Source organism: Comamonas resistens, from assembly GCF_030064165.1.
GTDB classification, from domain to species: domain Bacteria; phylum Pseudomonadota; class Gammaproteobacteria; order Burkholderiales; family Burkholderiaceae_C; genus Comamonas; species Comamonas resistens.
Map to the genome: position 1 here is coordinate 3,126,515 of NZ_CP125947.1, position 57,258 is coordinate 3,183,772.

Genomic DNA, 57,258 nt, shown 5'->3' on the forward strand with positions numbered 1-57,258 from the left:
AGCCACATAAGTATCGGCCAGCTTGGCCAGGGTGCTTTGGGCGGCCTGCTGGTTGGCGTGCGCCCATGCGCTGCGCTTAGTGGCGATGCCGTCCAGCGTGTCGTCGGCTAGCTGTTCCACGGCGCTGGCGTCTTGCACCAAGCTGCTGGCGGCAAACAGGTCATTTGCCACAACCTCTTTCCAACTTTTAAGCTCGGCCTTGTTCTGCTTCTTCAGCGCGGCGGCTGTGGCTTTGTCGTCCCCACTAAGCACAGCGTAGGCTGCGTCGGGGATGCCGTTTTCCAGAATCTTGGGGTCCAGCACGCCCAAGAGGGCATCGCCCACTTGCAGGTGGTGGTCGATAAAGGTCAGGGGCCGGTCAGGGGTATAAGCCTCCAGCCATAGCGCGGTTTTGGCCAGGGCAATGGCCATGGGGTTTTTGTCTACACCATAGATGCAGCGGCTCACCACATCGCGCAGGGCGTGGCGGTAGTCGGCGGGTGTGGGGGCGCCACCCAGGGCGGCGGCACGCAAATTGGCGACCTCATCGGCCAGGCGGCGGGCAGCAGCCAGCAAAAAGTGTCCACTGCCACAGGCAGGGTCGCACACTGTCAGTTCCAGCAAGGCCTGCACAGGGTTGGCGGGGTGGGCCTGCACGGCGTGCGCAATCACGGGGTCGAGCGCGCTCTGGATGAGCTCTTGTACCAAGCTATCGGGCGTGTAGTAGCTGCCAGTGAGCTTGCGTGCATTGCCTTTGTTGCTAGCGTCGTCGTCATCGCCCACAAAGGCCAGGCGGGCCGCGTGGGGCTGGCTGAGGTGCTGGTAGTCGGGCACCAGCTCCAGCAGGCTTTCATACACACTGCCCAGTTCTTCAGCACCCATGTCTCGGTAGTTGACGCGGGTCAACCCTGTAGACTGGCGGAAGTAGCCCAGTTGGAAGACGGCGGCCAGCAGGTGGCGGTTGTCTATCTGAGACTGGTTCAGCAATGGGCATTGCTCTTGGGCAAACAAGCCGCCCAAGGCGGGCAAGCCCAGCGCGGCTTGGCCGGTGGCCAGCCCACGGAAAGTGATAGACAGGGCTTGCCACAGGTCGCTGTGGGTGTCATGGCTGCTGCGGCGCACGGAGCGTTCGCGCAGCCAGGTCAGGCTGTAGCCCTGCCAGTAGCGTTCTTCCTGCTCGAATGTGGCGTCGGGCGTAAAGATGAGCGAGCGGCCCGTGCTGGGGTCTGTGCGGTCTTCCACCGTAGCCAGGAAGATGAAGCGATAGACCAGGCTGAGCAGTTCTTCAAAAAATACCTGTTTGGTGGCGCTGCTTTGCTCTTGATTTTGTAACTGCTCGCGCAGTCTGGTATTAGCTGGGTGGCTTAAAAAGCCTGTACCTAGGCTGCGCAGGGCATGTTCAACCTGAAAGCGCAGGTTCATGCGTACGGTCTCGCCGCTTTTCTGGCCCGCGTTGCGCCAGCGCTCCCAAGGGCAGTCGGTGGCTTCTGTGTGTGTGCCGTCCTGCTGAATTTTGCCAAAGCGCGAGGCATGGGCCAACAACCAGAAAGCGGTGAAGTCGGCGTAAAGCTCTTCGGTGAAGATGGCTTCGAGGTCCACCTCAATATAGGCCGGACGGGTCAGGCTGGGGTTGTCTCGCAGGATGCGCAGCTTGAGCCCGTTGCTGGTGATGGCCCACAGGGATTGGTCAGATGCATTCAGCGCCTCTTGGGCCAACATGTAGGGGCTGCGGCGGCGAGTTCGGCCGGTGTCAGGATTGGTGTCCCCAAAGCGCTCGGCGGCCTGGTCCAGAGGGTGGTCAAAGCCAGCGAGCACCACGGGCAGGCGGCCGCCGAAGGCGGCGTGGCCGATGTTGAAGGATTGTTGGCTGTTGCCGCTGGCGGACAGGCTGCTTTGTGCCGTCAAGTCGGCGTAGCCCAGCACTTGGCGCAGCAAAGGCAGCAGCAGGGTTTGCTCCGTGACGCTGTGGGGGTTGGCGTCTTGCCGATGGCGTTGTTGTGCAAAGTCTTGCCAAAGGTTTTGCGCAATCTTGAAATACCGTGCGATTTCGTCGCGCAGCTTGAGTCCCTTGGGGATGTCATAGTGCACCTCAGTCTGCTCGGTAGCCTCGGGCGCAGCCAGGGTGGTCAGGCGGGTGAGCTCTTCGGCCGGGATGAGGCCACCCTCAATGCGTAGGGCGGTGTAGGCGAGTTGTTGGGTGGTTTTGCGAGCCATGGTCAAGCCTCCACCATAGCTGGGACCAGCACGTAAACGCCCATCACATCCACCGGCAAGCTGGCGGTGACCTGGTAGCTACCGCGGGCTTCGGCAGCTTCGCGCACGCGGCGGTGGTCGGCCAGCAGGCTGTGGGCCCGGTCTTGTGCAATGGCTTCCAGCGAGGGCTGCCAGGTTGGCAATTGGTCCAGGGCTTGCTGGATGTGACGGTCTCGAATCACAGGGGGCATGTTGCGGCTGGCCTGGGCGCCTAGGAATTCGCGGGCTTGTGGCAAGGGAAGTTCGGTCAAAGGCTCGGTACCAGCGACGCTGACGGCCACGGTTTCTTCACAGAGCATTAGTCGGGTATTGTTATCGCGGGTGATGCTGAGCTGGTGGCGCAGGCGCAGCAGCAGCACGGTGGTTTTGAGGGTGACGTTGCCGACAAAGGCAGCGCCAGCACGGGCCACGCCGTCAGCATCTGCATTCTGGCTGTCCAGGGCCTGCCCGAGCAGGGTGTCTGCCAAAGCGACGACCAGTGGGTGGGTACGCTGGATAAAGATGGAACCTTGGGCGGAAGGTTGCTGAAAGTCAATGCGCAAGGTGCCACTCAGGCCTTCGGCGGCTAAACGCTCCCTCAAGGCTTGGGGCAAGGCTTCCAGTGGTGCCTTGAAGTGGTTTTTATAGGGTTCGAGGCCCGCTCCCAACTTGACCATGGCCCGGCTTACAAAACGCTGCACATCGTCTTCGTTGCCGAGTGCGGCGGCGGATTTTCGCCACTCCGGCAGTACGTCATCGGGTTTAAGGCGGCGCTGGGCAAAGATGGAGCGGTTTTTGGCGGCCTTCTCGCGTGCGCTTTGCCAAGCGGTCTCAATCTGCTGGGCGGGCTCGCCAAAGTCGAAGCCAATTTGGGCTTGTTTGCCCAGTGCGTTGTGCTTGCGCAGCAGCACGGCGTTGAGCAGGGCCTGGGTGAGCTTGCCTTCATCGTCAGGCATGGGCACCAGCACGCCCAGTTCTTTGCGGATGCTTTCTGCCTTGCGCAGAATCACCTGCAGCACGGCACCGTCCACAGGGTTGTCCTCGCCGTAGAGCATGGTGCTGCGCACTTTTTTTGCTTGCTGTCCAAAGCGGTCCACGCGGCCTTCACGCTGTTCGTGGCGGGTGGGGTTCCAGCTCAGGTCGTAATGGACCACGGCGGTAAACAGGCTTTGAAGGTTGATACCTTCAGACAGGCAGTCCGTGGCAACCAAAATGCGTAGCTCTGTGTCACCCAGCTCGGCCACAGCGGCTTCACGCTCACCGGGAGTGAGTTCGCCGGTCACTGCTTTGACGGTGGCTTTCTTGAACTTGCCGCGCAGGTACTCAGCCAGGTAGTGGGCAGTAGCGATATAGCGGCAGAACACCACGGGCTTGAAGCCTTCTTCCACCAGGGCTTGCAGGTGGGTGGTCAGCTTGGCCAGCTTGGGGTCGTTGGCGGCACCAGCCAAATTTTCAGCGGCGGCGATGAGGTCCTGCAGGTGTGCGGTGTCTTCGGTCTGGGCTGCGGGCTCAATGTCATCGGTGGACAGTGCGTCGTCCAGGCCATCCATGACGCGCTCGCTGGCCTGGGCTTCGAGCTCTTCGAGCGAGAGTTCCGCGCCCTCTTCTCCTACACACTGCCCACCTTTGAGGCGGGTGCGCAGAGCGTTCACAGCAGCTGCCGGCGACGAGGAAATACAGCGCAACAAGGCCAGGGCGGCCCACCAGTTCATGCGCTGTTCGCGTTGCCCCTTGCCTTCGGAGCTCACGACCAGCTCGCGGGCGTAGTCCAGCACGTCGTTAAACAGCCGCCCCCAGGCACCGGTCAGCTTGTAGGTGATCTCCGCCGTCTCGCGGTCGGGAAACATGCTGGCGTCTTGCCACTCGGCAATGTCTGGGCGGCGGCGCTGGACAAAGTGGCGCGACAGGTCTTCACGCAGGTCGGTACGGGCGCCGACGGGCAGGTCTTTGAGCTGGGTGAAATCTTTGCGCAGCAGGCCCAACAGGTTGAAGAAGGCGCCTTCGTCACCGCTGTGGGGGGTGGCAGTCAGCAGAACCATGTGGCGCTGGTGGTTTTCTGCCAAGCCCTTCAGGAGTTGGAAGCGTTGCTGGCGGCCTTGACCGCCCTGGGTGCAGGTGTGGGCTTCGTCCACGATGACGAATTCGGGGCAAAACCGCTGGAAGGCTTCGCGCCGACGTTCAGACTTGATGTAGTCCAGGCTGACGACGGTGAAGGGAAGAGCGTCAAACACCGAGGTGCCGGGCGGCAGGTCACGCTCGAGCCGGTTAGCGCTGGCGCTGCGCACCACCACGGCCTGAATGTGGAAACGGTCCTCCAGCTCGCGCTGCCACTGCTCGCACAGGTGCGGCGGACACAGCACGGCCATGCGGTGGATTTCGCCGCGGTCGAGCATCTCGCGAGCAATCAATGCGCCTTCAATGGTTTTACCGATACCTACGTCGTCGGCAATCAGCAGGCGCACAGTGGGCTGCTTCATGGCCATCAGCAGTGGCACCAGCTGATAGGCACGCGGCTCCACGGCAATGTTGCCAAAGCTGCGGAACGGGCCGGCCCCGCTGCGCAGCTTGAGCTGCAGGGCATCCATCAGCAGTTGGCTGGCAGAGTGGTTGCGCGCCTGGGTCACCACAGGCCACGGGAAAGTAGCGGGGCCAACGGGTTGTTGCTCCAGTGGCAAGTAGATGAGCGATTCGTCTTTTTCACCACCGCCCAAGGGGCGCAGGCGCAAGGTATCGGCCGTGGATTCGGGCAGCACTATCCATTCGCGGCCACGGGCCGATACGAGACTGCCGGGGTAAAACTCGGCGACAGGAGTGTTCATATTCAGTGTTTCTGAGCAGGCCCAAACAGGTCTGCATTGGCCGCGAAAATAGCGGGCCACTGGTTTTGTTCTTTGGGAAAGCGGACGACTATAAAACCTAAGTCTTCCAGCTTGCGGTTGGTCTGAGCATCCTTGGCTCGTTGACTCTCAATGTCGTGGTGAGGGCCATCAATAAAAACCGCTAGGTTGTAGTCATCGTAGAAAAAATCTGCGCTCACGCCTACAGCCGTTAACGTGTGCTGGGCACGGTCTGGCTTGAGGTAGCCGTGCTCTTCCATGTGGGAGAGCCAGACTTTCTCCAGCGAGCTGGAGGACATGCGCTCCAGCTCCGCGCTGTGCTGCTCAGGCGCACGACCTTGAGAGCCTCGGGCTGAAGTGGATTCTGTCAACCGGCAGAGGATATCAAGCAACTGCCCTCCGGCCTTCTTATCTTGCCGGTCAATGAGAGGATGGTCTGGCTGGTTGTAGTAGGAAAGCAGGCAGCGGTAGCAACCGGCCTCGCAGAGGGGGTGGTCATGCTCGTCCACCTCCTGGGTAAGTTCGGACTTTTTCCAGGCCTCACCTTCATCATCCGGCATTTGAAAGTGCATGATGCGCAGTGCTTCTGCCGCTACCGTGCGCAGAGCCTGGGGCTCGGTGGCAATACGGGTGAGTACCCCGGCTCCACCTTCAGCCGCCTCGAAGAACAGGATGGATTGGCGGTTGTCACGCCCAGGCAGCGGTTCTGCCACGAGTTCGCTCTCTTCTAACTGGTACACCGCCTCGATGCCACGCTTCAAAGCGTACTGCAGCGTAGTCATGGTCGTTTCTTCCAGCACACCCAAGCGGTGATGCGGCATCACGACCAGGATGTTGCGGCGGTCTTCCACGAAGGGAACGATGCGCTGTGGGGGCGTCTTGTCTGGCGGCGCTTCGTCCCCTTCGCCGTCTCCCGCTTCGTTCTCTCCGCCGACCCAGTGACCCGTGACGGGGTTAATCATGAAGCCCAGCACCTTCTTGTCCTTGCGTCGCTTCCAGCCGTAGTTCATGCGCCAAATGGTGGCAGCCGGACCGTATTGGAGTTCCAGCAAGGGGCCCTGCTCGTCAGAGACGACGGACGTCACCATCTGCAGCTTGCCGTCTGCCTGAGCGAACTGCAGGGTGGTCTGCATTTCGTACCCTTGGCGCACGCGCTCCTCTTCGTTAGCAGTGATGCGCTCGGCCCGCTTGGTGGAGACGTTTTCGATGCGGTAGAGGTGTTTAACCTCCTCGGCACCATCCAGAGAGGCATCGCAGGACACACAGCGGTCTGCATCACGCTGGGTGCGGAAGTGGCCGTAGCCACACATGGGGCACAGGCGCGCCACTTCGGTGGGCAGTTTGGCTCCATCGGCTACTTGGTCTTGTCCACCAATGGTCAGCAGCGCTTTGGTCACCCGGTACTGACTGCCTTCGTGATAGATAAGGCTGTAGGGCCCAAATTCGCTCAAGGCCAGGAAACGAGGGCGCGACAGGAAGCTTTCCCTCCCGATATTGCCTCGGCGGGCCGGAATGTACGCCATCAAAGGAAGGCGCGGGAAGTTGTAGCCGGGCAGGAAGCCCTGGCTGGCCAAGTAGCGGTAGGTGTAGAAGTCACTGTTGAAAGCGCTGTCACCAGCTAACAGCAGGTCTCGCTGCTTGCGCGCCTCGTTGTGGCGCTGTTGGGCCTCTCGGCGTTCACGTTCGCTGGCTGACGGGTTGTTTTCTTTCTTGTAGTTGAGCTCGATGGCCTGCGCAGTGGCCTGGTAGAGGTCACGCCAGCGGTTCAGAGCGCTATCGAATTCCTTAAACGCCCTCTGAAACACAGATTCTGACCACGTCGGCGTGAACCAGGGAGCCCGCTCGGGCGTGAGCTCGTCTTTGAGCATGCCCAGCACTGCCAGGCCACGCTCATGAGCCTTGCGTTGGGCAGTGGGCTTGGAGAGCTCATCGGCCAAGTCAGTGGTGAGCGGCAAGTCCTGCGGCTTTTCCATATCGAGTAGGTCACGAATGCTGTTGCCCAGCTTCTTGCCCGTCTCGGCCAGCCAAATGGCCTGCAGGTGGCTTTGCACCAGTTCGCGGTTGGCCAGGTCTAGCGTTGGTGCATTGACCTGACCGTGCACCATGCGGACCGGGTCGCGGAAGTAGTACTGGTCGTGCGGGGACTGACTGGCGCAGTATGTAATGACCAGAGCTGGCTGCCCCGCGCGGCCTGCCCGACCACTGCGCTGAGCGTAATTGGCCGGCGTAGGCGGTACGTTGCGCATGTACACGGTGTTGAGCGAGGAGATATCCACCCCCAACTCCATCGTGGGAGAGCAGAACAGCACGGGGAGCCACTCGAGGTCGTGGCCGTGCTTCTCACGCCATTCTTCACGGTCTTTATCAGTGAACCGGAAGCGGGCTTCACGCTCCATACGGTCGTCTTGCTCAACCTGGGCCGTGTGCTCACGGGCCTCGAAATCGAACAAGCGATGCGCAGGCTCGCTCAACAGCTTCGCGATGTTACGGTACAGGTTGCGGAAAAACGCATTTTCGTGGGCCTGACGGCTTGCGCTGCCGTTTCCGGCCTGCCATAGCATTGCACTGCCATTGAGCTGCCAGCCAGTCAGCCCAAAGTCTGTTTCTTCCTTACGGACTAGGCCATAACTCTCAGCAGCTTTGAGCAAGGCCCCCACCACATCGCCATAGGTGGCATCCTTAATTTCCTTATAGAACGGATTGCTTCCACCCCAGGTACTGCCTCTTTTGAATTCTTTGCCCAAGCGGGAGCGGCTGGAGCCAATGACCAAATACTCTTCAAGCTTTTGCCGCTTGATGCGCGCGTTGTTGTCGTCCTTGGGGCGACTGGTAACAAACCACTTGGCAGGTACCGGGCGCTCGTCCTCCGTGAAGCCCCAGGGTTCACACAGATTGGCAAAGCTCACCGTGCGAAGCTGGTCCAGCTCTGTGCGGTCCAGGTAGCGGGAGGCGACGCACAAGCCTTCACGCATGAATCCGAAAAGCAAGCTCAGCACATGAGCTCGCTCTGCAGGCCTCGCAGCCCGAAGGACCTGAGGTGCTTCGCTCCACTCCTGCTCGTCGGCTGCAAGGTCATCGATGTCCTGGTACTGGATTTGCATCAAGCCCAGTTGTTCCAGGTTGGGATTATTGAAGCGCCACCCTTTGCGTAGGTCGTAAAACGCCCGATACCCCAGGATAGAACGCATGGCGTCTTGCACCTGACGGCGGCTGTTGCCCTTGACCTCAGGCTGTTGCATGTACTCTGCACGCACCGCGTAGTCGTCACGGTGAAACCCGAGGGCCTCAAACACCGCATTCGCGATGTCTTTTTCAGATAGTGTTTGTTGCGGCGCACCCTCCAGAGCCGAGAACAAAGCCGCACGGGTCAACAAGACTTGAAGGAAATCGTTGAAGTGCCCAGCCTGTAGGGCCGCGTCTTGGCGGTTGTCCGAGAAGCCCAGTACCTTTTTGGCCTCAGGGGAGAGCTCCTGGTCTTGCTCGTACAGGTAACGCAGTGAGGCCAAGGTCAACATAGTGGTCGCTGAGCTTCGGCCCTCACCAGACAGTGAAGTCAACCTCAACGAGTCTTTGCCATTGCTGGTGTGGGTCACACCGCAAGAAAGACAGAAGCGAAAGCTTCCAGGGATGAACCATGCAGACAAGCCACCATCGTGGGTCAAAACACCATCTGAACGTACCTTGACGGCTTGCGGAATGTATTTCTTCTGAGTGGGCTTGACGCGCCACTCTCCGTCAGCGCGCTCTTCCACCCAGGTTTCTGGGTAGCTTTCTGGGTCAGCCTCATCCCAAACACCAGAAACATCCGGCATCAGGTAGCCGGCCTTGACGCCGTCGTCCTCGTGTTCACGCTCCTCGATGCTGCGAACCGAGAAGGTTCGCCCTTCGACTGCATCCTGGTCCCACACCGGGATGTACTCTTGACCACAGTCGCGGCAAAAGTGGACGTTGTAGAGGTGGCGGCTGCGGTCGCCGGAAACGAATTGCTGACCATCCAAAGTCACGGTTCGTTGACCTGGCGCCTCGAGCGAGGAGAAGACCTTGCCACCACCTGAGATGAACTGGTGCAGTTTGAAGGCAAACAACGACTTGCCTGATGGGTCGGTGACGTTATAAGCTCGAAGAAGGAAGCGTTGCAAATAGTCGCTGCATTGCTCTTTTTCCAGACCCGACGCCTTAGCCAGCAACTCGGCGGCAAGGTTCAAAGTTTTGGGTTTTGCGCGGCGGGGCTTCCCACTCTCATAAGTCAAACCCAGTGTCAGCTCGACCCAAATAGACACTGGGTGCTGCGCCATGGCGGGGAAATCGAGAGTTTGCGGCACTCCCGCTTGAATGGCTGCGGCCAAGCGGGGGGTGATGGTCTCGAGCGTTTCGGTCTCAGGTGTGGTGCGTTTGAGGGTTTCGGTGATGATATTGGTCACCGGAATCTGGGTGCCGAACAAGCGGCTGGCTACCTCCGCGACTTTGGCGTTGCGCTCGACCTCAGTGCCGTCGGTCGCCATAGTGGCTGATGTTCCGATACAGACCAACTGATCAGCCAAGGCCTCACGGACGCGGCGCACCAACAGCGCCACATCAGCACCCTGGCGTCCTCGATAGGTGTGCAACTCATCAAGTACCAGGAACTTCAAACCCTTGGCATTAGCAATTACCTGTTGGTCAATCGCGTTCTGCCGCGTCAGTAACAACTCCAGCATCATGAAGTTGGTCAGCAGGATGTCTGGTGGGTTGGCTTTCATTGCCTCCCGCTCTTCCGTGCTTTCTTGTCCAGTAAAACGACCAAACGTCACTGAGCGCGCATCAGGTTCGGCTCCCAAGAATTTCTTCAGTTCTTCAAGCTGGCTGTTCGCCAACGCATTCATGGGATAGACAACAATGGCGCGGGTACGCTTAGCCTCATCGTTGGCCTTAGCCTTCAAGCAGTAGTCAATGATGGGAATAAAGTAAGAAAGCGATTTTCCTGAACCCGTGCCCGTAGTTAGCACATAGCTTTCACCAGACGAGGCGAGACTGATGGCTTCAACTTGGTGCTTGTAGAGTGGCAAGGTCAGTCCGGCAGATGATGCTGTCTTCCCAAAACGGAAAATCTGCGCGCATGATGAGCTCAGTTGCTGTCCATCACATAGCTCCTCAACAGTCCCGCCAGGCCGAAAGTTGGGATTGACCTGAATCAATGGCTCAGGCCAATATTTCTGGGAGGCGTACTCTGCGTCGACAAAGGCCCTAATATCATCGGCCTTGATCCGCGTGAAGCTGCGCGTGAACTGGGCATACTCGTTGACCAAATTTTGGCGGAAGTCAAAGACGTTCAAATTACATTCTCCCTCGTTGCTCTTGGAACGCATGCATTTCCAACCAAGTGCCTGCGATTTCGTGTGCAACTATTCCATAAAACTAAGCTCTGGAAATTGAACCGCATTGGCCAATCGTTCCTACCAGCCACACCAACAACAAGCTAAGAGCTGCTAACACCACTTTCCTCTAGGACTAGCATGAAGCCTCGAAGCCTCGATGCTTCGAGCGCTCATGACAAGACCACCCGCTAGCAAAGCGGTGGCGACAGTTCCAGCCCCTGCTGCCGGCCTTCGGGACTCCATCAAAGGTGCCGAATGCCCGCTCAGGCTGCAAATCGGCTTTGAAAGGCGGCTGGATGCCCAAGAAGCGTTGTGGACGTTGGCCGCTGCACGCTTTGTGGATCGGCTATGTTAGCGACTCCTAGAGCAGACTCGGAGTGGTCTTTCGAGAAATACGGCGAATGTACTTTGCCAGTATCAGGTCTGACTTATGTCCAGTCTGCTCACGTATCTGCCAAGCTGGCTGACCTTGTTCGGCAGCGCTGGTGCAGTAGCCAGCTCGCAGACTGTGGCCGCTGAAGCTCTGCACATCAGCCCCGTTTTGCGCCACGGCCGCTTTCACAATGAGCGCCACTGACTGCGGTGTCAGCCCTTGCTTGGCAACAACGCCATAGCGATTGACAGACCTGAACACATGGCCTGTTCTTATGCCCGCTATCTTCAGCCAGTGCATCAGGGCTTTGACAGGGCACTGACTGCCATTGGCTCGCGGAATTAAAACGGTTCGGCCATACCGCTCCTGATCCGTTTTGCTGATTGGTATTGCAATTTCCAGCCCCGCCGATGAAAACGACAAATGCTCCATACACACCTCAACAAGCTCCGATCGACGCATAGCCGACGTAAAGCCAACCAGCAGAATGGCACGGTCACGTGCCGCTCTGACGGGTATGTGGACTTTCTCGATGATTTCCAGCGCGGCCAACAAGTCATCTTTGGTCAATGGCTTCACTTGCCGCTGTTTGGTGCCGAGCGTTCGGCGTATGCCCTGCATGACTTGCCTGACGATTTCGCTGTGTGCCGGTGATATCTGCTTTTGATCGACATGCGCTTTGTGGATCGCGGTGATGCGGCGCTCCAGCGTGACAACGGCCAGACCATCGTTGGCGGACTCAGCCAGATACTTCGCCAGCCGCTTGGGCGTGCAAGGAATGATGCCTCCATGTGCCAGGAAATGCCGTAAATCAGAAGCGTAAGCGCGCTTTGTGGCGCCGGCTTGGCGGGCATTCATATATTCTTGAACTGAGCCGCCTTTCAATATCTGGTTTGTCCCATTCTGGTTTTTGTGATTTCTCTCTGTTTTTTGATTGCAATATTTATCAGAGACTAAAATAGTCGAATGTTTATTACTCATGAAATTTCCAATTTAATTATTGATAACTGTGACTTATCGCTACCTAGGATTTAACTAGGTCTCAACCTGCTTCAACGCACGTGCAGACGAAGTGAGTCGCTGCGACAGGCATATCGTTGCAGGCGTTGAGGAATGGCTAGGGGAGATGATCCGTTGTGATAAATAACTTGCAATTCAGATTTGATCACTGAATGCATTGAATTATTTAGCATCTATCGCTTTAGAATTCATAAAAATGCTAATAATTCAGCATTTTCTTGTATTATTGATATAATACCATCAAGCGCAGATAAATACGTATTATTTATCGTGCGGCGCAGCATCAGAAAATATCAGTGATCCAATATGAGTGCAGCGATTATTAATCCCAACCCTTGTTGTATCGCTAGCTTGAACTCGCCAAACAATTTAGTTTTTCGCCGGCATCACCGCATACAACTGCTGCAGCGCCTGTTGCCGCTGCTGATGGATGTGCTGAACGCGGAGCTGCTGGCGGACATGTCACGCGATGTGGAGCTACTGTACTGGCCGGTGCTGGGTCATTCGCAAAGTCCATGTTTCTTTGAAGTGCCTGCTTTTCTTGGCACATCGACCCCGGATCAGCCAATGGCGCCTGCTCTGGTCGTGGAGCGTTTGATGGCCGCACCGTGCCCACCGCTGCCGGTGGATATGGCACCAGCGGCTCGCAATCTGGAGCGACTACGCATGCACTTCTATTTGTCTTCGGCGCAGTGGCAGCGGCTGCTGTGTGCATATCTGAACTATGGCGGCGCAGCGTGGCCGGGTCTTGAGCTTTCGCCTCCATCCATGCGCAGTGTTCTGGCTGCATGGTGGCATGTTGATCTGCCTGCTGTCGATACTGCGCTGGATGGCCGTCTGAGCTTGCTTGGCTTGCTGGAGCTACCCGATCCATGCGATGCCGGTTCGGACTCCTGCAGCTTGGCGTCTCTACTGTCTATACCTGCTGCTGTGGTTCAAGCACTGAGCCTCAGCTATGCGACGGATGCTGAGTTATTTGATGCGTTGCAGCTCACTGTGTAGTGCCGCTCTTGCGCCCACGCCGGTGATGTGAAGTCAGCGCCGCTTTTACTTTCTTGATCTCTCGATGGACCGCTTTGCCGGTCCATTTTTTTATCCGTTTCCACGCATGCGGAGGACGTCGCTCGCCCTCGCGGCGTGGTGGTGTCGGCGATTCGCACGTGGAGCTCTTGTGTCTGACGTTTAACCAAGGAGTACTTCCATGTCAGCAAATTCTTCTCGTTCTGGAGCGGTACGCCGCATGACGTTGATGAGCAATGCCCCGCGCTTCGCGCTCGGCCAGATCGTGGCAACACCTGGCGCCCTGGAACTGCTGGAACAAGCCGGCTTCAGCGCGCTGGCATTGATCTCACGCCATGTGCATGGAGACTGGGGCGATTGCTGCGTCGAAGATAAAGCCACCAATGAGCTATCGGTTCAACAGGGCATGCGTGTGATGAGCGTCTACCGGCTGGTAGACGCCGAGAGACTGCTGCAGACGCCACAAGAGAAGCGCAGCAGCCTGCCCACCATCTGGATCATTACCGAAGCCGACCGCTCTGTGACTACGCTGCTCTTGCCGGAGGACTACTGATGGTGGCGCGAGCATCTGGAATCACCTACGGTTTCCAGCGTGTGCATGCGGCATTGCAGACTGGTCATGTGCTGACCGTGCAGCAGCAGCGCCAAGAGCCAGTGCGCTGCTTCATGCAGCAGTCCATGCTGGATGGCGCTTGCGGTACGCATGTGCTGGCAATGATCTTGGTGATTTTCGATCTAGCCAAAGCCTCGGCCATGCACGACATGAGTCAGCGCAAGTACGGTGTGGCAGCAGCGGCCTGGAAAATATTTGGCCCCAAGTACTTTTCCGGAATCCATGCCAAAGAATGGGCAGAGCTGGTCAACCAATTGGCCTTGCCACTGAAGCTGACGGCTAAGTACGGAGCCAAAGAGCATGTGGATCGGTACGCACTGGACTGGCTGATGCGCGGCGAGTTGGTGGCGCTGGCCTTTGCATCGGTCAAGCACCAGCGCACCAAGCACTGGGCACTGGCAGTCGGTATAGAAGGCGTGGCTTCTGGATCAAAGCGTCAACCGCAACGCATCTTGTTGCTGGACCCTGGCGGTAGCGAGCCGAGCTTCCAAGCGTTCAATGCACGGCTGCGATTACCGACTTCTGGTCTTGGCAGTCGCCGAGCCAAACAACTGCATCTGCCTGCTGATGACGCCAAGCCATGGACGGTGTTCTGGCATTACGAGTCCGAATCGTGGTCTGCGGAGCTGGTACGTCTGCTGGCAGCCGTGCGCGTGCGCAAGCTGCAGTGACTGGCCTATGCCTTGGCGCGTTTGACGCGGTGGTCGGCACCGACGACTTTGGACGGCGCTGGACTTTTCTCGGCATGCGCCTGGTTGCGGCGACGCAGTTCACCGCCTTGCGATGCTGGAGGCAGCGTGGCCGTCACGCCTTCAAAGAGCTCTGCCGGCGTGATGCCTAAGCAATGGCACAGCGTGGCAAGTGTGAGCAGCGATGGATTGATGTGGCCGTTCTCCAGTTTGGAGATACGCGAGCGCTCCACTTCCGCCTCATGTGCCAGTTGCTCTTGTGATTTTTGCGCCAGCTCGCGGTAGCTGCGCAGCTTGGTCCCCAATGCCTTCGTTACGGCATTGGGCAGCTTCACCACTGGCGTGGTGCTCAGCTGCGATGGGACAGACTCCTTGGCTTTCATGGCCGCAGAGGGTCTGCCAATGTGTTTTTTGAGCCAACGTCTTATACGACACATTGCGCTAAGATTTGAGTCGTATAAAACACATACAACGGGAGAGAGGAATGATGAAAAAGACCTTTATAAGTAGCGTCTGTGCGGCTGTCGCCATGCTTGCGGGATGTGGCAACAAGACCCCAGCCTGTGCGGATGCCGAGACCGTCAGCTTGGTCAAACAGATTTACCAGCAGCAGTTTGACAAGCAGCACCACGATATGAGCGAGGAACGCCAGCAGCGTGTGCAATTCACGGTCAAGGACACGACTGTGGCTCTGGAGAACATCACTACTGATGCCAACAACGCAAGCACCGGCAAAGCCGTGTGCTCGGCACAGCTGACAACGGTCTTCCCTGAAGATGCTGTGAAGGCTGAGCCGCAGATGGAGCAATACATGCGCGCCATCTATGAAAAACAAGGCGCAGTGCTGGATGGCACCAAGCTCCGGGGCCAAGTGACATACACAGTGCAGCGCACCGAAGACACCGGAGCATTGCAGGTAGCACTCAACGGCTTCATGCCGTTCATGGGCTACTTCCACGACATTGCAATGGATCGCTATGACCGCATGCTGCGTGCACAAGCGGCGGCAAAGAAAGTTACCGATGCACAGGCCCCTGTTGCGCCATCCGCCAGCCAGGCTGAAATGGAAGCAGAGTCTGAAGGCTCACCCTCAGCCCCGGCTCCTGCCGCTATACCGACGCGAGTGATACAAAGCCCAGCGCAACAGCCACAAGCAGCGGTAAACAAGCAAAGCCCAACCGCACCACATACATCTACCCAAACAGTGGCAGTGCCCAATCTATGCTCTGCCGACGAGACACCTATGTTTGCATGCTCCACTGGCAAGAAGCGTGCGTCGCTGTGTATGAGCGGCAGCGGCAATGAGCTGGCATACCGATTGGCTCCGCTCAATGAGGCACCGGAGATGGTCTACCCGGCCAATGCTGCTGCCGCCAGCACCTTGTTCAAGCAAGGTGTGTATACCGGCACCGATGGACAGTCGATGCCGTTCGTGTCATTCGACAAGGGCAACTACCGCTACACCTTGTATGGCAGCACATCCACCGCGCAGGGCATCTCGGTTGAGCAAAACGGAAAGCGGATTGCGGATTTGCGCTGCCAAACGGATCGTCTGTCTGAAGTGGGAATGCCCAAGCTGCAAAGTCTGAACTTGGGTCAAGACACGCGCCCACTGCAACTGCCATAAAGCGCCACCTGTGACGTCCAAGCTTCAGTTATGCCTATCTACTCCATACCAGCTTGCTCAGTTAGCGTGGCGATGGGCATAACTTCAAAAAATACAGAAAGAGAGGGAGACATGATCTCCAAAAACCATGCTCCAGCCCACGCACGACTGCGAAGCTGCCAAGAACCGGGGGAAGTTGCAATGAACAACTGGCTCCGACCAAAAGACTTGGCCAGGAAATGCTTTCAGGCCCTGCTGGCTTCAGTTCTTGGCATAGGAGGCGCCAGTAGTTATGCGGCCCCCTTGGATGATCTCAGCGGAGGTCAAACCGGCCGCATCGAGTTCAACTCCAAGACGCCAGACCATCGCTGGGCATTGGTTCGTGGGCGGTTGGGAAGCGATACCCCCATTTTTGGTGATCTGCTGATGCCTGCCAATGCGCAGGGCAAAGTTCCGGCGGTGGTGTTTTCGCATGGCAGCGAAGGTGTCAGCAGTCTGTACTTTGATGTGTGGGCCAAAGCGCTGAACGCGGCTGGCTACGCCGTCTTTGTGGTGGACAGCTTCAAGCCGCGCAACGAAGAGCGGGTCACGGGAGCTTCCAAGCAGCTGACTTGGAACACCACGGCCAATTTGGCGGATGCGCTGTATTCCCTCAAGCTGCTGGCGACACATCCGCAGATTGATAGCCAGCACATCTATCACATGGGCTGGTCACGTGGCGGGCAAGCCGTTCTGGATGCAGCATGGCCGACCTACCAGCAGCACGTTGTTCCTGTCACGGTGAAGTGGGCCGGCAGTATTGCGGTCTACCCTGGCTGCAATATGCGCTACCGCGTCGATCAGCACAACAAACTGCCGTCGCCGCTGCTGATGCTGCTGGGCGAGAAAGACGATATAAGCCGTGCATGGAGCTTGCCGATGAGCTGGTGGCCAACGGCAATCCGGTCACGTACAAGGTCTACGCGGGCGCTACGCATGTTTTCGACCGACTCAACCAGAAGTGGGCTCAGTACCGAGAAGGCAACTACAACAAGTGCTCAATGGACGTGCGCATGCCATACGGTGCCAATGATCGTTCTTGGGGTCCGGTACATGACAAGTACTCCGGCAAGACCTTCACCGACGCGAACGAGTGGAACGGCTTTCTCAAGACATGCCAGCAAGCATCGTTCATCAACATCGAGAGCAACGACAAGGCTAGGGAGCAAGCTATCAAGGACGTGCTGGTATTCCTGTCGGCGCGCTAGGTGATTCCCTGCCAGCACTGCCTGGATACGCCGTTGCTTTGCGCTGTCATGGGGTTTACTGCTCAAGAAAATTAAGCTGGAGTGTGGGGGCCAATGTGCATCTGCAGGCCCAGTGCATGCATCACCTTCATGACGGTGGACAGACTGGGATTGCCTTGCTCGCCGAGCGATTTGTACAGGCCCTCACGGGTGAGGCCGGTATCTTTGGCCAACTGCATCATTCCGCGAGCACGGGCAATGTCTCCGAGAGCTTTGGTAAACACTGCAGCATCATCTGGCGCTTGCTCCAGGCAGGCTTGCAGATAGGCCGCGCAATCCTCATCAGACTGCAGGTACTCGGCGGCATCGAAGGGCTTGATGCCCAACTTCTCATAGGCAGCACGGTTCATAGCTTTACCCTTTCAACTCTTTGACCATCGCCTGGGCCTTGGCAATGTCTTTTTGCTGGGTGGACTTGTCGCCACCACCAAGCGCAACAACGACCACATCGCCAGCGCGCCAGCAGTACACGCGGTAGCCGGGGCCAGAGTCGATGCGCAACTCGGTCACTTCGCCTCCAACTGGCTTGCAATCGCCCCAATTCCCGAGCGACAGCCGAGTGAGGCGAGCCAAAACCTGTCGCTGACCCACTTTGTCGCGCAGGGCCTGGAGCCAATCGTCAAAGGCCGCAGTACGTAGAACTTGGATCATTGTGTGAACTACAGTTTACATCATTCAATCGAGGTGCGCTTGACAGACGAAGTCTGGGAAACGCTGAAAACGCTCGGCCACCAACATAGTTCCCCAGCATCAGACTCAATTCTATTAAACATATTTTTATCCATTTATTTGGTCACAGCTGACATAACTGCATTTATTTTGTAGCGCTATTTATTAAATAGACTTCACACTCCGATAACTAGAATTTTCACTATTCAACCATGCACGCTCATACTGGGTGGAATCAACAAAACCATTCCAACGCTTAGGATCATAAACGAATCCACTTTCCAGAGCCCACTCCGGCGGTTCCATAATATTAGCGGGGTCTGTCAGCGACTTCCACGAAATTCCATCTACCATCAAAGCCGGAACTGACAAGTTAATACCATATTTCTCCAGAATATCCTTGCGACAGCGATAGTAGGTTGCAGGGCTTGGACAAAAGGCTTTAGGGTCTCGACCAGCCAGCCACAAAGCTATCAACGTACGGTTTTTCAAGTCCGCCTTTTGCAGTATCAACTCACGCACATCCAGCGAAGGCAGGTCTTGCAGCGGAATATCTTCGACCGTTTTGATATGGAGAGCACGAGCGGCATCCTGATTCCAGGCGAACCCCTTATCCAAAGATAAATTTTTATTCTTCAGATCACGTTTATGCCTTGTTTCAATACGCACGCCATGAGCCAGATATTGGCCTATCATCTTATCGAAATACAATCCTGTCCCGATTCTCTCAAAGCTCATAGGCATCTTTCCAAGCAGCTTATGCTTGTGGCGCAAGAGCTTATCTAGAAAATAATTTTGCTTGTCATAAATCAGGACTTCACGGTCACGTGACCCAGGCCACAACCGCACTCCAACACCGGGAGAAATCGTAGTTGCTTTAAGCGAAGCAACACCATAACGCCGAATATCATCACACAGTTTAGCGATCAAGCTTGCAGGCATTGCATAGTGTTCTGCAACATGCACCTCATCTACGGCATAGTTACCAGAAATTATCGCCTTAGAAACTGAGGCAGGACAGTCCATCTCCAGAGTTTCAAAAGCCAAACGAATAGTCTTTTTAACTAGACCTCGAAAATCATTGGAGCCCATCCCATTATGACCTTGCAGCCACTGTGCTGGCGATCCATGAAAACGTATGCGTTGACCATTGGTTTCTACACGCACATTGAAATGCGGAGCATATTTACCAGCACTTATCTTAACCTCGGTAAACGATTTAGTTTTAACCCCGCTAGGCTGACGAACCACTACTTTCTTTCCAATTTCAGGAAAATCATCACCATCAATGGTTATATTGAAATAGTCGATCATGGTTTTATATTCAACTGCTGCAAATGTGCAGCCGTATAGAGAAATGATTCAATGGTGATAGTGGTCTCCACAGCTCTACTTCGCTGACGGCACCGTGCACAGCCGCTGCAGCGTGAAGGCATGCAAGGGTGTGCAACAGTGCAAGCGCTAGTGGATGCACATATGCATCAACTGGTGGACTTGAGCCAGCGGCTTACAGTGGTGCGGTCAACGCACAGTTTTTTGGCCACCTCAGCTTGGCTCAATCCGGACTCCACCAGCTCTTTCGCTTCCTTCGCGCGAGAGTTCTTGTGCACTCCATCAGACTGGCTCCAGGTCAAACCGCCCTCTTCGTCTTTGCCCATCGTGACCGCAATAGGCTTGGCATCGGCAGGGGACAAATGGCGATTCTTCTCCCAAACCAGGTTGAAGCGTAAAGCTCCATCACTAAATGCACCATCGGCCGGTTTCAACGCCACAGACCAATCCAAAGCATCCTCATGGCTGCTGCTACCGCGCTGCTTGCCTGTTTTGCCCGTGTGATGAATAACGATAATTGTGCGACCGGCTCGCTTATGGCCCAGCATCCAACGCATCATGGGCGCCCAAGCTTCAGCCGTTTCACGACCATCACCACTCCAAGCAGAATAATTATCGATAAAGAGCACATCCCAGTCAGCGCCAATCAATGCATCAATTTCCCTTTGACCATCCATCGTATTGATTGAAGGCAACAAGCCTGTGAAAATTTCAGGGGTAAAAATCTTCAACCCATCAGGCGGATTAGTATTCAGACTTTTGCACAATGCAATGGTGCGGCTCTTGAGAGTGACGAGGTCCATCTCTCCATCCATATAAATTACCTTACGGGCTTTGCGCGGCTTCTTATTCAAAAAATCCACACCAGTACTCATGGATACAGCGATACCCAATGCCACCCATGTTTTCCCGTGCCCTCGAGGGCCGAACAGCATGCCAATTTGATTGGACTGGATGAGTTCACCCCAGTGCTTCTTGCGTGTCCTGGCATTCAGCTTTGCCAATTCTGCTGCAGAAATCAACTTCATTTGATCAAACGGCTGGAAATAATTCGACTCGCCGGAATCAGCTTGATATTTGGAATTTTTCATATACTCTTGTAGTAAAATTTGCCCGATGATTTTTGGATTCTAAATATGCACTCTTAATTCAAAGATGATGCAGAAACCAAAAATCATTTTTTATTTACACTCAATCAACTTGCAGATTGAGAGTTAATCCATTCGGCAAAGGCAAACTCATCAATTAACACACGGCGCCCCACTTTGCGAATTGCATGCGCCAAGCCATTGCCTGGAACATATTCCTCACCATTCCTGGACTTGGCACGCAATCGAGGCTTGGATGCGTAGATAAGAGCACGAATTGAATTTTCAGAGAATGCTGGAAATTTTTGACTCAGCTGATAAACAGTCAACCAGCTCTTCATAAAGGATTCGCAATCCTGTTTTGAAATTTTCACTTCAAATTTTTCCTCGATCACCTTTACTCTCCTTATTTGATGAATGTGCATCGCTGCGCATTCATGGCAAATATATTTCTAGTAACAACAAAATCCGGAAAATTATAAAAAACTATACTTTTCCGGATTTTTTTCTTTCAACTCAATGACTTGGGAGAATTTCGGAAATCAGAACAAATAACCACTTGATAGACATGGAATTTTATTTAAAGCTTTCAGCATTCAGATGTTGTCGATCTGTCAGCTCACGCCCCAGCCTGCCCGAGCCCACAGCAGCATTCGCTGAACGACACGCTAAGGATGTGGATGAAGTGGAGCGGCTGTTTCTCGTCGTCTGCACTCAGCAGGAATACAGATGCCGGAGACTATTGACCTGAGCGACATTGCTGCCGAAGTGATCAGAAAGCGCATCAAGCATTTGCACTTGAGCGTGTACCCGTCCGCAGGTCGTATACGGATTTCTGCGCCAGAGCACATGGCCTTGGACACGATCCGGGTGTTTGCGATTTCCGAGCTGCCATGAACCAAAAGCCAGCAGCGCAAAGTGCGTGCACAGAAACGCGAAGCCCCGCGCGATTACATAGACCGAGAGAGTCACTATCTGCGGGGCAAGCGGTATCTGTTGGCCGTGATTGAACGCAATGCAGCTCCCATCATTGACCTCCAATACAAGCGGATCGTGCTTGGTGTGCGCCCAGGCAGCAGGACGGAACGCCGTGAAGAGCTGCTGGATGCCAGGAACCGCGAACAGCTCAAACTGGCATTGCCGCCGCTGCTGCTGCTGCAAAAGTGGGAAACATTGATGAACGTGAAAGCCTCCAAGGTTCTTGTGCAACGCATGAAAACCAAGTGGGGAAGATGCAACCCCGACAGCCACGCCACTCGGCTGAACACCGACTTGACAAAGAAGCCGCCGGAATGTCTGGAATACACCATCGCGCACGAACTGGCCCATTTGATTGAACCAAGTCACAATGCACGCTTTGCCTTAGTAATTGATCTATTTATGCCGAAGTGGAAATATTTCAGGGAAGAGCTAAAAGACCTCCCTGTGCGGCATAAAAATTAGATTTTAAATGGAATTTAAAAATTACCCGAAGATAAATCAAAATTCGTTTTAATATTTTTCCTATAATTAATAATTGAACCTGCATAATCATCAAAGTATGCGATTTTACGATAACCATTATCTCTAAGTTTAGTAGCGGTATCGAATCTATGCCTCATTTTTTTAGCATAATTATCACTAGAAGCAACTCTACCAAACCCAGGCTTCACATTAACAATTTTATCCTCACTCTCCCCCTTTATAATTCTATCCAATAGTTCAATATATTCCCCATAAATTCCACCCCTATTAAATTTATCCTGTCCCTCGTAAACATGATAAATATCGCCAACCTCTTTTAAAAATACTGAGGCTTATCTTTCATAATTTTCTCGATAAATTTTCTTTGCTCTTTTACTAGTATTTCTAGTTCGTTTTTCAAATAACCAATTGGCTGCATTACATCTATTTTCAGCACAACCTCCGTCCTCTTAATTTCACCTACAGAAACAGAGCATGGCTTTTGACGAAAGTGCTCGGACTCACAAAATTCGGCATACACTTCAAATTTTAGATCACTGAAAATCTCAGCCTCTGATTCAGGAAGCGGGGAGACTTCTGGATCGATCCATTTTTTTATGCCAAATCTTTCTTTCGGTAAGATAGAAGAAGAATGGCTAATTGCAAATCCTGCCTCTTTTCTTATCTCGAGAGTACGTTCATGCCATTCTTTTAAATTTTCCCCGAGCAACGGCTCCACCCCTTTCTTTGGATGAAATGGGCTAACAGCCGCGAAATCCTCTGTCTTACTCTTGCCACTCAGCTTTTCATGCCACTTGTCATCGAGCTGCTGCTGCTCTTCAACCACAAACAAGGACATAGGAATTTCGTCGGACAGTGACCGGCAAAGCTCCTGTGTGTTGATGCTCAAGCTCCGAACAGCCTCTGGAAGCGCCATCCATTGCGCATATGCCTCTCTGTATGCAGGGTTACGTCGAAGAAATTCCCAAGCCCATTGCCTGGATGACTTCGGCCCCACTGGCTCTTTGTCTGCTTGCACCGTGCTCATCCTCACCTCGTTGAACGTAATCAGGTGGTCTGGATCGTGCCAAAACAATGCCCGGATGCAAGCCTTCCGTGTCACAGCTATGTCACAGTTGGGGAAAAATTTCCGCACTATTCGGCATCAATGCGGGATGCTAAAATTGGCTTGTCTCGAGTGAGAACAGTAGTGAGCATCAATCGACGATACTTCGCGCCAGAGTTCGTAATGAGAAGGTCGCGTGTTCGATTCATGTCTCCGGCACCAAAATAGCTAGATTTCATGCGGGTTCCGCGTGAAAACTGGGGCCCAAGAGGGGCAGCTTTTGCTAGAAGCTGCCCCTTTTTTCGTCTGCATTTATAGACTGGCAGCACAATGAGCAGATGAGAATCATCGCGCTATTGCTCATCGCTGCGGCTCTGTTCTACGGCGCGTCACGGCTTCCCCATATCCAGATCGGAGAGCGCGCCACTGGCGGCTATGACGGTGCATCAATGACACCGCAGCAGCAAGTCAACCAAGCCGCGAAAGAGGCCCGAGAAGCAGCCGATGCAGCTGAAGCGGCAGGTAACGCGACCATGCGCCAAGCAACCCCTGAGCCTACTCCTTGACGAATCGCGCGCCGGCAACGCCAGCCTAGCCCCAGTTGTGCGAGATGTGCTTTTCAGAGTTCGCGGTCTTGCACAGCAGCAACAAAGACACCGGTTTGAGCACGCCCATGATTAGCAGGGCTTTCTGGATCTTCGGCCCCTCCATACTTCTCAACTGCTAGCACTTGCTAAACTGAGCCGTGTCGCTTTAAGCATCAGATTGCAAAATCGTGGCTGCACGCGCTTCACCACTCCTTGGCTATACAGCACTCGCCATCTTTATTCTGTGGCGTGTGTCTGTTCGCTTTAAGCGCGCGATCGGTCCCCAACGGCTCTCACGCTATCGAGCACCCATCACCTTTGCCATCTATGGAACCATCCTCCTCGCGGTCATTTGGTCACTGGTTCCACGGCTGGGATTGATTGCTGAACTACTTGGTTTCATGACCATAGGTGCAGCTCTAGCTGCCGTGGCGCTGCGCAAAACCCTGTTTGAGGCTAAACCTGGCTCACTGACCTACACACCCTACAAACCTATCGCGCTGAGTCTTGCAACTCTTTTCCTGGCTCGATTGGCTTATCGACTTATCGAGGTTTTGTGGCTGGCACCAGAGGTTCAGCGCAGTGCTGGCGAGTTTGTCAGCAGCCCTCTCACACTTGGCGCCTTTGGGTTGCTTACGGGTTACACGCTTTGGTATACAAAAGGTCTTGCGGCTTGGCGCCGACATGTGATCGCAGCGAAGCACGCACGAGAAGCCCTGAAAAGCGAAGACTGATCAGCGATTCGAACAAAAGCCATGACGCGCTAATTACGACATGACCTGCATCCGGATCTGATGACTCGCCCTAGTGTCTCCACCAACGGCCCAGCCAATCTTCAAGAAACTCGGCCGGAACCACCATTTCTTTTAACAGCAGGCTCAGCAAAAGGCTTAACAAAACCAAGCCCAACAACAGTGCTTTGCGCTTGAGCTCCATGCGTATCTCCAGTGAGGCTTTGGGGCAGTCTAGGCAAAGCTCGTTGCATGAATATGGCTGGCAGGTAAAGCCAAGTCACCATTCTGTGAAACAGGGCCGAAATTAAGTCTTTCCTAAGTTTGGCAGGCGCTCAATACTGGTTCAGAAACGCTCTGCACCAAGCGTACGCATAGGAAGGAGCCCGACCATGCAAGGCGATGCAATTGTTACCCGAGTCAATCGGAGATCTGTACCTTGGCTTACGGCCGCGGTGCTGGGGGCAACAGCTCTCAGCGGATGCGTAGTGGCACCTGTGAGACCTGCCTATACCAATGGCTACTACGATGAGGGCACGGTTGTCGCTAATATTGCGCCGCCGGCCCCCTACGTGGAGACCATTCCTGTGGCCCCGTTCGCAGGCGCCATCTGGATTGGCGGCTTCTGGGATTGGTCGGGTGGGCGCCATGTATGGCGTCCCGGTCACTATGAACGGCCGCGTCCGGGCTTCAACTACCGGCAACCAGGCTGGGCACACGGCCCGGATGGCCGCTGGATGCTACACCGCGGTGGCTGGGATCACGGACACGGCCGCTAACCAGAAACATCTCGCTTGCACCAATGCCCAGCGAAAATGAACTGAATTTCCAATTTAGTCACACTTCACTGTTACATTCCCTCACAGGAGGGAACATGCAAACAACTGCAGTCGACCAAGCGGCACCGAATTCGCTCTCATTTCATCATCATCTGATGGCCATGGGCCTCGTGGCCTGGGCCAACCCGCTGATTTACTACCACCACAGCCCCATTCGCGCGTGGCTTGGGACACTACTTCCGCCTCTGGTGCTGGCACTTGGTGCATATGGTCTGTATGCGCTGCTTCTAAGCAAGCGCGCAAGGAATGCATCGCCCAAGAGCTTTTTGATACTTGGCTGGGCTTTGCTGATTCCCCTGGTCACGAACCCATGGATCAATCCACCCCCCTCAAACCCGTATGCGCCACAGGCTCAGCGACCAGCGCAAGTACCAGCACTCCCCAGCCTGCTAACAGAGCTGGATGACTCTGAGTGGTGAAACGCGACTGCGTCCCTGGCAGCTGGTCGAAACCGTTTCAAAATCAATCTGCTCTGCCGCAGTCCCTCGCAGGGGGAACATGCAAACAAAAGCCCGCAAGGCTCACACCCGGCGGGCTTTGTCGCATCAGCAGAATCAGACAGCCAACACAAGCGCCGACTGGCAGGCCTCTGGGCTCTTTCACTATCCCTGACCTGGTCAGTAGCGGTCGTGAAGCGTACAAAGCCTAACAGAACGTCACTGCTACGGGGTCTAAGCTTTTGTACTCACTCCAGGAGTCACAGCATGCCCCACACCATTCAATTGCACCGTGTGATCAAAGCGCCGCCGGAGCGTCTCTATCGAGCCTTCACCTCTCCCGACGCCCTGGTCAAATGGCTTCCGCCCCATGGCTTTGCTGCACAGGTTCATGAATTTGACGCACGTGTGGGCGGCCACTATCGCATGAGCTTCATCAACTTTTCCACTCAAAGCAAAAACAGCTTTGGCGGCGAGTTTCTGGAGCTCGTGCCTGACCACCGTATACGCCATACCGATCGCTTTGACGACCCCAACCTGCCAGGTGAAATGATCACCACTGTGAATTTTCAGGCCGTGTTCTGCGGCACAGAATTGCATGTGAAGCAAGAAGGCATCCCAGACATGATTCCAGCTCAGGCCTGCTATCTGGGATGGCAAGAATCACTGCAATTGCTCACCCTCCTGGTAGAGGCAAGCATCCCCGACGGAGCATGATCAAGCCCTCATCTCTCGACTGTATTGATTGAAGGCATGGCAGCCCCCAGAAACAACAAACCTCGTTGAGCAGGGTCTGCGGCTCAATATCCATGCTTTAAATACGCTGGCAGCTCCTATAAGAAGAGCAAATTGCTTGTCAAAAATTGCGCGACATGACTTGAAATTACCAAATTTCAGGGATATGAAGCGCCTACCCCGCCGCCTACATTTAGTTGCATCGTCAATCTGAAATAGAACGAAATGCAACCCAAATTTCAACGTGCGGCGCTGGTGGCCACAATGGCTGCAGCGCTGACGGCTTGTGGTGGTGGCAGTGACACAGGCACGACCGCTGAAACGCGCTTCAGCGGTCGCGTGACCGACCCGGCCGGCGCACCCGTCGCCGGCGTGCACGTCATGCTGGAGGATCGCACCACCGATGCGCTGCACATTGTGTCGACAGGTGCCGACGGGAGCTTCAGCGCCTCCGTAAATGCAGGGGTGTACGACGTGTTGTTTGATGACCCCGATCAGATGCACTACGTGTCTTTGCAGAAAACTGCGGTGGACCTGCGCTCGGACAAGATAGAGGCAGTCCAGCTGGAAGCGGCAGACGCGGCCAACGCCAGCCTACTGACCGGAACGATGGTCGACACAGCCGGCACGCCTGTTGCACATCGCTCCCTGCTTGTGCTTCCTATCGTTTCACGTGCTCCCGAAGCGCTGAGCGCCGTGAACATGCCTGCGCCGTTTCTGGTTCAGACGGATGCGCTGGGCCGCTTTTCAGCTGCCATGGGGCATGCAGGTATTGAGTACGAATTCAATGTCGTGGTGCTCAAGGCCGGTGCGCCATCATTGGACCTTGCTTCGTTCGCCGAGGGCCCGAATGTCTCGTCAAACCCTGACGACGTCGATCCTCGCCAAGTGCTTATCGCGTTCCTGCAGCAGCACGCCGAAGAGAGCATCGACGTGAATAAGCCCGATGGGGCCATGCGGATGAGCATTCGGATTGGGGCGGGCGTCAACAACCTGATGGGCGCTGCTGGCGTACCGAGTGTCGTTCCAGCCGATGCCCAAACGCTGATGGACCAGAACAAACAGGCCAAGTTAGCAAAGCTGTCTTCCGTGGATGGGGTTGCAACAGCCCTGGCAGCGGAGTTCAGAGCCGGACTGGAAGCGCTCATTCCAGCAGCGGTCGCAGGCATCATCGTCGAACGCTTTAACGAAGTTGGCCTTGATGTCTTTCCGGGCTCTAGCGTGATCAAGAGCGGCGAGTTGACCGCTGGTCGGATTGACGTGACGTCAAACCGCCGCGACGCAATGCCGCTGCGATCACTCTTGCGCACGCAGAGCGGCTCGTCTCAGGCACACATTGCTCTGTTTTTCGACAAGGCCACGATCAATCTGCACAACAGCGTATCGCTACCCTTGTCCATCTTTGGGGACAACCAGATTGATTTTTCGACTCCGTATGCAGGTGTTTACAGCTTCACAGACCGTACCAACGACACCTACCGACTGAGCGTTTTCATGACATCGACGAGCCATAGAGTGAACTTCAGAAGCAAGAAGCCCGATATCGTGAAGATCAGGTACTCCTTCATGTTCATTCCTGAGGAATGCAGGATTCGACCGGCAGGTTGCAAATAGCCCAGTGCAACTGCGGTGCGCTCACCTCTGGGCGCCCCTCTGCTAAATTCCTTCACACAGGAGGAGTGATAGAGATGAGAGCTTTTCAGGGAGCCGCCGCTCTACTGGTCGCACTACTCTGCGGACCACATTTGCATGCACAGCAGATCACAGGGAATGAGCTGTCTCAATGGCTCTCTGAAGCCAACAAATCTCAAGCGGGTATCGCTTCTGACCGCCAACAGGTCAATATTGCTCGCGGGTATGCATTAGGAGTGGCCGAAACACTGGCATCGTCCAAAAGCATTTGCATACCAGATAGCGTCACACGCGACCAAATCCTGGACATCATTCATATGATGCTCGGCACGCAGCAGCAGCTTGGGCACATGAATGCCAATTCACAGGTCGCAGCGGCGTTGCAGAATACCTTCCCCTGCAAGCCACGATAGATTTCAACTGCTCTGCAACATTCCCCTTCACAGGAGGAATGAGAGATACGCACACGCTCGGCCTCGGGCAGTTAGCCAAACAACGGATTGCGCTTGCAGTGCTCGAGCATCGTCTTTGCCGCAGCAGGTCGGATCAGTTGGGCCCATACCAACTTGTACCAAGCGGACGAACGAAATGCTGCCGTCTGGCGCAAAGTCACTCGATAACAGCTAGAGACCCGCTCTTTTTTTGATGGTGTTCCGGGTCGGCTCCGTGACTTACTTATTCACTCGACCCATGGGGTTCGGTTGGAAAAACTGCAAGAGGTATCGCACCGGCCACAGGCGCGCATCATGACCACCCCGGCAAAGTAGCGGGGGCTACTGGCGTGACTGCTCTAGCGAGACGCTTGGCCCTTGGAATCAGCCAGGGCAGGCGGTATTCAGGATCTTCGGCGCAGCCTCCGCGTCGATGGCGAACAGTGGTCGCGCCAGATCGCACTTCAATGGAGCTCGCAATGTGATCCCCCTTAAGCCTTTTTAAAGGTAGCGCAGTATCCAATACCTCCACAGCCGAGTCTGGGCCTTGCTCCTCTCCCTCTCAAACTGTTCCCCAGGCACGACCCGCAAGGTCACCGGCTTTTTCCCTCTATAGCCAGCAACTCAATACACAGCGCAAGACTCCCATCCTCCCTATCAGTCACCGAATACCAGTTACGCCGGGCCTGGGGCTTCTCTCCTCCCTCCCTCTTGACTCTTCCCCAAGCGCGACCTGAAAGGTCACCGGCTCTTTATTCAAGCCCGCAGCATCCGCTCGCGGGCTTTTTTCTTTGCCCACTGAATTTTCATGAACACCCCCCCCAACGCGACCAAGCCCTGTATTCACCAATCTCCAGCTCAAGCTGCTGACTGCCGCTCAGTGGCTTCTGGTCGGCGCGGCCATGTTGATCACGCTCACGCCCGAAGCCTAGCCGCTTTGAATCATCAAATTTCATAGCTGCTAGCGCTTTCTCAATAAGCACCAGACCCATATTTCATACATAATCGGAGACGACTCATGCCGAAAACGATTTTCGACCTCCTGCTGGTGCTCGTCGGCGTCCTGCTGCTGGCCGCCTGGCTCTCCGCCCCAGAGGCCCAGGCCGATGAGCCACCAGCGCGGGTCAAAAGCCTGCGCGATGAATTCGCCTGCCCCGGCATGCATGCCGAGTGACTGGACGAAAGCACCGTGCAGTGCCTCACAGAAAAGCCATAACGGCTGGCCAGCCTACATATTCTGAGCGCCAAAGAACACACCGTCACCACCATTCCATGGCCGCCCATGTTCGTCATACATCCAACGATCCCGGTCACCGCTCATAGACATGCTCCCCATCGGCTGGCTCGCTCCTTGGGCGGGCATCGATCCTGAATCACGCCTTGGCATTGAACAACCAGCCAAAGCCGCAGCAACCGCCGCAATTACAAGTAGCGCTTTCATGGCAACTCCTTCAGTAAGTGGAGTCTTGCAGGCTATTCCTGTTACTCCGGACCTCTGTAAGTTGATGTTGTATTGCTCATTTCAGTACCCCAATCATTCAATCGCCCGCTTTGATGCGGGCGTTGCTTTCTGGAATTCCCATGTTTAAAAACATGACCATTTACCGCATTGCCGGGACCTGGCAGGGCGATCTGCAGGTGCTGGAAGATGCGCTGCAAAAGACAGTCTTCGAGGAGTGCGACGCCACACAGGAGTGCTCTGTGGGCTGGGTGCCGCCGCGCGGCGAGCAGCATGGCCCACTGGCCGAATCCGTGGCCGACCAATGGGTGATGTGCTTCATGAGCGAGTCCAAGCTGCTGCCGGCCAGCGGGCTCCATCGCAAGGTCAATGAAAAGGCCGAGCACATCGAAAAAACCGAGGGCCGCAAGCCTGGCAAGAAAGAGAAGAAAGAACTCAAGGACGAGGCCAAGCTGGACCTGCAGCTCCAGGAAATCAAGAAAGAGGTCTCTGGAGCCTGCTCATAAGCATGAGACCTGCCGCCCCGCCGTGGCTATCGGCCCTGAATATCGCCGACCCGAACCACAGGCTGATGGCCCTGCTCATGCTTTGTGGCCGCCACGCCATGGATTGCCGCCCAATGCGCGTGGTATGCCGCCAAATGTTGTGCGGGCCCGGCGAGATCCTTGCCTCCCGCCAAACGCTCAAGCGCGTCACCACTGATGGCTGCTGAACGGACTTCCCCGTTCGCTTGGTACTCAAACATAACCCTACGCGGACTCATTGCGTAGGTTGCACTGACATCGGCTTGATCCATACACGCCCCACTAATTAATCAGCAGCAGCAAAATCATAGCCAATTTCTATATTCAGTTGTTGCATCAGCAGTTGCCCTTTTTAGCTTGCCCTGGAGGGCAGCCATGAGGATGCGGCTTTTTGTAGCCATCGTCGTAATATCCATCGTGATAAATGGCGCATCCACTCAGCCCGAATGCCACTGCAGCAACGGCCAATAGCTTCTTCATCGTGTCCTCCTGTTTGGTTCACCGATGAAGTCTATGGTTGCTGGCCAAAGTGGTTTGTTAAACATCTTTGCCCCAGAAACCCAACTGGTGCGCAGCATGTTCATGCGCACTGAAGCAACCAAGGAGACTCATGCATAAAAAAGTCGTACTCATTACCGGAGGCAGCCGCGGCATCGGCGCGGCAACAGCGCTTCAAGCTGCTGCCAAAGGCTGGGATGTAGTGATCGGCTTCAACTCAGACCAGAAAGCTGCAGACGCTGTGATTGCTCAAATCACAGAAATGGGCAGGCACGCCATGGCGGTTCAGGCAGACATCGGTTGTGAAGATCAGATTCGCCGTCTCTTCGCTGTGGTCGATGTGCGGTTCGGGCAGTTGAATGCCTTTGTCAATAACGCAGGCATTGTGGACTCCGCCACGACAGTGACATAGCTAACCGGGGAGCGCATGTTGCGCTTCAACACCATCGGGGTATTCCTCTGCGCAAGGGAAGCCGTGCTACGCATGAGCACAACGCGAGGGGGCCATAGCGGCGCCATCGTCAACGTTTCCAGCATTGCAGCAAGGCTGGGCGCACCGCGCCAATATGTCGAATACGCAGCCTCCAAAGGTGCCATGGACGTCATGACACTCGGCTTGGCCAAAGAGGTTGCAGCCGAGGGAATCCGCGTGAATGCAGTCCGCCCAGGCTTGATAGACACGGACATCCACGCCAGCGGTGGGCAGCCCGATCGCATAAGGCGCTTGGCTCCGGGCGTCCCCATGCAACGCGGCGGAACGGCCGTGGAGGTGGCCAACGCCATAGTCTGGCTGATGTCGGACGAATCGCCTTACACCACAGGCAGCCTGCTGGAAATCTCCGGAGGCAACCTCTAGTCAAATGGCGAAGCCCGCTCTAGGGCCGGACAGCTTCGTGCCTCGATAAATCGAGAAGTTGCTGCATGCCCTCTAGGGGCCACGCCAGCCACCAAGAGCCTCATTGGCTACTGCTGAGGCTGACCTGGTGTGCTAGCTCCAGGAGCTGCTGGCGATGGTTCGGGCGACGGCATTTGAGATCCGGGAGCCGGCGCATCCATCCCCCCTGTTGCTGGCGGTCGAGACTGCAACTCCGGTTTGGGCCCCTTGTCATAGCAAGCGCCCAGTGCACCAGCGGCGATAAGCAAAGCAACGGCTGATAGCGATCTCATGACGATCTCCTTTCATTGGATGAGTCCATGCTAAGGCTGTCAAAACTCTGAAGTTTCACCATTCTTTCAATGCTCACATCCTGACGCATCCACATGCGACTTCGCTGAGAGCGCCCTATAGCGCACCTGTTTGCAAGCGCCGCTCTGCACATGACAGCGCATTCGCCCGCGCTCGCCTTTGAATACGGCATGCCCGTAAAAATCACTTAAAGATGTAATCTAGGCCCGCCACTGAGCGGGCTTTTCTCATTCCGGGAGCACCGAATCATTGCTCGCTTTAGCTCCGTCCAGCCAAACATCTTGCAAAGGTCCAGGCCATGCAATTTTTGAGCAATGCGGGTGGCGGCAGTATGGCGGCTATCGCGACAGGTAAAGCCCGACAGCTTTGCCTTGTCACGATAGCGGCGAAACACAACGTCCAAATATGGCAGCGTCCATGCCAATTCATGTCTCTGGCACCAAATCAAAAGCCCCAGGTTAGCAAGCACCTGGGGCTTTTTTTGGTTTTTCATGACGGCCGCTCGGGCTTTATTTTTGAACTCAGACTTGCACTTCTAAAGCTCCTGAGATCGCAACTCCGGCTTCACCGCCGCCGCGCCTCCTCCCTGGAGGTGGAACAGAACTTTTTCATGGCCTTGCGATATGCACTGGATCACGATTGCTCCATCGACATGCAAATAGGTACGAATCCGGGCACTATAGGTCTGATCCTGATAGGCAACACGGGTCTCCAAACCCATCCAGCCATGCTCCCGACACAGGCGCCCGCTGGCAATGCTCCTGACCGTATCCTCGGAAATACCCGCTTGCAGATTGACCGCTATCCACTCTGCCTTGAGCAACAAAAACGCTTCTTCCTGGCTTCCACAGGGATGAGCCTTGTCTAGTCTCTCGAGCCATTGAATAAACAAGTCTTCTAAGCTCGGCATGTGGATCTTGACGGTAGGAGAGCGGGAAGGACAGACACTTTATGTTTCTTTTCTGACTTTTTATAACTATCAATGTCGTGTGCATGACGCAGCTCAGAAAACCCGAGCTCATCATCTGCATACCCCCTACCCGTTTCGCAACCTGATGGTGATTTCACGCAACTCGGCATGACTGGAAGCAATAGACTTCCTCAGCTTCATGCAATTTGCATATAAAGCAGCATTGCTTTATAATTAGCGGGCTTTGCTGTGTGGCACTTGCCCCACGCAGCAGTTTTCCGGCAGTTCTCACGTTGCCCACATTAGGCTCCTTGTTGCCTAGTGCTCCCTGGCAAGAAGTCCGCGTCTCCCGCAAGCGGCAGGCGCGCATCGTTCAGGCTCAGACGAGCCGAATGGTTTTCTCTTTTTGGACGGTATCTCTCCTGACGACAGGAGATGGCACCGCCGTTGACTCGATATGCACACAGAATCTATTACAGAGCGTGTCGGCAACTACGTAGTAACTGCCCTCACACAACCTACTCATACCGGCAAGGTGACCGCATCGGTCTCCATTCGCCGCGGCAAATATGACCGGATCTTCCGGTTCATTCGCCAGTTCGACAACGCAGGCTCTGCCAGCAAATATGCACTCGCCGAAGGGCGCTGCATGGTGTTGGAAAACCAGTTGAATTGAATCTCTCTCGAAAGGATACGTTTTGGCCAAAGAAGAACTGATTGAAATGCAAGGCAGAGTGGATGAAGTTTTGCCCGATGCCCGTTTTCGCGTCACGCTGGACAACGGCCACCAGCTGATTGCCTACTCCGGCGGCAAGATGCGCAAGCACCGCATTCGCGTGCTGGCTGGTGACAAGGTCACCCTGGAAATGTCGCCCTATGACCTGAACAAGGGTCGCCTGACCTTCCGTCACATCGAACGCTCGGGTAGCGGTCAGCCCCCTCAGCAACGTCGCCACTAAGAAGCGATCTGCTCACAGCCGGGGTAGCGCATGCACTGGCTTATCTGGTGGACGTCCGGACCACCAACTCCGGCATAGGGCTTGGCGCCACCAGTCGGTGGCTGCCACGGCGCATGCGCTCGAACAGCAAATCAATCGCGAGCCGGGCCACCTGGTCGAGATGCAGATTCACTGCGGTCAACGGTGGCTCACTCGTGCGGGCGCGAATACCGTCGTAGCGCGTGGCCAGCATGATGTCCTGAGGCACGCGCAGGCCAGTCTGCTGCAGATACTGGGCCACTCCCACGGCAAACACATCGACCAGCACCAGCAGCGCATCGATTTGCGGATGTGCAGCCAACAGCATGCGGGCTGCGTCGCGCCCTCCCGCCTCGCCCCTGCTCTCATCCACCCGCAAGGAAATATGCTCCATGCCATTAGCCTCGACCATGGCTTGATAGGCCAGCTCGGCCTGCGCATAGGAGTTGCGCTCGGCAGCGCCTAAAACCATGGCGATCTGCCGCGCACCTTGCGCCCGCATATGCTCCAGCAGCATTTGCACGGTCTGTCCCGAGAGCAGATCCACATAGGGCACTTGACCAAAGGCGTCGCCACCGGGTTTGCCGATGGACACCACGGGCAGACCGCGGACGACAAGCTCCTTCAGCAGCTTGTCGTCGGCAGATGGCTCTATCAGCAACGCTCCGTCGATATCGAGAAAATCAAGTGACCGCTGCCCGGTTTCCAATGGCGGAACCAGCACCATGGCCATGCCGCGCTCCAAAGCCGAGGCTGCCGCCACGGACGCCACCTCCATCAAAAAACCCAGCCTGGAAGGGCCGCCCGCAACGGCAAACGGCATGGATGACATCAGTGCAATCATGTTGGAGCCTCCGCCGCGCAGCTTTTGTGCATGACGGTTGGGCGTGTAACCCAGCTCCCTTGCCACCTCCTCCACTCTCTGACGAGTGGCAGGGTCCACCTGCCCCCGGCCATTGAGCGCGTGCGAAACCGTGGTGACGGACACACCCGCCTGACGGGCGACATCCGAAATCGTCACGCGTGGTGTGCGGGCAGGGTCGGTAGCTTGATTCATCGGTGACAAGGCGCAGAAAGTGGGCAGACCTGCACAAGCCCACTGGATGGGCGGCAGGTCTTGATTCTTTCGTATACTCTAGTCCACCCAAAACGTTTTGGGAAATCGAACAGCACCGCTTGCTGCTGATTTCAGCCAGGCGGTTTTTCTTCCTTGTCACCCAAAACGTTTTGGGAGCTTCTCAATGCAGCCTTCCGCCCCTATGACAGACGCCTACCGCCCAGACAGTGTTGACAGCCCGCTTCCTTGGCCACAACTGATTCTTTTTGCCCTTCAGCATGTGCTGGTGATGGCGGCGGCCCCCATCACCTCGGTATTTCTGGTGTCCAAGGCACTGGATCTGTCTGCCGATCTCACGGTCAACCTCATCAGCGCCACGTTTTTGATGTGCGGCCTGGGTTCCATCCTGCAATCGCTGGGCACGGCGCGCATGGGTGCCAAGCTGCCATTCGTGATGGTGCCGGGCGGCGCACCGATTGTGATGTTTCTGGGCATTGCCCAGCAGCGCGACCTTCAGACGGCCTGCGGCGCGGTGATTCTGACCTCGCTGTTCTACTTTCTGATCCTGCCGATTTTTTCGCGCCTGCTGCGCTTTTTCCCCAAAGTTGTCATCGGCACCTTGCTGCTGCTGGTGTCCATCAATCTGCTCAAGGTCTATGGCGGCATCATCGTGGGCAAGCCCGGCTCGGCTGACTTTGCCAGCCTCACGCATATCGGTCTGGCGCTGGCCACCATTGGCTTCACCCTGCTGTTTGCACGCCTGTTCAAACGTACCTTGGGCCAGCTGGCCGTGCTGCTGGGCCTGGTTGCAGGCACGATACTGGCCGCGCTGATGGGGCTCACGGATTTCAGCGCAGTGACCCAAGGCCCTGCGTTCAGCCTGCCCCGCTTTCTGCCCTTTGGCATGCCGACCTTTGATCTGGCCGCCACCGTTCCGCTGCTGGTTTTCAGCGTGATTTCGATGGCAGAGGCCACAGGCCAGACCATGGCCGTGGCCGAAATGGTGGACAGCAAGGACAGCGCCCGCGCCCTGGTGCCACGCACCATTCGCGGCGATGCGGTGATGTCGCTGGCGGGCGGCTTCTTTGGCACCTCGATGATCATCACCAGCGGCGAAAACATCGGTCTGGTGCGCGCCACCCAGGTTCGCTCCCGCTATGTCACCGCCATGGCCGGGCTGATGCTGGCCATCGTGGCTCTGATTGCACCGCTGGGGCGCCTGGCCAACGCCATTCCCGCCTCCGTGGTCAGCGCCACAGCCATCATCATCTTTGCGGTCATAGGCACTATTGGCATCGACATTCTGCGCAAGGTCGACCTGCAACAGCGCAGCAATATGTATGTGCTGGCCGGCGCTCTGACCATGGGCCTGCTGCCCATCCTCGTGCCTGGCTTCTACAGCCAGTTTCCCAAGGGCCTCCAGCCCATTCTTGGCAACGGCCTGGCCATGGGCTGCATCACCGCCGTTGTTCTGAACCTGATTTTCAACGGCAGCAGCCCTGCTGAAACCCCAGCCAGCCACGCTGCCAAGGCATAAGAATGTATCCAGACCTTCAAGTTGCACAGCTGCAGGGCTCCACCCTGCTGCTGCACCCCCAGCATGTGCTGCTCAAGACCGGCATGGCCGCCGACCATGCGGTGCTTGTCGAAAACGGCCAGTTCAAGGACGTGGGCCCGCGCGCCCTGCTGGACGCGCGCCATGCCCATATTCCTGCGCTGGACCTGCCCGGCAAGCTGCTCATGCCCGGCATGATCGACGGCCACCACCACCTGACGCAGTCGTTTGGCAAATCGCTGGCCTATGGCGAGCCGTCCGAGATCTTCCGCCGCGTCTGGGTGCCGCTGGAAGCCAGCCTGGACGATGAATTCGTCTACCAAAGCGCCAAGCTGGCCGCGCTGGAATCGCTGCGCGGCGGCTTCACCACCGTGTGCGATGCCGGCACTCGCGCCAAGGGCGAAATCAGTGCCGTCGCCAACGCCACCAGCGATGCTGGCGTGCGCTGCGTGCTGGGCCTGATCTGCAACGATGGCGGCAACCAGAGCACGCCCGAGCAGCGCGCCGCCACCTTGCAAGTGGCCGACCGCTTTATCAGCGACTATGCCAGCCATGCTATGGTGCACCCATCGCTGGCGATCTCCATCCCCGAAGTGGCCTCGGATGCCATGCTGCACGCCGTGGCGCGGCGCTGCGCCGAGGCCGGCATCATCTTCCAGACCCATGTGAATGAACACCTGGCTTCGGTGGAGCGCTCGGTTGTCGCACGCGGCATGCGTCCGCTAGAACATCTGGCCAGCGTCGGCGCCCTGGGCCCCCAGACCCTGATTGCCCACGGCACGCTGGTCATGCCGGCAGAGCTGATGCTGCTCCAGCGCACGGATACTGCCGTCAGCTACAACCCCGTGGCCAGCGCCTGGAAGGGCAATGCCGTTGCCCCCGCCGGGCTGATGGCTGCCATGGGCATACGCTTCGCACTGGGAAGCGACTCCACACGCAGCGATGCCTTCCGTCTGCTGGATGCCGCCGAGGCCGCGCAGAAGTTCGCCTTTGCCATGGCAGCAGGCGATACCTCTGCTGGCGCTGGCTGGACCTGGCTCGATCATGCGACACACGCGGGCGCGGCGGCCATAGGCCAGGGCTCGCGCATTGGCGAAATCGCCGTGGGCAAGCAGGCCGACTTCCTGATCGTCGATGTGGATACGCCAGAGATGTGCACCAACATCGACCTGACCTGGGACCTGGTACGCCTGGCCCAGCGCGACCAGATCGTCGCCAGCTTTGTCGATGGCAAGCTGCGCCTGTTCAAGGGCTGGCCCGTGGATTGGGATGCCCGCAAGCTCATGCACGAAGTTGCCAGCGCGGCCCATGCAGCCATTGCCAAGGCCCCTATCCAGCGCCTGCATCCCACGGCCGACGCACACCGCGCCCGCACCGTGGCTGGCAACCATATCTACCCCGCACGAGGTGATCTGTAATGACTGGTGAGCAATGGCTGCTGGCCTCCCTGGCGGTGCTGGCCGCCTCGTTTGTGCAAGGCTCCAGCGGCATGGGTTTTGCGCTCATCGTCGCGCCCGTGCTGACGCTGCTGGCGCCCGATCTGCTGCCCGTGTGTGTCTTGATTCTGATGCTGCCGCTGAACGCCTATGTGGCCTGGCGCGAGCGTCATGCGCTGGACAGGCGCGGGGCAAGCTGGATCAGCGCCGGCCGCATGGTCGGCACCTTTGGCGGCCTGGCCGTACTGGCCCTGCTCAGCGCACAGGCGCTGTCCATCTTCGTGGGTCTGTCCACCATTGCCGCCGCGGTCGTGACCTGGTTCATTCCGGCCTTCACGCCGGGGCTGCTGGCCTTCATCATGGCGGGCCTGATCACCGGCGTGACCGAGACCGCCACCGGCATCGGCGGCCCGCCCATGGCGCTGACCTACCAGCACCGCCCCCCGGCCGAAATGCGCGCCACCATGGCACTGTGCTTCTTGATCGGCGAGCTGATCTCGCTGGTATTTCTGCTCTTCATGGGCAAGGTGCAGATGCTGCACCTGAGCGCCGCGCTACAACTACTGCCCGCGCTGGCTGTGGGAGCTGTCGCCAGCCGCTTTGTGCACACCCGCATCGATGCCAAGGTCATGCGTCTGTTCGTGCAGGCGTTTGCCGTGATCTCCGGTCTGGTGCTGCTGATCAAGGCCTGGTAACTCAATCCCCAGCCGAAGCTCGATAGTTTCGCTATCAAGAAAGTAGCTGGTAGCGCATCATGCCAGCTGCTTTCAAGCAAAAATCGCTTCAAAATCAATACATATCACGCGCTAGCCGCTTCGATTTCTGATAGCAATCCAGGTCCAAGCCCAACAAAGCTGATGAACATTGCAAGCAATGCTCATGATTTGATACAGCAAGTTCAGCGTATTGCACTTAAGCTTGCGCACTTTGACAGCCTTTAACAGCTTCAGGCACTGCGGCATTTGCCACCTGCCTCTCCATCAATGCACAAGATTCTTGCCATTCTTTCCGTTTGCCTGCCAGTTGCTCTGGTAGCAGTTCCTGCGACCAGCTTTGCACATGGCCATGGTCACCACCATCATCACAAGCACAGCCATAAAGAGGAATACTGGGACGGCCAGTGCAAGGTGGAGCGCAAGTGGAAGGGCAACGGCGAATACAAGGAAAAGCGCAAGTGCAGGGATCGCCCCATGGTCTACCAGGCACCACAGCCCGTCTATATGGCGCCACCTGCACCCGTGTACGTCGCACCTCAGCCCCAGGGCCTGGTGATCGACTCGCGCATCGTGCTGCGCCCCTGAGGTACGCCCAGCAGCGCTAAGGCTCCAGCCGCTGCCTGGCTTCGTCGGCAATCAGATCCCACACCCCGTGCGCGACGGGTGAGAGTTCCCGCTGCTGACGGCGCACCAGCATGATGCTTCGCTGCACCTGGGGCACCAGCTTGCGGCTGACCAGTACGGCCTCGCTCGCGGCCTTCGCTGGGGTCGCCGCGCGCTTTTTCCAGTCGTTGGGAATCGCCAGCTGCGGCACCACGCTCAACCCCAGCCCCTGCTCCACCATGCTGTAGATCGTGGTTGTGTGGCCTACATCCTGCACCACCGGTGCCGCAGCGCCATGGGACTGCAAGGCCGCATCAATCAGGCGGCGGCTGCCTGAGGCATGATCGAGCAGCACCAGGGGCTGCCCTGCCAGCTCTGCCCAATGCACCTCTTTCTTGCGCGCCAGCCTGTCACTGGACAAGCAGACCAGGCAAAAAGGCTCGCTCAGAATCGCCTGCGCATGCAGATCCTGCTTTTCCGAGGGATCTATGACCACGCCAAAGTCCACCTCGCCACTGCGCACGCTCAGCAGCACATCGCTTTGAATCCGGTCCAGCAGCTGGATATTGACGTCGGGCGAGAGTTGCCTGCCCCGCGCAATGCACTGCGGCAGCAGATGTGCCGACAGCGTAGGGCTGCTGGCCACCTTGACACGGCCCTTGCGCTGCGTGGCCAACCCCTGCACCTCCAGCAGGCAGGCGTCCAGGTCCTCCAGCACCCGCGTGACATTGCCCAGCAGCAGGCGGCCGGCCTCGGTCAATTCCACCTCGCGCGTGGTGCGATGCAGCAGCTGCAGGCCCAGCGCCTGCTCCAGCTCGGTCACGTTGCGGCTGACGGCTGGTTGGGTCAGGGCCAGCGTATCGGCCGCCCGGCTGAAGCTGCCACTGGTGGCCACTGCCACGAAGGCGCGCAGCTGTCTCAGACTTGCATTCATATCAAAAAATTATAGATCTATCGAATAAATCCATTTCTCTTTTGAATCGAATACATGTCCAATAGGGCTTGCGCAAACAAGGATGTGCCAAGGACTGCCGTCTTGAAACCAAGCTCTTGTCTGAATCTGATTTGCGCAAGTCGTGCCCAATACACAGCCACCGCCCCGGAGCGCTGTGCAAGATTCACTACAAGTCAACGGCCGCATTCCATTCGCCTTGCCGGCCCCATCAGAACCATGTCCCGTCCTCGCTTCCTTCCCGATAACTTCACCATCGCGCTGATCGCGGTGGTCGTGCTGGCCAGCTTTGTGCCCGCTTCCGGCAAATTTGCCGAATACGTGGAACTCGTCACCACCGGCATCGTCAGCCTGCTGTTCTTTCTGCATGGCGCCAAGCTCTCGCGCCAGGCCATCTTTGCCGGTATCGGCCACTGGAAGCTGCACCTGTGGATTTTTGTCGCCACCTTCGTGATGTTCCCCATCCTGGGCCTGGCGCTGCGCCCCCTGCTCTCCCCCCTGGTCACCACCGAGATGTATGTGGGCGTGCTCTTTCTGTGCACGCTGCCCGCCACCGTGCAGTCGGCAATTGCCTTCACCTCCATGGCACGCGGCAATGTCCCGGCAGCCGTGTGCAGCGCATCGGCCTCCACTTTGCTGGGCATTCTGGTCACGCCGATTCTGGTCAGCCTGATTCTGAACAAGACCGCCGAGGGCGGCGATGCCCTGCACGCCATCGGCAAGATCGCCATGGAGTTGCTGCTGCCTTTCGTGGTCGGCCACCTGATGCGTCCGCTGATCGGCAACTTTCTGCAGCGCCGCGCCTCCATCGTCAAGCTGGTGGACCAGGGCTCCATCCTGTTTGTGGTCTACGCCGCTTTCAGCGCCGCCGTCATCAGCGGCCTCTGGCAGCAGACTCCCGTGCCCTCGCTGATCGGCCTTGCGGTGCTGTGCTGCATTCTGCTGGCTGTGGTGCTGACGCTGACCACCTGGGGAGCGCGCCGTCTGGGCTTCAACAAGGAGGACGAGATCACGCTGGTGTTCTGCGGCTCCAAGAAGAGCATGGTCAGCGGCATTCCCATGGCCAATGTGCTGTTTCCCGCTGCCTCGGTGGGCGCCATCGTGCTGCCCTTGATGCTGTTCCACCAGATCCAGCTCATGGTCTGCGCCGTGCTGGCCCAGCGCTATGCACGCCGTGAAGAGGAAGTGCAAGACAGCGATGCCGCCAAGGCTCACTGATCGGATCAGCAGCCAAAAAAGATAGCTGCATACGCAAAAGGGGCGCTGGCAGGCGCCCCTTTTTTATGCGCTGCCAAATAAACATGCAATCGCGCATATGGGCATGCTCCAATATGCCACTGGCCCGCACTTTGGTCGGGCAGCAGGTATGGATTCGGTCACTGACAAATGCATCGTCATCACGCATGGATACTCAAAATGGCAGTACTTCTTCTGTTGCTGCTTTGCGGACTTGCCCTATGGGTATGGGGTAGCGGCGCGCTCTGGTTTCAAGGCCCGGCCCAGCCCGCGCTGCGCTGGACGCTGCTGGCGCTATGGACGGTCTGGATGCTGGGCAGTCTTGTGGCCTACTGGAGCAGTCAGCGCCCGGCCATGCTCATGGCCTGCTGGCTGCTGAGCTTTGTGGCGCTGACGGTGTGGTGGCAGCAGATCAAACCCAGCGACCACCGCGACTGGGCGGCTGATGTCAGCCAGCACACGCAAGTTCAGGCGATCAAAGGTCCGGGCCAGCGTGTCAGCGTGAGCAATGTCCGCAACTTTCGCTGGCGCAGCGACGAAGACCTCGATGCTCGCTGGGAGCAGCGCAGCTATGACCTGTCCCGGCTGGAGCGTGTGGACGTAGCGCTTTCCTACTGGATGGGCCCAGCCATTGCCCATACGCTGGTGTCCTTCGGCTTCAGCAATGGCGAGCACCTGGTCTTTTCCATCGAGATTCGCAAGGAGCGTGGCGAGCAGTTCGATGCCCTCGCGGGCTTCTTCAGGCGGTACGAGATGGTGCTGGTCGCCGCCGACGAGCGCGACATTCTGGCGGTACGCACCAATGTGCGTGGAGAAACCGTCCATCTCTACCAGGTGGACATGCCCGCCCAGGCCATGCGCGAGCTGTTCATGGCCTATGCCCAGCAAGCCGACGAGCTGATCGAGCAACCCCGCTTCTACAACACCCTGACCGCCAACTGCACCACCATCGTCTGGCAGCTGGCACGCAGCATTGGCGCACAGCTTCCGCTGGACTGGCGGCTGATGGCTTCAGGCTATCTGCCCAGTTATCTGCAAGGCTTCGGCGTGCTTGCCCCTCATGCCACGCTGCAGGCCCTCAAGCAGGCCGGCAATATCACCGAGCGCGCCAAGGCATGGACAGCCATGGCCGGCCGCAGCGATGCCCAGGCCAGCATTGACTTTTCAAGGGCCGTTCGCCAGGGCATGCCGCCACTGAAGTGACATCCTGGCCCCTGCCCTGCAACCTGATTGCGCTCCGGGACACCAGCCAAAAAGCAGAAAGCCAGGTACGAGCGACCTGGCTTTCTTCACGATGGCCGTGGCCTCGCTGCGAAAAACGAGAACCCGTTTACTCCGGCAAGGCCGGCACCCGCTCAATCCAGGGTGACCTTGGCATCGCGGATCACCTTGCCCCATTTGGCCGTCTCCGCTGCGATGAACTGATCGCATTCCTGAGGTGTGGAGCCTTCGGCAAATGTCCCCATGGTCTGCTGCATGCGCTGGGAAATCTCGGGACTGCGAATGATCTTGGCGACTTCTGCCGACATGCGCTGCACAATTTCGCGCGGCACGCCCGCCGGAGCAATCATCGCAGCCCAGGTGCTGCCTTGCAGCTCCGGAATGCCCTGCTCCGCAAACGTGGGAACATCCGGCAGTACAGCCAGGCGTTTGTCGCTGGCAACACCAATCAGACGGATGCGGCCCGCCTTGGCGGGCTGAATCAGATTGGGCGGGGGATCCAGAAAAAGCGGAATCTGCCCTCCCATCAGATCGGTCAAGGCCGGCGCCGCCCCCTTGTAGGGCACATGAACCATGTCTGTCTTGGTCAGCAGCTTCATCAGCTCCGTGGTCAGGTGCGCACTGGAGCCGCTGCCCGATGAGCCAAAACTCACCTTGCCCGGATGCGCCTTGGCATAGGCAATCAGCTCCTGCGTGGTCTTGAACGGCGCATTGTTCGCCACGGCCGCGACCAATGGAGAGATGCCCATCAGCGATACACCGATCAGATCCTTCTTCGGGTTGTAGGGCAGCTTGGGGTAGAGCGTGGTGTTCGCGGCGTAGGCAGCAATCACCACACCAAAGGTATAGCCATCAGGCGCCGATTTGGCCAGTTGGTCCACCCCGATCAAGCTGTTCGCACCGGGCTTGTTGTCCACGATGATCGGCTGGCCCAGGGCCTTTTGCAGCCCCACCTGCAGCAGTCTGGCCATCTGATCGGTAAAACCGCCGGCTGTATAGGGCACGATGATGCGAATAGGCTTGTTGGGCCAGGCGGCCTGGGCTTTCACAGCCGGTGAAAGCATGGCCGCACCTGCTGCTGCCGTGCCGATGAAGGCCCGGCGAGAAATTGTGTCCAGCATGTTTGTCTCTCTTTGTTTTGAATGGCATGCAGGCCATGCGGCATGACCTGCCAGGAAAAGCGAGCGACTTGCAGGGCCGGATTGGTCTGATGCACACCTCGGCCCTTCGCTCTAGCGAGACGGGCTTACACGAAGCCCGCCCCTACTGCGATCAGATGCTCCGGACCATTTCCGGCACAGCCGTGAACAGATCCGCCTCCAGACCGTAGTCGGCCACCGAGAAGATCGGCGCCTCCGGGTCCTTGTTGATCGCCACGATCACCTTGGAGTCCTTCATGCCCGCCAGGTGCTGGATCGCGCCCGAGATGCCGGCTGCGATGTACAGCTGAGGCGCAACGATCTTGCCGGTCTGGCCGACCTGCAGGTCGTTGGGCGCGTAGCCCGCGTCCACAGCCGCACGGCTGGCACCGATGGCGGCACCCAGCTTGTCGGCCAGGGGCGTCATGACTTCCTGGAATTTCTCGGCCGAGCCCAGGGCGCGGCCGCCGGAGACGATGATCTTGGCAGCGGTCAGCTCGGGACGGTCGCTCTTGGTGACTTCGCGGCCCACAAAGGCGCTCTTGCCGGAATCGGCAGTTGCAGCCACTGTTTCGACAGCCGCCGAGCCACCGTTGGCCGCTGCAGCGTCAAAGCCGGTGGTACGCACGGTGATGACCTTGACGGCATCGGCGGACTGCACGGTGGCGATGGCGTTGCCCGCGTAGATGGGGCGCTCGAAGGTGTCGGCGGAGTCCACCTTGGTGATGTCGCTGATCTGAGCGACGTCCAGCTTGGCGGCCACGCGAGGTGCGACGTTCTTGCCCGAAGCGGTCGAGGGGAACAGGATGTGGCTGTAGTTGCCAGCGATGGCCAGAACTTGAGCCGCCACGTTTTCGGCCAGGCCATCCTTCAGCGATGCGCCATCGGCGTGGATGACCTTGGCAACACCGGCGATCTGGGCGGCGGCTGCGGCCGCAGCGCCAGCACCTTCGCCAGCCACCAGCACATGCACATCACCGCCGCAGGCCTTGGCAGCCGTCACGGTGTTCAAGGTCGCGGTCTTGATCGAAGCGTTGTCGTGTTCTGCAATAACGAGAGAAGTCATTTGTCGTTCTTCCTTTAAATCACTTTGGCTTCGTTCTTGAGCTTGTCGACCAGGGCCGCCACATCGGCCACCTTGACGCCAGCGCCGCGCTTGGCGGGCTCGGCGACCTTCAGGGTCTTGAGGCGCGGCGTCACGTCCACGCCCAGATCTTCGGGCTTGAAGGTATCGAGCTGCTTTTTCTTGGCCTTCATGATGTTGGGCAAGGTGACGTAGCGGGGCTCGTTCAGGCGCAGGTCGGTGGTGATGACGGCGGGCGTGGACAGGGCCACGGTTTCCAGGCCGCCGTCCACTTCACGGGTGACATTCACCTTGTCGCCGGCGACTTCGACCTTGGAGGCGAAGGTGGCCTGGGGCAGGTCGGCCAGGGCCGCCAGCATCTGGCCGGTCTGGTTGGCATCGTCGTCGATGGCCTGCTTGCCGCAGATGACCAGACCCGGTTGCTCCTTGTCCACCAAGGCCTTGAGCAGCTTGGCCACGGCCAGGGGCTGCAGCTCGACATCGGTCTCGACCAGGATGCCGCGATCGGCACCGATGGCCATGGCCGTGCGCAGGGTTTCCTGGCACTGGGCCACGCCGCAGGAGACGGCGATGACTTCGGTGACCACGCCTTTTTCCTTCAGGCGCACGGCTTCCTCGACGGCGATTTCGTCAAAGGGGTTCATGCTCATCTTGACGTTGGCGATGTCCACACCCGTGCCGTCCGACTTGACGCGGACCTTGACGTTGTAGTCCACCACGCGCTTGACAGGGACCAGGATCTTCATAAGAAAACTCTTTCTTGTTAAGGAAAATGCAGGCGGTTGGCATGGGCGTGCCCGCCTTCTGCGATAGACATCACAAATCAGACGCTTGTGGACGAAACTTCCGGAACCGTGAGCACGCCACGCTGCTGCAGCTGCTGCAGCTGTTCGTCGCTCATGGCCAGCAGTTGCTGCAGCACTTCACGCGTGCCCTCTCCCAGCACGGGCGGTGCGCAGCGCACGGGCAGGCGCTGGCCGTCCAGGCGGTAGGGAGGCGCAAACACCGTGGTCGAGCCTGCTTCGGCATGCGCCACTGTCTGCACCATGCCGGTTTGCTGGGTACGTTCACTGACCAAGGCTTCATGCAGTCCAGCAGCGCGCCCGCTGGGAATGCCGCAAGCGGCCAGACGCTGCAGCAGCACATCGCGCTCGAAGCTCGCCACCGCCTCCGAAAGAATGGGCAGCAGGCTGGCACGGTTTCTGGAGCGCTCCACATTGGTGGCATAACGTGGGTCTTCGACGATGTCCGGCCGCGCAATCACCTGCCTGCAGAACTTCTCGAACTGGCTGTTATTGCCCACTGCGATGATCAGCGGGCCATCTGCCGCTTCGAACAAACCGTAAGGCACGATGGATGGGTGATTGTTCCCATAGCGCTTGGGTTCATGGCCGAGCTGCAAAGCGTCCAGCCCGCAATAGCCGTTGATGGTCAGGCCGCAGTCATACAGCGCCATCTCGATGCGGCGCCCGCGCCCTGTGCGCTCGCGGCGAAACAGCGCGGCCAGCACGGCCTGGGCCGCATACATGCCGGTCATCATGTCGACCACGGCCACGCCGAACTTCAGCGGCGGCATGTCCTGGTCGCCGTTGACGGCCATCAGCCCCGCTTCGGCCTGTATCACCAGGTCGTAGCCCGGGCGTTTGACTTCGGGTGTGTGGCTGCTGTAGCCGGCCACGGTGCAATAGATCAGGTCCGGCTTGATGGATTTGAGCTTGTCATAGCCCAGCCCCATCTTGTCGGCACCACCATGCTTGAAGTTGCTGATCACCACATCGAACTGCGGCAGCATGTCATAGATGATCTGCACCGCCTCAGGGGTCTGCAGATCCAGGGTGATGGAGCGTTTGCTGCGGTTGACGCTGTTGAAATAAGTCGTCTCGGTCTTGCCCACGCGCATGCCCCAGTCCCGCGTGTCGTCACCCCGGGCCGGGTGTTCCACCTTGATGACTTCGGCGCCAAAGTCTGCCAGGACCTGGCCACACAGCGGGCCGGCCAGCACGCGTGACAAATCCAGTACGCGCACCCCTTCCAGCGGGAAATCCATCTCATCGGGCAATTCTGCTTGGCTGCTCATCTTGCTGTTCTCCAATCTCTGTCTCAGGAAGACCAAAAGCCTTGCACAAGGCAAGGCAGGTTTTCGCTCAATCAGGCGTTCTGGCTCAAGGCCATGAAGCGCGCCAGGTGATGGTCCTCGTCACCAAACTGGTGATCGATCATGATCAGCCGCTTGGCGTAATGCGCCAGCGGCAGCTCCCAGGTCATGCCAATGCCGCCATGCATCTGTATGCTTTCCTCGGCCACCAGCGCTCCCACATAACCCACGGTGTACTTGGCGGCAGACAGCATTTTCTCGCGCTCAGCGCCCTGGGCGTTGTCGATGGCGTCAGCGGCATTGACCACGGTGGAGCGCACCTGCTCCACCTCCAGCAGCAGATCGGCCATGCGGTGCTGCAGCGCCTGAAAGCTGCCGATGGCAACGCCAAATTGCTTGCGGGTCTGCAAATACTCCAGCGTGTGCTGCTTGGCCACATCCATGGCGCCCAGCGCCTCGGCAGCCAGTGCCAGCAACGCAAAGCCCTGCACATGCTCGAGCACTGCATAGCCCCGGCCTTCGCTGCCCAGCAGAGCATCGGCACCCAGTTGCACCTTGTCGAAATTCAGCTCGGCCGCGCGTCCACCTTCCACACGACTGTAACCGCGCCTGGTGATGCCTGCGGCGTTGCCGTCGACCAGGAACAGGCTGATGCCCATCTCGTCAAACACAGCACCTGCCGTGCGTGCCGAAACCAGCAGCAGATCGGCTTTTTCGCCAAAGGCCACCACGCTCTTGGTACCGCTCAGTTCCCAGCCGGCAGCCGTCTTCACCGCCGTGGCCGTGACCTTGTTCAGCTCGTAATGACTGCCCGGCTCGTCATGCGCCAGAGCAGCCACCACGCTGCCTGCAATGATGTCTTCCAGCTTCTGCTTTTGCACTTCTGTGCCCGCAGCAATCAGTGCCTGGCCCACGATCAGGGCACCCAGCAGGGGCTCGGCCACCAGGCCACGGCCCAGGGCTTCGAACACCACGCTGATGTCAAAGCCCGAACCGCCAAAGCCGCCCACCGCTTCGGGAAACAGCGCGCCGATCGTGCCCAGTTCGGCAAATTGCGCATACAGCTCGGGACTGTGGCCCTCTGCGCCATAGGCCAGCTGGTTGCGGTGCTCTATGCCGTATTGCTCGGCCACAAAGCGATTGAGGCTGTCCGCCAGCATGCGGCGGTCTTCGGTGTGTGTGAAGTTCATGACAAATTCTCTCTACCCAATCGAACGAATCGGTGTCGCATGCCACCGCCCGGTTCGCCAGGGACGCCCAGCAAGGGCCGCCCCGCAGCGAGGGCATCGTCCCCCCGGGGGGAAGGCGCGCAGCGACTCAGGGGGGATTTCACAAGCCCAGAATCATCTTGGAGATGATGTTCTTCTGGATCTCGTTGGAGCCACCGAAGATCGACAGCTTGCGGTAGTTGAAGTAGCTGGATGCCGCGGTCGCAGCCTCGGGCAGATCGCCAATCGGCGCCTCTGCATAGTCGCCGTACTGCGCCTCTTCAATAAACGGCGTCGCGTAGATGCCCATGGCACGGCGAATCAGGGACAGGATTTCCTGGCGAATTTCCGTGCCGCGAATCTTGAGCATGGAACTCTCGGCACCGGGCACGCCGCCACCGGCCACGGCGGCGATCACGCGCAGATTGGTGGTCTTCATGTTCTCCAGGTCGATCTCGACACGGGCCATGCGGGCCGCAAACAGCGGATCCTGGTTCAAAGGCTTGCCGTTTCTATGCACCTTGGCGGCCACGACCTTGAGCTTTTCCAGCGCGGCCATGCAAAAGCCCACGCCCGCAATGCCGGTGCGCTCATAGGTCAGCAGGTATTTGGCGTAAGTCCAGCCCTTGTTTTCTTCACCGACCAGGTTCTCCACCGGCACTTTCACATCGGTAAAGAAAACTTCGTTGACTTCCTTGTCGCCATCCAACGTGCGGATGGGGCGCAGCTCCACGCCGGGGCTGTTCATGTCCACCAGCAAAAAGCTGATGCCGGCCTGGGCCTTGGCCTCGCGGTTGGTGCGCACCAGGCAGAAGATCATATTGGCGTGCTGGCCCTGGGTGGTCCAGGTCTTCTGGCCATTGACGATATAGAAGTCTCCATCGCGCACGGCCGTGGTCTTCACCGAAGCCAGATCGGAGCCCGCGCCGGGTTCTGAATAGCCCTGGCACCACCAGTCCTGCCCGCTCAGAATGCGCGGCAGCCAGTACTTCTTTTGCTGCTCGTTGCCGTACTTGATCAGCACCGGCCCCAGCATGTTCACGCCGAAGGGCACGATGCGCGGGCCGCCGGCCAGGGCGCACTCGGTGTCGAAGATGAACTTCTCGACCGCCCCCCAGCCCGGACCGCCATGCTCCTGGGGCCAGTGATTCGCATACCAGCCGCGCTCGTTGAGAATGGCATGCCACTCGTCCTGATCGGCCTTGCTCAGGCGCTGGCCGGCCTTGACCTTGGCCGAAATATGCTTGGGCAGCTTTTCCTTGAGAAAAGCCTGCACCTCGGCGCGAAACGCCTCTTCCTGGGGGGTGAATTGCAAATCCATTGCTATTTCCTGGTAATCCATGGCGCTGCTTCTGGCGCCTTTAATCTTCAAACTGGCATGCTCTTGCGCCAGAGGCTGCAAGCAAGGGCCGCCCCGCAGCAATGCAGCCGTCCCCCCTTGGGGGAAGACGCGTAGCGGCTCAGGGGGATCAAAAGATTTCGAAAAGGCCAGCAGCGCCCATGCCGCCGGCAATGCACATGGTCACCACGCCCCACTTGACCTTGGGGTTGCGGGCCTTGCGGCGCTGGCCTTCGAGCAGGATGTGGCCGGTCAGGCGTGCGCCCGTCATGCCGAAGGGGTGGCCGATGGCAATCGCGCCGCCGTTGACATTGAGGCGCTCGTTGGGAATGCCCAGCTGACGCTGGCAATACAGGGCCTGCGAGGCAAAAGCTTCATTCAGCTCCCAGAGGTCGATGTCATCCACCGTAAGGCCGTGGCGCTTGAGCAGCTTGGGCACGGCAAACACGGGGCCAATGCCCATCTCGTCGGGTTCGCAACCGGCCACGGCAAAGCCCCGGAAAGCGCCCAGGGGCTTGAGGCCCAGGCGCTCTGCCAGCCTGGCTTCCATCACCACGCAGGCGCTGGAGCCGTCGGACAGCTGCGAGGCATTGCCGGCCGTGATGAAGTTGCCCGGACCCTTCACAGGCTCCAGCTTGACCAGCCCCTCCAGCGTGGTGCTGGCGCGGTTGCAGTTGTCCTGCGTGGCGACCACGTCGCGGTAGGTGACTTCGCCGGTTTCCTTGTTCTTTTCCATCATGCGTGTGGAGCAGGCGATGATCTCGTCCTTGAACAGATCGGCGGCCTGGGCCGCAGCGGTGCGCTGCTGGCTTTGCAGCGAGAACGCATCCTGGTCTTCACGCGTGATGCCGTAGCGCTTGGCCACCACATCGGCGGTGTCGATCATGGCCATGTACAGCTCGGGCTTGTGCTCCACCAGCCAGGGGTCCATGTCGGTGGGCAGATTGTTGCCGGCCCGGATGCCGGAGATGGTCTCGATACCGCCGGCCAGCATCACGTCCACGCCCTCGGCCACGACGCGGCCCGCCGCGATGGCGATGGATTGCAGGCCCGAAGCGCAAAAGCGCGTGATCGTGGTGCCGGCGATCGACAGCGGCAGCCCGGCGCGCAACACGGTCTGGCGGCCCAGATTGCGCCCCTGGAAACCGTCGGGGTTGCCGCAGCCCAGAATCAGATCCTCGATCATTTCGGGATCGACACCCGAGCGCTCCACCGCCGCCTTGACGGAGAAAGCAGCCAGCTGGGCGGCAGGAGTGATGTTGAACTCGCCACGATGCGACTTGGTCAGCGGTGTGCGGGCGGTGGAAACGATAACGGCTTCACGCATGGTGCTTGTCTCTGTGAATGTTTAAAACTTTGATAGCTGTCATCGCATGTCATTCTTTAATTTCAGATTCATTCAGTTATGAAATCATTTATTTACAAGCGATGACAGCTCCTTTTTTTGATAATCCTGGCAAAGGACTGGCGGCCCCCATCAGCGAACTGTCGAGCAAGGGGCGCCTCTCAGCGGGCTCAGGAAGTGATTACTTGTTCAAGCTGTCGAAGTTGCGTCCCTCGGCCACCAGCTGTTGCAGCAGCGGCGCAGGCTTCCAGAACAGCGCGTCTTCCTTGGCAAAGGCTTCGATATCGGCCAGCACCTTGGGAAGGCCCTGCATATCGGCCCACTTCATGGGGCCGCCGCGGTGGCGCGGAAAGCCATAGCCGGAGATAAAGGTCACGTCCACATCCAGCGGGCGCAGCGCAATGCCCTCGCCCACCACCTTGGCGCCTTCGTTGACCATGGCGGCCATGTAGCGGCGCATGATTTCCTCGGCCGTGAACGGGCGCGGCGTCACGCCCTTCCTGGCGCGTTCGGCATCGACGATGGCCAGCACTTCGGGGTCGGGCTGACCGATGCGCGCGCCCTGCGGGTAGAGATAAAAGCCGCGCCCCGTCTTCTGCCCGAACCAGCCGTTTTCACAGATGCGGTCGGCAATCTCCACGTATCTGGCCTTGGGGTCGCGCGTGGCGGCGCGGCGCTTGCGCGTGGCCCAGCCGATATCGCCGCCGGCCAGGTCGGTGACTTGGAAGGGCCCCATGGCAAAGCCGAAGCCGCGCACGGCCTCGTCGATCTCGTAGGGGCTGGCGCCGTCTTCCATCAGGTAGTCGGCGGCCTGCTTGTAGGTGGCCAGAATGCGGTTGCCGATGAAGCCGTCGCAGACGCCGGCGCGCACCGGCACCTTCTTCATCTTCTTGGCCAGCTCGAAGGCCGTGGTCACCACATCGGGCGCCACCTTGGCGGGCACGACGATCTCCAGCAGCTTCATGATGTTGGCCGGGCTGAAGAAGTGCAGACCGATCACATCCTGCGGGCGGCTGGTGACGGCGGCAATCGCATCGATGTCCAGATACGAGGTGTTGGTGGCCAGCACGGCACCGCTCTTGCAGACGCGGTCCAGCTCCTTGAACACGGCCTTCTTGACCTCCAGGTCTTCAAAGACCGCCTCGATCACCAGATCCACATCGGCAATATCGTCATAGCGGGTCGAGGGCGTATAGCGCGCAAGAATAGCGGCCTTGGCCTCCTCGCTCATGCGGCCCTTGGCGATCAGGCCGTTGTAGACCTTCTCCACATTGGCCTGGCCGCGTGCGATGGATTCGGCATCGCGCTCGATCATGGTCACGACCAGGCCGGCATCCAGCGCAGAGACGGTGATGCCCGCGCCCATGGTGCCGCCGCCGATGATGGCAATCTTGCTGAAGGCGCGCGGCTGGGCGGCACGGGCTTCGGGAATCTTGGCCGTCTCGCGCTCGGCAAAGAAGGCGTGGATCAGACCGGCGCGCTGCGGGCTGTCGATGCAGGCCAGAAACTGGGCCCGCTCGAACTTCAGGCCTTCGGCAAAAGACAGATCCAGCGCGGCCTGAACGCAATCGATGATCTTCAGCGGCGAGAACAGGCCGCGCGACTTCTTGGCCGTGTCCGCACGCAGCACATCGAGTTCAGCCTGGGCTGCGGCCTTGTCGGCCAGGCGTCCTGGCGTTGCGCTGACGGGACGCAGCGGCGCGCCCTGGGCCAGCAGTTCACGCGCATAGGCCAGGCCCGTGGCCACGGGGTCCGCGCCATCGTCCAGCTTGTCCACCAGACCGGCTGCCAGTCCGGCCTTGGCGCCGATCTGCTGCCCGCTGAGCATCAGCTCGGTCGCGCCATTGACGCCCATCAGGCGCGGCGCACGCTGGGTGCCGCCGGCGCCGGGAAGCAGACCCAGAGAGACTTCGGGCAGACCCAGCTTCGCACCACCGGAAGCATTTTGCAGCGCCAGACGGTAATGCGCCGACATGGCGATCTCAAGACCGCCGCCCAGTGCCGCGCCATGAATCACGGCCACCACGGGCTTGCTGCAGGCCTCGATACGGTTGCAGACATCGGGCAGGAAAGGCTGGACCGGGGGCTTGCCGAATTCGCGGATATCGGCACCGGCGATGAAAGCCTTGCCCTCGCCCACGATCACCACGGCCTTGACCGCGGCGCTGGCATCGGCCTGCTCCATGGCCGCCATCAGCCCCTGGCGCACGGCAGCGCCCAGCGCATTGACGGGCGGATTGTTGACGCTGACGAGCAGGACGTCACCGTCTTGCTTGAGTTCAACGACAGAGGTGCTGGCTTCGGCGGTCATGCGTGTCTCCTGAATCTCTTTATGGAATGGGCTTTATTTTTACGACGACAATGTTTTCTAACAATCCCATGAATCATTGACAGACTGTCAAAGAAAATTAGACAAACACGCCATGGACTCCCAATCTCTGACCCTGCTAGTCGAAATCATTGATAGTGGCAATCTCAGCCAGGCCGCGCGCAAGCTCAAGATGACGCGCGCCAATGTGAGCTATCACCTGACCCAGCTGGAAAAATCCGCAGGCGTGCAGCTGGTCAAGCGCACCACGCGCCGCGTGGAGCCCACGGAGATCGGCCTGCGCCTGTATGAGCACGGGCGCAACATCCACAACGAAATGCTGGCCGCACGCGAGGCCATCACGGCGCTGGGCCAGAGCCTGCAGGGGCGCGTTGGCATCAGCGTGCCCAGCGGCTACGGCCAGATCGTGATGAGCGAATGGCTGATCGAGTTCAAGCGCCTGTACCCGGGCATCGTGCTCGACGTGCTGTTCGAGAACCGGGCCGACAATCTGCGCGACGATATGGACATCATCATCCGCGTGATCCAGGAGCCGCCGCTGTCCCTGGTGGCGCGCAGTCTGGGCACGGTGCGCTACCTGGCCTGTGCCTCGCGCGAATATGCACAGATCCACGGCCTGCCCAAGACCCTGCACGAGTTGCGCGCCAGCCCGCTGATCACCGCCGGCGTCACGGGGCGGCAACTGCGCCTGGCCGCCTATCTGGGCGCCGAGCGCCACGAGGTGATGCTGGAGCCCACCATGATCTCCGAGCATTTCCCCTTTTTGCGCGACGGCATCTTGGCCGGCCTGGGGGTAGGCCTGGTGCCCGACTATGTGGTGCAGGACAAGCTGGCCACGGGCGAGGTGCAGAGCACACTGGACGAGTACCGGCTCAGCATCTTCGGCACCCATATGTATCTGCTCTACCTGCCCAACCGGCACCAGACCAAGGCCGTGCGCACCTGTATCGATTTTCTGCTGGCCAAGGCCGAGCCCGATGCACCACCCCGGCTCGCCAGCCTGCCCGCACAGTAAGCGCCCAGCTGTCTGCAGAACAAAAAAGCCAGCAGGAACGCTGGCTTTTGGCATTGAAGCAATGATTCAGGAAAGCTTGCTGCCCATGTGCTGCTGGCGCCAGCTGCTGGGGCTTTGGTGAAAATGCTTGCCAAACCAGCGCGTGAACGAACTGTTTTCCGCAAAACCGGCCAGGGCAGCAGCCTCGCTGACCGACAGTTGCGCGCTCTTCAGCGCACGGACGGCAACCTGGCTGCGTACGGCATCCAGAATCTCCTGAAAGCTTGTATCCTGTGTCTCCAGATGGCGCTGCAAAGACCGGGCCGTATAGCCCAAGGTGCTGGCCACATGAGAAATGCTGTGCCTGCCATGGGGCAGCAGCGATGCCAGCGTACTGCGCACCTGCTGCTCTAAAGAGCGAGGCTCCGGGGCGGGCGCATGCGCATCCATCAGATTGCGGGCATGGCTCTCCATCAGACTGTCGTAGTCTGTATTGAGCCGATTCATGTCCTCGTCACTGACCACGATTCCATCGAAATCCGAGGCGAACACGACTTCACCGCCCAGCACTCTGCGATGGTTCATGAGGCTGCCGGGCGAGCCATGGGAGAAATGGATACTCGCTGGGTTCCAGTCCCGCCCCAGCTGGTGACGGCACATGCTCAGCAACGCCGTGATACCCAGCTCGGTCGGGTGGCGGCCAGGATTTTCACGCTCGGTATCGAGATGCAGCTGAATGATGGAATAGCGCCCCTGGGTCACCACTTCGGTCGTGACCGTGCTGCTGATCAAATGGTTGTACTCCTTGAGCGTCTGCAGCATGGACGACAGACTGGCCTGATGCTGCAAGAGCAGACTGATGGGGCCGAAGTCCGACAGACGCCAGCAAGCGCCCATCAGCAGCCCCAGCGAGGCGTCTCCGGTTTGGGCGGATGAAGCCTCCAGCAACTGGGCAAAGGCCGATTCGGACACCATGAGATCGTGCGAGTTCAGGCAGCTGTGATCCAGCCCGACCTGACGGAACATCCGCAAGGGATCAATACCAAGCTCGTGCGCCACTTTGGCGTATTTGCTCAGGCTAACACTTCGTATGCGCGGCTTCATGTCTGTCCATTGCCATGCGCCAGACCGACTGACTGGCGCAAGCTTTCATCGAGGAAAACCAGGGCGCTTTCGGCTCTGGATTCTGGGCTTTGATATATATCAACCTCATTGAAGCTGGTCAATCGAGTGATACCAGCAAAACGCATTGCAGGGCTCAGGCCCTCTTGCCGGCACAGATCTTTTTCTGGAAACGACCGCAGCTTCCCTGTCCACATCTCGCACCAGGCGCACCAGGCGCCGCAGTTTCAACCGGCATGCGTAAACCCTCCTAGGGTTTTCCTTTGACGGCCGAAGAGGACAACAAGCTGGCGCAATTTGTCAAGCGCCGAAACTCACGCTACTCCGAGAATTTTCTCAATGCTAACGGGCTTGTCCGGGTGTCTTGCCACAAGCCTCGTCCATTCCGAAATTTAGGAGAAGACCATGAAAGTCGAACAACTGACTTGCAGCATCGGCGCTGAAGTCTCTGGTGTCAGCCTCGGAGATGCCTCCCGTGACCTGGGCCTGGCCAATGAAATCAAAAGCCTGCTGCTCAAGCACAAGGTCCTGTTCTTTCGCGACCAGGACATCACCCGTGCCGAGCATGTCGCTTTTGCTCGCCATTTCGGCGATCTCGAAGACCACCCCGTTGCGGGCAGTGACCCTGATCATCCGGGCCTGGTGCAGATCTATCGCAACGACAAGCGCGAGAACTACGAGAACACCTATCACACCGACGGCCAGTGGCGCGAAAACCCGACCATGGGCTGTGTGCTGCGCTGCATCGAATGTCCTCCCGTGGGGGGCGACACCATCTGGGTCAATATGGCCGAGGCCTACCGCAATTTGCCCGAAGACATCAAGCAGAAGATCGAGGGCCTGAAGGCCAAGTCCAGCATCGAGCATGGCTTCGGCGCCGTCATGCCCGAGGAAAAGCGGCTGGAGCTCGGTCGCCAGCATCCCCCCGTCGAACATCCCGTGGTGCGCACACACCCCGAAACCGGCGAGAAGATTCTCTACGTCTGCAGCTTTACCACCCACTTTGCCAATTACCACACGCCAGAGAACGTGCGCTACGGCCAGGACAAGACACCCGGCGCCAGCCTGCTGCTGAACTACCTGATCAGCCAGGCCGCCATCCCCGAGTACCAGGTGCGCTTTCGCTGGAAGCCCGGCAGCGTGGCCATGTGGGACAACCGCTGCACCCAGCACTACGCCGTCCAGGACTACTGGCCCGCCCCACGCAAGATGGAGCGAGCGGCCATCATCGGCGACAAGCCGTTCTGAGCCATCAAGCCCGGCACAACCTAGGAGACAAAACATGCGCAACACAAAAAAAGAACTGCGTCTTTGCATATCGGCCATGGCTCTGGGCCTGCTCGCAGCAGCCTCTGCCGCTCACGCTCAGTCCGACTGGCCCAACAAGCCCCTGCGCCTGGTGGTGGGGGCTCCGGCCGGCGGCAGCGCAGACAGCCTGGCCCGTTTGCTGGCCGAAGGACTGCAGCAGGAGTTGCGCAAGCCGGTCATCGTGGAAACCAAGCCGGGCGCCGGCGGCGTGCTGGCAGTCAGCGATCTCAAGGCCAACGGAAAGGACGGATATACCTTTCTCGTGATCCAGGGCGGCATCGTGGCCGAAACGCCATTGGCCTACAAAGTCAACTACCAGCCCTTCACAGACCTGAGGCCGCTGGCCCAGCTCAGCCGTTCCGGCCTGGTGCTGGTGGCCAACAAGGACCTGCCGGTCTCCAACCTGCAACAGCTGATCGACTACACCAAGGCCCAGAAAGGTGGTCTGGACTTTGCGTCCTACGCCACCGGAATGAAGGGCCACACTTCGGGCATCTTGCTGGCCCAGCAGGCCCAGATCGAACTCAAGCATGTGGGCTACAAAGGCTCGCCCCCCGCGCTGACCGACCTGATGGGCGGCCATGTTCCGCTGATGTTTGACGGTCTGACCACCTCCCTGCCTCTGATCAAGAGCGGCAAGATCAAACCCATTGCCGTGAACTACCCCACGCGCATTGCCGAGCTGCCCAACACGCCGACCTTCAAGGAACTAGGCTACCCCCAGCTGGCGCAATCAGGCTGGTTTGGTGTGTGGGCGCGCCCTGATGCACCGGTTGCCGTCCAGCAGAAAGTGCGCGACATCACCCTCGCTTATTTCCGCAAGCCCGAAGTTCTGAAGCGGGTGCGTGAAATGGGCATGGATGCCCCCCTGGCATCGACCTCCGACGAGTTGATGGAAGACCTCAAGCAGGCCAGCCAGCAGCAGGCCGCAGTGCTGAAGTCCATCAATTACAAGCCCGAATAGGC

At 58.2% G+C, this 57,258-nt stretch carries 49 protein-coding genes and 3 pseudogenes (1 of these 52 running past the window's edge); 28 read left to right on the top strand and 24 right to left on the bottom strand.

The window, feature by feature from the left end; translation table 11 throughout:
- The 4 genes from QMY55_RS14565 to QMY55_RS14580 form a co-directional block, all read right to left on the bottom strand.
- Positions 1-2,193, bottom strand: the beginning of a protein-coding gene (locus QMY55_RS14565) for an Eco57I restriction-modification methylase domain-containing protein (protein ID WP_283484910.1). 2,982 nt of this gene lie to the left of the window's left edge; 2,193 of the gene's 5,175 nt are visible here — the first part of the coding sequence; its start codon is at positions 2,191-2,193; the stop codon falls past the left edge of the window.
- Positions 2,194-2,195: 2 nt separating this feature from the next.
- The gene (locus QMY55_RS14570) at positions 2,196-5,030 is read right to left on the bottom strand and encodes a helicase-related protein (protein ID WP_283484911.1); all 2,835 of its coding nucleotides are present in this window, start codon (positions 5,028-5,030) and stop codon (positions 2,196-2,198) included.
- Between the two features lie 2 nt (positions 5,031-5,032).
- A complete protein-coding gene (locus tag QMY55_RS14575; RefSeq protein WP_283484912.1) occupies positions 5,033-10,393 on the bottom strand; it encodes a DEAD/DEAH box helicase in 5,361 nt (1,786 codons plus the stop codon).
- 370 nt (positions 10,394-10,763) lie between these two features.
- A complete protein-coding gene (locus tag QMY55_RS14580; RefSeq protein WP_283484913.1) occupies positions 10,764-11,756 on the bottom strand; it encodes a site-specific integrase in 993 nt (330 codons plus the stop codon).
- A 345-nt stretch (positions 11,757-12,101) separates the two neighbouring features.
- On the opposite strand from QMY55_RS14580, the gene QMY55_RS14585 reads away from it, so the two are divergent.
- From QMY55_RS14585 to QMY55_RS14595, 3 genes are all read left to right on the top strand, one after another.
- Entirely contained in the window at positions 12,102-12,797 is a 696-nt protein-coding gene (locus QMY55_RS14585; protein ID WP_283484914.1) for a hypothetical protein, read from the top strand.
- A gap of 199 nt (positions 12,798-12,996) precedes the next feature.
- Positions 12,997-13,368: a type I restriction endonuclease subunit M gene (locus QMY55_RS14590; protein ID WP_283484915.1), complete on the top strand. Its 372-nt coding sequence runs from the start codon at positions 12,997-12,999 to the stop codon at positions 13,366-13,368.
- Positions 13,368-14,099: a hypothetical protein gene (locus tag QMY55_RS14595; protein WP_283484916.1), complete on the top strand. Its 732-nt coding sequence runs from the start codon at positions 13,368-13,370 to the stop codon at positions 14,097-14,099. The genes QMY55_RS14590 and QMY55_RS14595 overlap by 1 nt, the downstream gene beginning before the upstream one ends.
- A gap of 5 nt (positions 14,100-14,104) precedes the next feature.
- Here the strand turns inward: QMY55_RS14595 and QMY55_RS14600 are convergent, their stop codons facing one another.
- On the bottom strand, positions 14,105-14,500 hold the full coding sequence (locus QMY55_RS14600) for a helix-turn-helix domain-containing protein (RefSeq protein ID WP_283484917.1): 396 nt from the start codon (positions 14,498-14,500) through the stop codon (positions 14,105-14,107).
- A gap of 101 nt (positions 14,501-14,601) precedes the next feature.
- Here QMY55_RS14600 and QMY55_RS14605 point away from each other — a divergent pair, with 101 nt between their 5' ends.
- On the top strand, positions 14,602-15,744 hold the full coding sequence (locus QMY55_RS14605) for a hypothetical protein (RefSeq protein ID WP_283484918.1): 1,143 nt from the start codon (positions 14,602-14,604) through the stop codon (positions 15,742-15,744).
- A 180-nt stretch (positions 15,745-15,924) separates the two neighbouring features.
- Positions 15,925-16,974 carry a dienelactone hydrolase family protein gene (locus tag QMY55_RS14610; RefSeq protein ID WP_283484919.1) on the top strand — a complete coding sequence of 350 codons (1,050 nt, stop codon included), beginning with the start codon at positions 15,925-15,927 and terminating at the stop codon, positions 16,972-16,974.
- Between the two features lie 67 nt (positions 16,975-17,041).
- On the opposite strand, the gene QMY55_RS14615 is transcribed toward QMY55_RS14610, so the two are convergent.
- From QMY55_RS14615 to QMY55_RS14635, 5 genes are all read right to left on the bottom strand, one after another.
- A complete protein-coding gene (locus tag QMY55_RS14615) occupies positions 17,042-17,359 on the bottom strand; it encodes an addiction module antidote protein (protein ID WP_283484920.1) in 318 nt (105 codons plus the stop codon).
- Between the two features lie 4 nt (positions 17,360-17,363).
- Complete coding sequence (locus tag QMY55_RS14620; protein WP_283484921.1) at positions 17,364-17,660, bottom strand: type II toxin-antitoxin system RelE/ParE family toxin; 297 nt, start codon at positions 17,658-17,660, stop codon at positions 17,364-17,366.
- A gap of 183 nt (positions 17,661-17,843) precedes the next feature.
- Positions 17,844-18,992, bottom strand: a complete 1,149-nt coding sequence (locus tag QMY55_RS14625; protein WP_283484922.1) for a phage/plasmid replication domain-containing protein — start codon at positions 18,990-18,992, stop codon at positions 17,844-17,846.
- Positions 18,993-19,159: 167 nt separating this feature from the next.
- Positions 19,160-20,101, bottom strand: a complete 942-nt coding sequence (locus QMY55_RS14630; RefSeq protein ID WP_283484923.1) for an AAA family ATPase — start codon at positions 20,099-20,101, stop codon at positions 19,160-19,162.
- 104 nt (positions 20,102-20,205) lie between these two features.
- Entirely contained in the window at positions 20,206-20,493 is a 288-nt protein-coding gene (locus QMY55_RS14635) for a hypothetical protein (protein WP_283484924.1), read from the bottom strand.
- Positions 20,494-21,013: 520 nt separating this feature from the next.
- On the opposite strand from QMY55_RS14635, the pseudogene QMY55_RS14640 reads away from it, so the two are divergent.
- Positions 21,014-21,541 (top strand): annotated as a pseudogene (locus QMY55_RS14640) (M48 family metallopeptidase); the annotation flags it as partial.
- 337 nt (positions 21,542-21,878) lie between these two features.
- Here the strand turns inward: QMY55_RS14640 and QMY55_RS14645 are convergent.
- The gene (locus tag QMY55_RS14645) at positions 21,879-22,589 is read right to left on the bottom strand and encodes a transcriptional regulator domain-containing protein (RefSeq protein ID WP_283484925.1); all 711 of its coding nucleotides are present in this window, start codon (positions 22,587-22,589) and stop codon (positions 21,879-21,881) included.
- A 356-nt stretch (positions 22,590-22,945) separates the two neighbouring features.
- Between QMY55_RS14645 and QMY55_RS14650 the strand changes: the two genes are divergently transcribed.
- Both QMY55_RS14650 and QMY55_RS14655 read left to right on the top strand, forming a co-directional pair.
- The gene (locus QMY55_RS14650; protein ID WP_283484926.1) at positions 22,946-23,173 is read left to right on the top strand and encodes a hypothetical protein; all 228 of its coding nucleotides are present in this window, start codon (positions 22,946-22,948) and stop codon (positions 23,171-23,173) included.
- A 209-nt stretch (positions 23,174-23,382) separates the two neighbouring features.
- On the top strand, positions 23,383-23,928 hold the full coding sequence (locus QMY55_RS14655; protein WP_283484927.1) for a hypothetical protein: 546 nt from the start codon (positions 23,383-23,385) through the stop codon (positions 23,926-23,928).
- A 70-nt stretch (positions 23,929-23,998) separates the two neighbouring features.
- Here QMY55_RS14655 and QMY55_RS14660 read toward each other — a convergent pair whose 3' ends face one another.
- Positions 23,999-24,130: a hypothetical protein gene (locus QMY55_RS14660; protein ID WP_283484928.1), complete on the bottom strand. Its 132-nt coding sequence runs from the start codon at positions 24,128-24,130 to the stop codon at positions 23,999-24,001.
- Between the two features lie 283 nt (positions 24,131-24,413).
- Between QMY55_RS14660 and QMY55_RS14665 the strand changes: the two genes are divergently transcribed.
- From QMY55_RS14665 to rdgC, 7 genes and pseudogenes are all read left to right on the top strand, one after another.
- On the top strand, positions 24,414-24,704 hold the full coding sequence (locus QMY55_RS14665) for a hypothetical protein (protein WP_283484929.1): 291 nt from the start codon (positions 24,414-24,416) through the stop codon (positions 24,702-24,704).
- Between the two features lie 95 nt (positions 24,705-24,799).
- Complete coding sequence (locus QMY55_RS14670; protein WP_283484930.1) at positions 24,800-25,183, top strand: hypothetical protein; 384 nt, start codon at positions 24,800-24,802, stop codon at positions 25,181-25,183.
- A gap of 285 nt (positions 25,184-25,468) precedes the next feature.
- Positions 25,469-25,918, top strand: coding sequence for an SRPBCC family protein (locus QMY55_RS14675; protein ID WP_283484931.1), 450 nt, complete (start codon positions 25,469-25,471; stop codon positions 25,916-25,918).
- 243 nt (positions 25,919-26,161) lie between these two features.
- Entirely contained in the window at positions 26,162-27,550 is a 1,389-nt protein-coding gene (locus tag QMY55_RS14680; protein WP_283484932.1) for a carboxypeptidase-like regulatory domain-containing protein, read from the top strand.
- Positions 27,551-27,624: 74 nt separating this feature from the next.
- Positions 27,625-27,981 carry a Rap1a/Tai family immunity protein gene (locus tag QMY55_RS14685; RefSeq protein WP_283484933.1) on the top strand — a complete coding sequence of 119 codons (357 nt, stop codon included), beginning with the start codon at positions 27,625-27,627 and terminating at the stop codon, positions 27,979-27,981.
- Between the two features lie 1,036 nt (positions 27,982-29,017).
- Positions 29,018-29,173: a hypothetical protein gene (locus tag QMY55_RS14690; protein ID WP_283484934.1), complete on the top strand. Its 156-nt coding sequence runs from the start codon at positions 29,018-29,020 to the stop codon at positions 29,171-29,173.
- 407 nt (positions 29,174-29,580) lie between these two features.
- A pseudogene (rdgC, locus tag QMY55_RS14695) lies at positions 29,581-29,949 on the top strand (recombination-associated protein RdgC); the annotation flags it as partial.
- Between the two features lie 369 nt (positions 29,950-30,318).
- Here rdgC and QMY55_RS14705 read toward each other — a convergent pair.
- Complete coding sequence (locus QMY55_RS14705) at positions 30,319-30,462, bottom strand: hypothetical protein (protein ID WP_283484935.1); 144 nt, start codon at positions 30,460-30,462, stop codon at positions 30,319-30,321.
- 130 nt (positions 30,463-30,592) lie between these two features.
- On the opposite strand from QMY55_RS14705, the pseudogene QMY55_RS14710 reads away from it, so the two are divergent.
- The 4 genes and pseudogenes from QMY55_RS14710 to infA all read left to right on the top strand — a co-directional run bounded on the left by QMY55_RS14710 (position 30,593) and on the right by infA (position 33,535).
- Positions 30,593-31,336, top strand: a pseudogene (locus QMY55_RS14710) (SDR family oxidoreductase).
- A gap of 628 nt (positions 31,337-31,964) precedes the next feature.
- Positions 31,965-32,534 (top strand): hypothetical protein, encoded by a 570-nt coding sequence (locus QMY55_RS14715; RefSeq protein WP_283484936.1) that lies wholly within the window; start codon positions 31,965-31,967, stop codon positions 32,532-32,534.
- 499 nt (positions 32,535-33,033) lie between these two features.
- Positions 33,034-33,252, top strand: coding sequence for a hypothetical protein (locus QMY55_RS14720; RefSeq protein ID WP_283484937.1), 219 nt, complete (start codon positions 33,034-33,036; stop codon positions 33,250-33,252).
- Positions 33,253-33,274: 22 nt separating this feature from the next.
- Complete coding sequence (infA, locus tag QMY55_RS14725; protein ID WP_283484938.1) at positions 33,275-33,535, top strand: translation initiation factor IF-1; 261 nt, start codon at positions 33,275-33,277, stop codon at positions 33,533-33,535.
- A 40-nt stretch (positions 33,536-33,575) separates the two neighbouring features.
- Here the strand turns inward: infA and QMY55_RS14730 are convergent, their stop codons facing one another.
- Positions 33,576-34,610: a LacI family DNA-binding transcriptional regulator gene (locus QMY55_RS14730; RefSeq protein ID WP_283484939.1), complete on the bottom strand. Its 1,035-nt coding sequence runs from the start codon at positions 34,608-34,610 to the stop codon at positions 33,576-33,578.
- A 184-nt stretch (positions 34,611-34,794) separates the two neighbouring features.
- On the opposite strand from QMY55_RS14730, the gene QMY55_RS14735 reads away from it, so the two are divergent.
- The 4 genes from QMY55_RS14735 to QMY55_RS14750 all read left to right on the top strand — a co-directional run bounded on the left by QMY55_RS14735 (position 34,795) and on the right by QMY55_RS14750 (position 38,902).
- Positions 34,795-36,147, top strand: a complete 1,353-nt coding sequence (locus tag QMY55_RS14735) for a uracil-xanthine permease family protein (RefSeq protein WP_283484940.1) — start codon at positions 34,795-34,797, stop codon at positions 36,145-36,147.
- 2 nt (positions 36,148-36,149) lie between these two features.
- Positions 36,150-37,583, top strand: coding sequence for an amidohydrolase family protein (locus tag QMY55_RS14740; protein WP_283484941.1), 1,434 nt, complete (start codon positions 36,150-36,152; stop codon positions 37,581-37,583).
- Positions 37,583-38,296 (top strand): sulfite exporter TauE/SafE family protein, encoded by a 714-nt coding sequence (locus QMY55_RS14745; protein WP_283484942.1) that lies wholly within the window; start codon positions 37,583-37,585, stop codon positions 38,294-38,296. Before QMY55_RS14740 ends, QMY55_RS14745 begins: the two co-directional genes overlap by 1 nt.
- Positions 38,297-38,584: 288 nt before the next feature.
- On the top strand, positions 38,585-38,902 hold the full coding sequence (locus QMY55_RS14750; protein WP_283484943.1) for a hypothetical protein: 318 nt from the start codon (positions 38,585-38,587) through the stop codon (positions 38,900-38,902).
- 16 nt (positions 38,903-38,918) lie between these two features.
- Here the strand turns inward: QMY55_RS14750 and QMY55_RS14755 are convergent, their stop codons facing one another.
- Positions 38,919-39,854 (bottom strand): LysR family transcriptional regulator, encoded by a 936-nt coding sequence (locus QMY55_RS14755; RefSeq protein WP_283484945.1) that lies wholly within the window; start codon positions 39,852-39,854, stop codon positions 38,919-38,921.
- A 237-nt stretch (positions 39,855-40,091) separates the two neighbouring features.
- On the opposite strand from QMY55_RS14755, the gene QMY55_RS14760 reads away from it, so the two are divergent.
- On the top strand, positions 40,092-41,090 hold the full coding sequence (locus tag QMY55_RS14760) for a bile acid:sodium symporter family protein (protein ID WP_283484946.1): 999 nt from the start codon (positions 40,092-40,094) through the stop codon (positions 41,088-41,090).
- 198 nt (positions 41,091-41,288) lie between these two features.
- The gene (locus tag QMY55_RS14765; RefSeq protein WP_283484947.1) at positions 41,289-42,311 is read left to right on the top strand and encodes an Lnb N-terminal periplasmic domain-containing protein; all 1,023 of its coding nucleotides are present in this window, start codon (positions 41,289-41,291) and stop codon (positions 42,309-42,311) included.
- 152 nt (positions 42,312-42,463) lie between these two features.
- Here the strand turns inward: QMY55_RS14765 and QMY55_RS14770 are convergent, their stop codons facing one another.
- The 8 genes from QMY55_RS14770 to QMY55_RS14805 form a co-directional block, all read right to left on the bottom strand.
- Positions 42,464-43,447: a Bug family tripartite tricarboxylate transporter substrate binding protein gene (locus QMY55_RS14770; protein WP_283488971.1), complete on the bottom strand. Its 984-nt coding sequence runs from the start codon at positions 43,445-43,447 to the stop codon at positions 42,464-42,466.
- Between the two features lie 154 nt (positions 43,448-43,601).
- Positions 43,602-44,534: an electron transfer flavoprotein subunit alpha/FixB family protein gene (locus QMY55_RS14775; protein ID WP_283484948.1), complete on the bottom strand. Its 933-nt coding sequence runs from the start codon at positions 44,532-44,534 to the stop codon at positions 43,602-43,604.
- Positions 44,535-44,548: 14 nt separating this feature from the next.
- The gene (locus tag QMY55_RS14780; protein ID WP_283484949.1) at positions 44,549-45,298 is read right to left on the bottom strand and encodes an electron transfer flavoprotein subunit beta/FixA family protein; all 750 of its coding nucleotides are present in this window, start codon (positions 45,296-45,298) and stop codon (positions 44,549-44,551) included.
- A gap of 77 nt (positions 45,299-45,375) precedes the next feature.
- Positions 45,376-46,629 (bottom strand): CaiB/BaiF CoA transferase family protein, encoded by a 1,254-nt coding sequence (locus QMY55_RS14785; protein WP_283484950.1) that lies wholly within the window; start codon positions 46,627-46,629, stop codon positions 45,376-45,378.
- A 71-nt stretch (positions 46,630-46,700) separates the two neighbouring features.
- Positions 46,701-47,837: an acyl-CoA dehydrogenase family protein gene (locus QMY55_RS14790; RefSeq protein WP_283484951.1), complete on the bottom strand. Its 1,137-nt coding sequence runs from the start codon at positions 47,835-47,837 to the stop codon at positions 46,701-46,703.
- A 139-nt stretch (positions 47,838-47,976) separates the two neighbouring features.
- Entirely contained in the window at positions 47,977-49,176 is a 1,200-nt protein-coding gene (locus QMY55_RS14795; RefSeq protein WP_283484952.1) for an acyl-CoA dehydrogenase family protein, read from the bottom strand.
- Between the two features lie 148 nt (positions 49,177-49,324).
- Positions 49,325-50,521: an acetyl-CoA C-acyltransferase gene (locus QMY55_RS14800; protein ID WP_283484953.1), complete on the bottom strand. Its 1,197-nt coding sequence runs from the start codon at positions 50,519-50,521 to the stop codon at positions 49,325-49,327.
- A gap of 199 nt (positions 50,522-50,720) precedes the next feature.
- A complete protein-coding gene (locus tag QMY55_RS14805; RefSeq protein WP_283484954.1) occupies positions 50,721-52,850 on the bottom strand; it encodes a 3-hydroxyacyl-CoA dehydrogenase NAD-binding domain-containing protein in 2,130 nt (709 codons plus the stop codon).
- A gap of 112 nt (positions 52,851-52,962) precedes the next feature.
- Here QMY55_RS14805 and QMY55_RS14810 point away from each other — a divergent pair, with 112 nt between their 5' ends.
- A complete protein-coding gene (locus QMY55_RS14810) occupies positions 52,963-53,883 on the top strand; it encodes a LysR family transcriptional regulator (RefSeq protein WP_283484955.1) in 921 nt (306 codons plus the stop codon).
- Positions 53,884-53,949: 66 nt separating this feature from the next.
- Here the strand turns inward: QMY55_RS14810 and QMY55_RS14815 are convergent, their stop codons facing one another.
- Positions 53,950-54,921, bottom strand: coding sequence for an AraC family transcriptional regulator (locus QMY55_RS14815; protein ID WP_283484956.1), 972 nt, complete (start codon positions 54,919-54,921; stop codon positions 53,950-53,952).
- Between the two features lie 468 nt (positions 54,922-55,389).
- Here QMY55_RS14815 and QMY55_RS14820 point away from each other — a divergent pair, with 468 nt between their 5' ends.
- Together QMY55_RS14820 and QMY55_RS14825 are read left to right on the top strand one after the other, a co-directional pair.
- Entirely contained in the window at positions 55,390-56,232 is an 843-nt protein-coding gene (locus QMY55_RS14820; RefSeq protein ID WP_283484957.1) for a TauD/TfdA dioxygenase family protein, read from the top strand.
- Positions 56,233-56,308: 76 nt separating this feature from the next.
- On the top strand, positions 56,309-57,256 hold the full coding sequence (locus QMY55_RS14825; RefSeq protein WP_407650698.1) for a tripartite tricarboxylate transporter substrate binding protein: 948 nt from the start codon (positions 56,309-56,311) through the stop codon (positions 57,254-57,256).
- Positions 57,257-57,258 lie beyond the last annotated feature (2 nt).

Bases quoted from the DNA above. Each gene is read 5' to 3' on its own strand.
- QMY55_RS14570 (WP_283484911.1), bottom strand. From the start codon at position 5,030: ATGAACACTCCTGTCGCCGAGTTTTACCCCGGCAGTCTCGTATCGGCC.
- QMY55_RS14575 (WP_283484912.1), bottom strand. From the start codon at position 10,393: ATGCGTTCCAAGAGCAACGAGGGAGAATGTAATTTGAACGTCTTTGAC.
- QMY55_RS14580 (WP_283484913.1), bottom strand. From the start codon at position 11,756: ATGAGTAATAAACATTCGACTATTTTAGTCTCTGATAAATATTGCAAT.
- QMY55_RS14585 (WP_283484914.1), top strand. From the start codon at position 12,102: ATGAGTGCAGCGATTATTAATCCCAACCCTTGTTGTATCGCTAGCTTG.
- QMY55_RS14590 (WP_283484915.1), top strand. From the start codon at position 12,997: ATGTCAGCAAATTCTTCTCGTTCTGGAGCGGTACGCCGCATGACGTTG.
- QMY55_RS14595 (WP_283484916.1), top strand. From the start codon at position 13,368: ATGGTGGCGCGAGCATCTGGAATCACCTACGGTTTCCAGCGTGTGCAT.
- QMY55_RS14600 (WP_283484917.1), bottom strand. From the start codon at position 14,500: ATGAAAGCCAAGGAGTCTGTCCCATCGCAGCTGAGCACCACGCCAGTG.
- QMY55_RS14605 (WP_283484918.1), top strand. From the start codon at position 14,602: ATGATGAAAAAGACCTTTATAAGTAGCGTCTGTGCGGCTGTCGCCATG.
- QMY55_RS14610 (WP_283484919.1), top strand. From the start codon at position 15,925: ATGAACAACTGGCTCCGACCAAAAGACTTGGCCAGGAAATGCTTTCAG.
- QMY55_RS14615 (WP_283484920.1), bottom strand. From the start codon at position 17,359: ATGAACCGTGCTGCCTATGAGAAGTTGGGCATCAAGCCCTTCGATGCC.
- QMY55_RS14620 (WP_283484921.1), bottom strand. From the start codon at position 17,660: ATGATCCAAGTTCTACGTACTGCGGCCTTTGACGATTGGCTCCAGGCC.
- QMY55_RS14625 (WP_283484922.1), bottom strand. From the start codon at position 18,992: ATGATCGACTATTTCAATATAACCATTGATGGTGATGATTTTCCTGAA.
- QMY55_RS14630 (WP_283484923.1), bottom strand. From the start codon at position 20,101: ATGAAAAATTCCAAATATCAAGCTGATTCCGGCGAGTCGAATTATTTC.
- QMY55_RS14645 (WP_283484925.1), bottom strand. From the start codon at position 22,589: ATGAGCACGGTGCAAGCAGACAAAGAGCCAGTGGGGCCGAAGTCATCC.
- QMY55_RS14650 (WP_283484926.1), top strand. From the start codon at position 22,946: ATGAGAATCATCGCGCTATTGCTCATCGCTGCGGCTCTGTTCTACGGC.
- QMY55_RS14660 (WP_283484928.1), bottom strand. From the start codon at position 24,130: ATGGAGCTCAAGCGCAAAGCACTGTTGTTGGGCTTGGTTTTGTTAAGC.
- QMY55_RS14670 (WP_283484930.1), top strand. From the start codon at position 24,800: ATGCAAACAACTGCAGTCGACCAAGCGGCACCGAATTCGCTCTCATTT.
- QMY55_RS14675 (WP_283484931.1), top strand. From the start codon at position 25,469: ATGCCCCACACCATTCAATTGCACCGTGTGATCAAAGCGCCGCCGGAG.
- QMY55_RS14680 (WP_283484932.1), top strand. From the start codon at position 26,162: ATGCAACCCAAATTTCAACGTGCGGCGCTGGTGGCCACAATGGCTGCA.
- QMY55_RS14685 (WP_283484933.1), top strand. From the start codon at position 27,625: ATGAGAGCTTTTCAGGGAGCCGCCGCTCTACTGGTCGCACTACTCTGC.
- QMY55_RS14690 (WP_283484934.1), top strand. From the start codon at position 29,018: ATGCCGAAAACGATTTTCGACCTCCTGCTGGTGCTCGTCGGCGTCCTG.
- QMY55_RS14705 (WP_283484935.1), bottom strand. From the start codon at position 30,462: ATGAAGAAGCTATTGGCCGTTGCTGCAGTGGCATTCGGGCTGAGTGGA.
- QMY55_RS14715 (WP_283484936.1), top strand. From the start codon at position 31,965: ATGCAATTTTTGAGCAATGCGGGTGGCGGCAGTATGGCGGCTATCGCG.
- QMY55_RS14720 (WP_283484937.1), top strand. From the start codon at position 33,034: ATGCACACAGAATCTATTACAGAGCGTGTCGGCAACTACGTAGTAACT.
- QMY55_RS14730 (WP_283484939.1), bottom strand. From the start codon at position 34,610: ATGAATCAAGCTACCGACCCTGCCCGCACACCACGCGTGACGATTTCG.
- QMY55_RS14735 (WP_283484940.1), top strand. From the start codon at position 34,795: ATGCAGCCTTCCGCCCCTATGACAGACGCCTACCGCCCAGACAGTGTT.
- QMY55_RS14740 (WP_283484941.1), top strand. From the start codon at position 36,150: ATGTATCCAGACCTTCAAGTTGCACAGCTGCAGGGCTCCACCCTGCTG.
- QMY55_RS14745 (WP_283484942.1), top strand. From the start codon at position 37,583: ATGACTGGTGAGCAATGGCTGCTGGCCTCCCTGGCGGTGCTGGCCGCC.
- QMY55_RS14750 (WP_283484943.1), top strand. From the start codon at position 38,585: ATGCACAAGATTCTTGCCATTCTTTCCGTTTGCCTGCCAGTTGCTCTG.
- QMY55_RS14755 (WP_283484945.1), bottom strand. From the start codon at position 39,854: ATGAATGCAAGTCTGAGACAGCTGCGCGCCTTCGTGGCAGTGGCCACC.
- QMY55_RS14760 (WP_283484946.1), top strand. From the start codon at position 40,092: ATGTCCCGTCCTCGCTTCCTTCCCGATAACTTCACCATCGCGCTGATC.
- QMY55_RS14765 (WP_283484947.1), top strand. From the start codon at position 41,289: ATGGCAGTACTTCTTCTGTTGCTGCTTTGCGGACTTGCCCTATGGGTA.
- QMY55_RS14775 (WP_283484948.1), bottom strand. From the start codon at position 44,534: ATGACTTCTCTCGTTATTGCAGAACACGACAACGCTTCGATCAAGACC.
- QMY55_RS14780 (WP_283484949.1), bottom strand. From the start codon at position 45,298: ATGAAGATCCTGGTCCCTGTCAAGCGCGTGGTGGACTACAACGTCAAG.
- QMY55_RS14785 (WP_283484950.1), bottom strand. From the start codon at position 46,629: ATGAGCAGCCAAGCAGAATTGCCCGATGAGATGGATTTCCCGCTGGAA.
- QMY55_RS14790 (WP_283484951.1), bottom strand. From the start codon at position 47,837: ATGAACTTCACACACACCGAAGACCGCCGCATGCTGGCGGACAGCCTC.
- QMY55_RS14795 (WP_283484952.1), bottom strand. From the start codon at position 49,176: ATGGATTTGCAATTCACCCCCCAGGAAGAGGCGTTTCGCGCCGAGGTG.
- QMY55_RS14800 (WP_283484953.1), bottom strand. From the start codon at position 50,521: ATGCGTGAAGCCGTTATCGTTTCCACCGCCCGCACACCGCTGACCAAG.
- QMY55_RS14805 (WP_283484954.1), bottom strand. From the start codon at position 52,850: ATGACCGCCGAAGCCAGCACCTCTGTCGTTGAACTCAAGCAAGACGGT.
- QMY55_RS14810 (WP_283484955.1), top strand. From the start codon at position 52,963: ATGGACTCCCAATCTCTGACCCTGCTAGTCGAAATCATTGATAGTGGC.
- QMY55_RS14820 (WP_283484957.1), top strand. From the start codon at position 55,390: ATGAAAGTCGAACAACTGACTTGCAGCATCGGCGCTGAAGTCTCTGGT.
- QMY55_RS14825 (WP_407650698.1), top strand. From the start codon at position 56,309: ATGGCTCTGGGCCTGCTCGCAGCAGCCTCTGCCGCTCACGCTCAGTCC.